Below are 57,671 nucleotides of genomic sequence, written 5' to 3'. Positions count from 1 at the left end.
TTGCACTTGCTCTGCCTTTCGTGACCGAGATCTGGCAGATCTACGTGCTCATCTTTGTGCTGCAATCCGCATCGGCTGCGTTCACACCTAGCTTTCAGGCGGTTATTCCAGACGTTTTGCCAGAAGAGAAAGACTATACAAACGCCCTCTCTCTCAGCCGTCTTGCTTATGATCTGGAGAACCTGCTGAGCCCAACGATTGCAGCTGGATTGCTGTTGGTGATCAACTTCCATGGACTATTTGGCGGCACGGTGATTGGCTTCCTCGCTTCTGCTGCGCTTGTTGTGTCCGTCACCTTGCCCAAGCTGAAGCCGATTGAGAACCAGCGTACAGTGAAGCGTATTACACAGGGAACGCGTATCTACCTGAGTACCCCTCGCCTGCGCGGCATGCTGGCTGTTTATCTGGCTGTTGCTGCGGGCGGTGCCATGGTAATTGTGAACACTGTGGTGATCGTGCAAGGCACGTTTGGGCTGCAAGCTGATGATGTTGCCATTGCTCTGGCTTGTTTTGGTGCGGGTTCCATGATTACGGCCCTCAGCCTACCGAAGGTGCTGGAACGCTTCAAAGACCGGAGTGTTATGATTCTTGGCGCCAGTGTGATGGCCGTGTGTCTGAGCTTTGGTTTTCTTCTGAGCAGCTTTACGCAGCTATTGCCACTCTGGTTCCTGATGGGGCTTGGTTATTCTGCGGCACAGACGCCCTCAGGTCGTGTTTTGCGACGGTCAGCAACAGGGAGTGATCTGCCATCCGTGTTTGCCAGTCAGTTTGCGCTCAGCCATGTGTGTTGGCTGGTTGGATATCCGCTGGCAGGCTGGGTTGGTTCCAGCTTTGGTATTCCCACCAGTTTTCTTTCCATGGCGGCTCTGGCGTGGATCAGCGTGTTTACCGCCATGGTGTTGTGGCCGAGCAAAGATGCGCAAAAGCTGCGTCATAGCCACGAAGACCTGCCAGACAATGACCCGCACTGGGCCAAAGGCGTCGACAAAGTGGGTAAGAGCCACGTGCATGAGTTCAAGATTGACGACCTACACACTCGGTGGCCGAGCAGTTTGTAATACCTGCTAATAATCAGATACGGCCCAGTCGCATTGCGACGGGCCAACTGATTTTGCGGAGTTCTTGCGGGTCCCCCCAAAGGCCTGCAAGCTCTTCTGCAAAGCGGTCCATAAGGCTTGCTTTACCTTCCTTGCCTGCCGCTTTCACTGATGACCATGTGCGGACGTAGCCGAGAAACTGCTCCAGTGTCCAATCTCGCTCAATGGACATTGCTGGGTAGCTTAGCTCCTCAAAAGGGAAGTCAAAACTGGCATAGCCATTGTCGACGTGCTGGCGCTCAGGTGGCCAGTAAGGGCCGATTTCATCGTAGTAGAACTGGCGAAAGCGATCATTGCATTTAGCGTTGTCCATGGAGAGGACGCCGTAACTGACCAATGCGATCACACAGCCAGGGACGGCGATACGTCTGGCTTCCTTATAAAAACTCGGCAGATCAAACCAGTGGGCGGCTTGTGCCGCAACGATCAGGTCAACACTATCCTCTTTGGCTGAGCATTGCTCCGCAGGTTCTACTGCAAAACGGACTTTTGGAACAGGTGCTGCATTCTCAATCTGAGAAGTGCTGACGTCGGTGGCTAGGACTTGCTGGAAGTACTGGGCAATCAAGGCGCTGAACTGGCCTGTTCCGCAGCCAACATCCACTGCAAGATTGTGATGCTTACATTGAGCCGCCAGAAATTCGACAAGCTCAGGAGGATAAGTTGGGCGATACTTCGCGTAGTTCTCTCCAGCGCTCTGGAAATGTGATGCAGCCAGATCGTTTTGTGTCATGTGCAAGCCTCCCCTGTTGCCGATGAGAGACTAACAAAAAACGCGGCCCCGGTAAGGGACCGCGTTCTAAAACTTTTGCCTGTCAGACTGATTAGTTCAGTGGAGACAGGATGATTTCTACGCGACGGTTCTGCGCACGGCCAGCTTCGGTCGCGTTGGAAGCAATCGGGCTGGTCAGGCCGTAACCTGCTGCGGAGATGCGTGCACCGTTGACGCCCTGATTGAACAGGTAGTTGCTGACGGAATCAGCACGGCGCTGGGAAAGCTGCAGGTTGAACTGAGCAGAACCGGTGTTGTCGGTGTGACCGTAAACGTTCAGGCGGGTCTGCGGGAACTCTTTAGCTACGAGAGCAACACTGTTCAGTACCTGCATTGCGCGGGAAGACAGAGTTGCCTGACCAACAGCGAAGGTCACATCGTTTGGCATGTTCAGAACGATCTGGTTGCCGTTACGGGTTACGGAAACGCCAGAGGACTGGAGCTGCTGACGAAGCTGTGCTTCCTGACGGTCCATGTAGTTGCCGATACCGCCACCAATCAGGCCGCCTGCTGCGGCACCAACGAGAGCACCTTCAACGCGTGCGCTTTTACCACCAGCGATCGCACCGATGATTGCGCCGGTCGCAGCACCAAGGCCAGCACCGCCAGCGGTTTTGGAAATGCGGGACTCACCAGTGTACGGATTGGTTGTGGTACATGCTGCAACGGAAAGGCCGAGAACAATAGCAATCGCGGCGTGCATCAGTTTTTTCATTTAAAATTCTCACATCGTAATTTTGAGGGTCAGATGAATCGTCGTGAATCTGGCCTCACTTCGAACATTAACCCTATCAAAAGCCACTGGGCTCCTAATACAAGTGCTCAAGAGGACAGTGTCCTTGAATTCCACCGGATTTGTCGCTGAAAACAGCCATTTTCTTTGGTTTGTGATAGCAGTCACAAAAATCATCAATGAATTAAACAAAGCATTTTGACACTCAAAAAAATGCCACAATTTCGGCAAGGCATTTTAAAGCATGCTGTTTAACGCCGTTTTTTCCTAAAAGACGAACACTAGAGGAAGCCCAAAACAGATAAGAAGGCGGGGTTCCATGAAAACGGTGCTTGCACTAGCATTCAGCATTCTCACTATAACAGGGTCATATGCTCAAAGCCCAAATGCTGATGATCAGCTGCTTTTTGCGCCGGACCAGCCTGCTCCGCCTGAACAGCCCTGCATTACCCTGAGCAACAAGAAGATCCTGTGCGGCAAAGCCGATGACAGTGGCAGCCAGCTGCTAAGTGTCTTCAAAGGAGTGCAGTACGGACAAGCGGCGCGTTGGCAGCCTTCCAGTGTGTTTGATGAATATGAGCCCAACGGCTACGAGGCTTTGCAATACGGCGCCCGCTGTCCGCAACCAATCTGGAATCCTAAGGATCAGCTCCGTGGTGAGGAAGACTGCCTCTACATGAACATCTGGGCGCCGGCTGGAGCCATCAAGAACCTTAGCAAGCTGCCGGTTATGGTGTTTTTCCATGGTGGTGGGTTCATGGCTGGTGGGGCTGATAAGGCATATCACGCTGCTGATGGCGAGATCATTGAACTTTACACGGGCAAATCTTTCTCCGCTGACCAGAATATTGTTCTGGTGACCGTCAACTTCCGCCTTGGCATTCTGGGTACATTGGCAACAGATGGGATTACAGGGCAAGAACCGTCGAATGGTGGGAACTATGGTCTTCAGGATCAGCAAACAGCCCTGAAGTGGGTGCAGAAGCACATCACCTCCTTCGGGGGAGATCCTGATCAGGTGACGATCTTTGGCGTCAGCTCTGGCGCTATGGCGGTTGGATTGCATATGTTCAGCGCAGACAGCTCCAAGGACCTGTTCCGTGCGGGGATCATGCAGAGCAGCGCAGCCTCCTATAAATATCGCAATAAGGAAGAAGGCCGGGATCTGTTTTACTTCTATCTGAAATGTCTGCGTGCTGCCATTCGCAATCCGGAATCAGACGAATGCGCGTTGACGGCTCAGCTGGATGATCTTGAGAAGGCAACCACACGACAAATTCTTCTCGCTCAAGCTCTGCTGCAGGACCACCTCTTTAAAAAGGGCGTATTCTTGAGCGCCCTGCCCGGCAGCATTGCGTTTTCGCCAATTATTGACGGAAGCTTCCTGAAGGAACAGCCAAATGTGCAGATGGAGAAAGGCAACGAGAAGCCTTTGATGCTGGGCTTCAACAAGGATGAGGGCGTTTTGTTTGCCAATTTCATTGACGCAACTGGCAATCTGAATGCGGTGACATTCAATGGCATTCTTGGACGTGACTATGAAAATCCGATGCTAATCGTTGGACGCGAGGGTTATGGCGCCCAAACACCTGCTGCTCATGGCCTGCAGCCCAAGACACCGGCAACAGCTCTTTCCAACTTGATTGGCAACTCTGTTTTCGCTTGCCCGACGATGTCCGCAAACATTGAGAGAGAGAAGCCGACCAATAACACGTGGCTTTACTTCTTCGCGCAGACGTCCGTTGAGAACATGGAGAAGCCCCCTACAAATCCAAAGGTGAATAATGTTTGCGGTCCTCAAAACCAGTGGGGCAATGCCTGCCATGCTTCGGAACTGCCGTTTGTCTTCAACAACATGCCCCCAAACTCAACGGAAGAAGACAAAGCGCTTGCCGTAAAAATGAACGCTCTGTGGGCTCAGTTTGCCAAGACACCGGAAGCAGGTCCTTCTAAAGACTGGAAGCTTTGGACATGGCCCAAGATCGGCAACCCTTCAAACTTCAACGTGTTGCAGGGTGCGGATAGTGATGCAAACTTTGAGGATTTATTTGAGCAGTCTGACTGCGCATTCTGGCTGGGAGAAATAATCGAGAAGAATGCAAACGCCATTCTCATTCCCAAGCAGTTGCCACAGGAATAAAAAAGTTTTTTCAAAGTGTTAGGGAAAAGAACTGGCGAAGCAGATGATCTCATCTATCTCACTAAGGAGCCTTAAGAAGAGATGGTACAGACGAGTGGATTCGAACCACCGACCTTCGGAGCCACAATCCGACGCTCTAACCAACTGAGCTACGTCTGCTTGCCAGTGGCGCGGAACATAGGTTCAATTTTTGAGGTTGGCAAGTCCCTTGAAACATCAAAATGAAAAAAGTCCACAACACTGATAAAAAATTGGCACTTACCCACTGCGACTAGGTGGTTTCACTCTGTTTTTCAGAGGCTTAAACACAAAATCCTCCCGCCTGAGTTGCAAAATGCTGTGCAATCCAATCGGGAGGATATGTATTTTTTGGAAAAAATTAGCCGGGCTTATGCGAGCTTCATTTCTTTCATGGACTTGTCGAACGCCTCTTTGGCTGGCTGAGACATGCTGGTCGCAAGTTTCGTTGCTGTTTCCTGCATGTCTTTCACCTGCTGGCTGATCGTGTCGTACTGCTTGCGATTGTAAGCAGACTGAAGTTCGATCGCTTCAGACAGGCTCTTCACACCAAACATGTCGCGGATGTGTGAGAATGCAGCTTCGGAGTTATCCTTTGCAGCATCGACAGCCTTGAGGTTGATTTCCATAATGCTGTCGCGAGTCACTTCCATGGTCTCTTCGAGCATTGCAGTTGCTTCTTCAGAAGCAGATTTCACTTTCGCATAACCTTCACGAGCCTGATCTACGCTCTTTTCGGTCATTTCCTGGATAAATGCAGGTACTTCCATTTTGTTCATAGCAAACACCTCATTCTCTACAGACTTAGTGGCTTTCTGAGCGGTCTCTTCAGCCTTTTTCTCGGATTTCGCAGTATCAACTTTTGCAGTAGTCATTGGGATTGCTCCTTATCGTCTTGGGAGGAACACAAAGGATCGAGAGGGAGAAAACCGTCTCCCCTTAGGTCAACTTGAGATTAATATAGGAGCTATTTTGTGCATTGCAACATTATTTTGCAGTGCAACAATTACAATCTCACTTAAGCTGCTGATTGGAAGAAGAAAACTTTTTTATTCTGGCGGTGCAAATCCCGGCTTTGCAGCGAGAGGTTTCAGAAGCACACCATGAACGAGGCGAGGATACGCCTCATTCTCTGCTTTTATTAGAGGGAGACTCAGCTCCGAAACAGCCCTTAAAAATCACCGGCTTTCTTGGCAACTTCTTTGACTGTACGAGAGGCTTTTTCGCCCATCTCACGCATTTGAGCGCCAGTCTGTTCCATCTGTTTGTGCAGATACTCCTGCTGAAGGCTCACCAGCTCTTCCATATCTTTAACCTGAAACATGCGCTGTGCGAGTTCGAATGCTGAGTTTACGTTTTGCTCTGCAAACGCGAGGGCCTGGCGGTGCATATCGGAGGAATCCTCCTGCATTGTGCTTGAGGCATCTTCCATGCTGCTGACCGCATTCTCGGTTGCATCCATGAAGTGATCAAAAGCCTTGCGTGCCTGATCGATGCTTCGATCAGCAAACTCACGCATTTGATCTGAAACTTCAAAAGGAACTTTTGTATCTACCATGCTCAAGCCTCCACCCTTCGTGTTTAAGGTTCTGTTGGTCGTGCAGAAAGGGCCTATTCCCTCCCCTATTTGCAACTCGTTTACTCTGGTGTGGCAATGCTATACTTAACCATAGGGAAAGAAAATAGGAGCTTAGACGAGCACCGCAGTTTACGGTACCTTAAGTATACAAGGATTGGGGGGTGAATAATTGAGCAGGTCGCTTCTATTGGAATTGACAGATGCGAACTTCAGCCTTCATTTGTTAAAGTCTAAGCCTTTATCAGGATTTAGCTTTTGAAAATGCCGGTGGGTGGGTTGCCATGAAAGGCAAGCTCTGGTTTTTCAAAGCTTACAGATAAGTTAGGGTGGGGCTATAATTGGGAAAATATACCCCTGATAAATTGAGGCAGGTTTCTTTAGTAAGCTTACAGCAAAACCGCTGAAGTCGCTTACATGCCCGTTTCAAACCAGATATCATTTGATAGCACCGCCCGCATTGTGCCTTGGTGCCTGTGAAAGAGAGTAGATTGCGTTTCTCAACCAACCCCTTCTTGGGAAACCTTCAGAGTAAGGACCGAGCTCGTGGCTGACTTTGTCTTTAAACGCCGACAACGGCCGATCCGCTTCACTTGGGAGCTGGACCGAAACGGTTGCTTTCGCAGCTTCTCGAAGGAGTTCGCCGAGCTTTTGGGCCCACAGGATGCCGCACTGATCGGCTTGCCGTTTGATGCTGTCCGCAAAAAGCTGAAAATGGGCAAGGTGCCTGCGATTTCCAAGGCTATAAAAAAGCAACGCGCGATTACCGGCGCGACAGTGCTTTGGCCTGCCTGTAACTCAAACAAAGTTGTTCCTTTGGATCTCTCCGCTCAACCGGTGGAGACAAAGAACGGTGAGTATGACGGACTGCGTGGATTTGGGGTTATCCGCAGTGTTGATGCCAAGAAAGCCGAAGAGATTGTTGATCCGCTTGCAGTCCTTGCCAAACTGCGAGCAGCGCTGAATGAAGAGAGCGATGATACGATTGCCCCTTCCGACGCAACTCCTGTTGAACCAGAAGCAGTTGAAGCACCGGATTTGGCACTTACGCTTGAACATGATCAGCCTGAGCGCTTTGTTCAAGATGAAGTGCCACCCATTGAAGCGCTTTCCGAAACAGAGCCCCATCTGGCGCCTGAGATCGTTGATGAGCTGCTGGATGATGGTGTCACCGCCCCTGGTTTTCTTCAGAGCGAGCCAGATATTCCTGAGTTGATCATCGACTTCAACGAGGAAGAAGATGAGGACGCGGAAGATAAAGCCGCATCGAAGCTTGCTGAAGATCAACCGGAGCATGATGCCTCTGAAGAAATAACGGCAGAGGCCGCAATTGTTGTTGAGACGGTTGCAGAGCCCGAAGTTGAAGCTGAAAGTGAGCCGGAAGCCGACATTCCAGCGGCTGCAAAAGAGCCTTCTCATGAGGAAGGTCTACACTTCCTTCAGGAAGAAGAAGAGCTTGAGGTTGAAGAGAACGAAGGCTTTTTGCAGCTGACAGATGCAGACGTTCTTCGCGATCCAACCGATCCTTTAGAGATTGCCGTTCCGGCTGAAGTTGAACCTCAGATGGAAGAGCAATCTGAGCCAGCAATGGCAGATGCTGAAGCCCCGGCTCCTGAACAGGTCGAACACGCAACCGCTGAGACAGATCTGCAGGCTTTTGAAGAGGATCTGACAGAGCCTGAAGCAGTGGCAGCGGAAGCCGTTGAGAGTGTTAGCGCTGCGCCGACCATTCCTGAGCCAACCAGCAAGGATGATTTTGAGCGCGCCATTGCTAATCTGCCTGACGCACCTCAGAAGCAAAGCAGAGCTGGCCCGCGCAGCCTTGCAGAGCTGACCAACAGCATTGTGCGCTTGGTTGACAAGCATCCAGTTGCCCGCGAAAACACTGGTCTTTCTAAGCCTGAGCAGGACGCATTCGACAAGATTGCCCGTGCGCTTGGAGCAGAAAAGAAAGAAGAGCAGGCTGCGAAGGTTGCTGTTGCTCCGGCGGAAGCCATTGAAGACGTTCCGACAACACCAGAGGAAGCTGCAGCTGTTGCTGTTGCAGAAACCGATGTTGTTGAACATGAAGCTTCAGAAGAAGCCACTAAAACCCCAGACAATATCATTCCACTGCCGGCAGAGCCAACAACACGCGAAGAAGCTGTTGAGGCTGAGCCAAAGCAAGACAATGTGACCCATGTGGTCCTGCCTCGTGTCCCACCAGACATAGAGGAAGCAGCAGAGCGCGCTCGTGAAAAGACCGGACGCATTCCGGATAAGCCAATCGTTGCGCCGATTGATCCGCGTTTGCTGGATCGCTTGCCGATTGGCGTTGCTGTTGTTCGTGATCGAGACGTTGTCTACGCCAATGACACCTTGCTTGAGCTGCTCGGCTATGAGCGCTTCGAAGCACTGAACGAGGCAGGCGGTCTGGAAGCTATCTTCGCTGAGCCGGAAGAATGCCCTACTCCAAGCCCTCAAACCGTGGACCGGATTGTTCATGTACGACTTGCGGAAGGCGGTGTGCTTTCTGTTGACGCGCGTATGCACGCGGTTCCGTGGAATGGCGCTCAGGCCCTGATGATTTCAGTGGTCGAGAAGATCCAGAATGAGGCTTCAGCAAGCACTTCTGCGCCTGCATCGCATGCATCGGCTCCAGTAGCTTCCAGTTCTCAAGTGGAACATCTGCATACGCGGATTGAAGAATTGGAGTCTGTGCTGGCCACAGCAACCGACGGTGTGCTCGTAATGGATCAGCGCGGCATCATCCGCAGTGCGAACCACTCAGCAGAAGCCTTATTCAATGCCAGCGAAGACGATCTTCTTGGCGCTCCATTTACGACCTTCCTGGCAGATGAAAGCCACATCGCAGCGCTCGATTATCTGGATGGTCTGGTTGCGAACGGTGTTTCCAGCGTGCTCAATGACGGTCGTGAGATAATTTGCCAGACATTGGATGGCGATATCTTTCCAACCTTCCTGAGTATGGGACGCGTCGGCAGTGCCAATGAGCAGCTGTTCTGTGCAGTTCTACGTGACATCACGCAATTCAAACGTGCTGAAGAAGAGTTGGTCAGCGCGCGTTACAAGGCTGAGGAAGCCAACACGCACAAGTCTGAGTATCTGACAAAGATCAGCCATGAGATCCGCACACCGCTGAACGCCGTAATCGGGTTCTCCGAGGTGATGCAGGAAGAGCGTTTCGGTGAGCTGGGCAACGTGCGCTATAAAGAGTATGCACGCGATATCCATCGCTCTTGCTCTCACATGCTGACACTCATCAATGATCTGCTTGATCTTGCCAAGATTGAAGCCGGTAAGATGGACCTCGCGTTTGAAGCCGTTTCAGCGGCGGATATTATCAATGAATGCGTTGCTTTGTTACAGCCTCAAGCCAATGAGCAGCGTGTCATCATTCGTGCGAGTACACCGTTATCCGTTCCGAAGATCGTTGCTGATCCAAAGACACTTCGTCAGATCACTCTGAATCTGCTTTCCAACGCCATCAAGTTCAACCGCTCCGGTGGTCAGGTGATTGTCTCGCTTGTGCTTGATCCTAATGGGGAAGTTCATTTACGGGTGCGCGATACGGGTCATGGCATGTCGAAGGCTGATCTTGAAGCAGCGCTTCAGCCGTTCCGTCGTCTCAACGCCTCAGCCTCAACAGAAGGGTCTGGTCTTGGTCTTCCATTAACCAAAGCCCTTGTGGAAGCGAACCGTGCTTCGTTTTCAATAAATTCTGAAGAGGATGAAGGTACGCTGGCTGAAGTCACCTTCCCACCTCAGCGAGTTCTCGCCGAATAACGCGCTCCTGTGGTGGTTTGACCATTGCAGGAGATCCGCATGCTCACACTGGCCGCTTTGGAAGACGCTTCGCACGAGTTGCGGCGCTACATGGTGCCAACAGCGCTTTACAGCTGGCCTTTGCTGAATGACGCTTTGGGATGTGAGGTTTTCATCAAGCATGAGAACCATGCGCCTACGGGCTCTTTCAAAGCTCGCTGTGCACTGCTCTATCTTCTGCGTCAATCTCAACGTCATATCAGCTCTACCAGTTTCGTTGCCGCAACACGCGGAAACTTCGGCTTAGGCATGGCCTGGGCTGCTAAGGTGCTGCATCAGCGAGCTGCGATTGTTGTCCCCCAAGGCACCTCCAAAGAAACAACTGGAGCAATACAGAGCTACGGCGCCTTCCTCATTGAGCATGGGAAGGATTTTGAAGAGGCTCACGACTTCGCCTGCCAGATGGCTGAGGATTCTAAGCAAGTGCTTTCTCCCGGATTTGACTATGATCTCGTTTTGGGTGCAGCCACTTATGCTTTGGAGATTTTCCGCGCGATCAAGGACCTTGATGCGATCTATGTTCCCGTTGGCTTGGGCACAGGCATCTGCGGCCTGATTTCCGTTCGCGACCTCTTTGGGTTGAACACAAAGATCATTGGCGTGGTTGCAGAGAAAGCAGATGGATGTGCCCGGTCCATGGAAGCTGGTGAATACACGCTGACCTCCTCGGCCAATACCTTCGCTGAAGGCATCAGCGTACGAGGTCCAGCCCGAGAGGCATTTGCATTAATCCGATCCGGTGCGGAGCGCATCATTCGTGTAAATGAAGACGAGATCGCAGAAGCTATCCGCTTGCTCTACCGCACTACACACAATGCAAGTGAGGGCGCCGCTGCAGCTGGTCTTGCCGGTCTTTCAAAAGAACGAGGCAACCTGCAAGGTAAGAAAGCCTCTTTTATTTTATGCGGCCAAAACATGAACCGTATCTGGATGGCCAAGGTGCTTCAGGGCGACACGCCTATTCCGTAAAATTGGAATCATTTCCGTTCGTTAGACACGTAACAAGCGCGCCCTTTTCCTCTTTCTGGCTCACTTGTTTTCAACAACTCTGAGTTTTTCAGTAAACTTTTTGACTGCGTATACGTAAGCCGCAATTGAAAATCATTCGCAATTGCAGGCAGATAGCAGCAAAAAAGCTGAATCTCATAGTTTAGAATAGTTCTATCTCTTTGTTTTCACGTAGTTTATTAGTTGACAGCAAAAGTCAACTTTCCGATATAACGGCAAATGACAAGCGTTTGCAGACGCATATTCGATCACTCAGGAGACTATCGATGAAGACGTTGCTTAAGGGAATTGGGCTGTCAGTAGCTGGCTTCACACTTGGCACAACTGGCCTTGTTGCTTCTGCGCAGGCAGAAGGTGAAGTGAACATTTACTCTTACCGCCAGCCAGAACTGATCAAACCGCTTCTCGATGCGTTTACTGAGAAAACCGGCGTTAAAACCAACGTTGTTTTCGCTAAGAAAGGCCTTGGCGAGCGCATGAAAGCTGAAGGCAAGAACTCTCCAGCTGACATCCTTCTTTCCGTGGACATCGGACGTCTGCAAGGCGCAAAAGATCTTGGCGTTACTCAGGCCGTTGAAAACGACGCTATCAATGGCAACATTCCTGCAAACCTGCGTGACGCAGAAGGCCACTGGTTCGGTCTGACCACCCGTGCACGTGTTATCTACGCATCCAAAGATCGCGTTGTTCAGGATAGCATCACTTATGAAGAGCTTGCTGATCCAAAATGGAAGGGCCGCATCTGCACACGCTCTGGCCAGCACGTTTACTCCATCGGCCTCTTTGCTTCCATGGTTGCACACAAAGGCGACGCTGAAGCACAGAAGTGGCTGGAAGCAGTTCGTGACAATCTGGCCCGCAAGCCAACCGGCAACGACCGCGCGCAGGTTAAGTCCATCTTTGCTGGTGAGTGTGATATCTCCTTGGGCAATACCTACTACATGGGTAAAATGCAGACCAACGAGAAAGATCCTGAGCAGAAGGATTGGGCGGATTCCGTACGCATCCTGTTCCCGAACTCAGCTGATCGCGGCACTCACGTGAACATCTCCGGTATGGTTCTGGCGAAGCATGCACCGAACAAAGACAACGCTGTAAAGCTGATGGAATTTCTTGCTTCTGGCGATGCTCAGGCTATCTATGCAGCACAGAACTTTGAGTACCCAGTTAAGCCAGGTGTTAAGCCATCTGAACTGGTTGCTTCCTGGGGAACCTTCAAAGCTGATCCAATCTCTCTGAACGAGATTGCAGCGAAACGTGCGAAAGCAAGTGAACTGGTTGACGTGGTTGGTTTCGACAACGGCCCATCCAGCTAAGTTCCAATATCCAAATTGAGTTGAAGCCATTCCATGACATCCAGACACGGACATAGTGGATCGCCACAATACAGAACTGCCGCCCCCTCTTCTCGAGGGGAGCGGCTTCTCGCGTTTGGTACCTACTTTTTAACCGGCCTCGTCGTGATGCCGGTTTTCGCAATTGTTATTATGGCTATGGGGTCTTCGGTCAATCTATGGCCTCACCTCATTTCAACCATTCTGCCGCGCTCTATCTCCACTACGTTTCAGTTGATGGTTGGCGTTGGCATTATCGTTTTCGTGGTTGGTGTCAGTACAGCTTGGCTTGTTACCATGTGCCGCTTTCCTGGCCGGCGCTGGTTTGATTTGGCATTGCTGCTGCCATTTGCTGTTCCAACCTACATTATCGCGTTCTCTTATGTGGAGCTGCTGGACTACACAGGTCCAGTTCAAGGCTTGATCCGCGATATCTTCGGCTTCAAAACTTCTCGTGACTACTGGTTCCCAGAGATCCGTTCTCTCGGTGGCGCCATGTTCGTGATGGGGTTTGTTCTCTACCCTTATGTTTACCTCAGTGCACGCGCGTCCTTCCTGATCCAGTCTGCTTGCGCTCTTGATGTTTCCCGCACACTCGGTGCAGGTCCAATGCGCCTTTTCTGGAAGGTTGCACTGCCTTTGGCACGCCCAGCTATCGTGGTTGGTGTGACTCTGGCACTGATGGAATGCCTGAACGACATTGGGGCAGTTTCCTTCTTCGGCGTTCAGACCCTTACGTTCTCAGTCTACGATACCTGGTTGAACCGTTCGAACCTGACTGGTGCTGCCCAGATCGCAACCATCATGCTGGTGTTCGTTCTGGCACTGATGTTTATCGAATACTACGGTCGTCGTAAGCAGCGTTTTCATCAGACAACGGGCACATATCGCGCTCTGCCAAGCTATGAGCTGAAAGGCTGGCGTGGCTGGGTTGCTGTCGTTGTCTGTGCACTGCCGATTGTGCTGGGCTTTGTATTCCCTGCATTACTGCTCCTAAGCCGTGCGAGCCGACGTGTTGAAGATCTGTTTGAGCCAGCCCTTTGGGCCGCAGCGGGCAACACGCTCTGGCTCGCTGCTGTGGCTGCCGCTGTTTCTATCGGCATCAGCCTGACCCTTGCTTATCGCCGTCGCCTGTTTCCAAGCAAGGTGACCACCACATTGGGTCGCATTGCTTCCATCGGCTATGCCGTGCCGGGAACCATTCTGGCGGTAGGTATTCTGTTCCCCGTTGCCGCACTCGACAATATGATCTCAGAGGGTGTAGAAGCCCTGTTTGGTTTTGGTACAGGCCTTCTGCTCATCGGTTCAGGTACTGCGCTCATATACGCCTATGTTGTGCGTTTTCTGGCGATGTCCTACGGTCAGATCGATGGCGGTTTTGGCAAGATCACACCGCATTACGATATGGCCTCTCGTAGCCTTGGGCAGACCGCCTGGGGAACCTTGGGCCGCGTGCATATGCCATTGATGAAACCGGTGATCTTGTCAGCCACTCTGCTCTCTTTCGTAGAATGCATGAAGGAGCTTCCAGCAACGTTGCTGCTGCGCCCATTCAACTTCGAGACGTTAGCGACCACGGTGTACAATGCTGCCTCTCGTGAGGCCTTTGAGGACGCTGCCTTGCCTGCACTCTGTATCGTACTCGTTGGGATCATCCCGGTTATCATGCTTGCCAAGACAAGTGCTGATACATTCCGGGAAAAACGCGGTAACACGCGAGCTGCAAAAGGTGCAGCAATGATGCCTGCTGAGTGAGTTTGATCCGAATTTGGAACAATAAAAAGCCGCCGAGAACTTTCTCAGCGGCTTTTCTTTTTTCTGAAGCAGTTGAACCCGTTCGCTATCGTGTGGCAGCAGCCAGTTTCAGCGCCATGCCAACAAAGACAACAGATGCAATACGGTTCATGACCTTTTGAGCCGTAACAGATTTGCTCAAGCGATCGCCAATGGAACCGGCTGCGAAAGCGATGGAGCCAAAAACCAAAATTGCAGAAAGCATAAACACAATGCCCAACTGCAGGAACTGCGGCATTACCGGACCATAAGAAGGATCAACAAACTGCGGGAAGAACGAAAGGAAGAAGATCGCGACTTTAGGATTGGTGATGTTCATGATCACGCCCCGGCGATACAAGGGGATCAACGAAGAATGATCAACCTTGCTGTTCTGCTGAACAGGCTCAGGTTTTGCTCTAAACGCCCCCCAAGCGAGATACAGCAGATAACCAACGCCAAGCACCTTCACGACAGTAAACGCCAGCTCAGAAGCCTGAAAAATCGCAGACACACCAAGCGCAACCGCCGTTGTATGGAAGATGAGGCCTGTACAAAGCCCCAGCGTGACCGCAATCCCAGCCATGCGCCCGCACACAGCAGACTGCGTCAGTACAAAAATGTTGTCAGGACCAGGTGCCAGCGCCAGCAAAACAGTGACGGTGAAGAAACCAGCTAGTACATCTATTGGGATCACGCGGTGCTCCATCATTCAGAAATCCGAAGCGCACAATGCCTGATCTTCTTTAATGGAGCAAGCGTTTCAGCCCTAATCGAGCGCTAATGTCGCCTCGATTTCAATCTTTAAGTCAGGGTGAAAGAGGTTCTGAACTTCTACGAGTGAACTGGCAGGCCGATTGTCACCATAAACATCCGCAAGAACAGATCGCAGCTCACCCAGCTCAGTCAAATCTGTCACAAAGATTGTCACTTTGATCAGACTGGCAAGGCTTACACCTTCTTCCGCAGCAACTGCAGCTATCTGCGACAGGATCTCTTTAGCCTGCTGATCTGCTGCCTGCGCTTGAGCATCAGTTGCGAAAGCGGTGAGACCTGAGATGTGTAGCGTTCCCTGGTGTGCTACTGCGTGCACATAAGGACCGACTGCTTCAGGAAGGCAGGGATAAGTTTTTCTTTGAAGAGGCATGACCAGAGTTCCCCCAAATTACGAGTTTAGATCTAGTTCATCTTTGGCATTGGCATTTTTTGAAAACAGAGGACCCGGCTTCCAAGCGTAGCTTTTTCGCCGATGATTGTAGAATTGAAGTAGCCGGTGTTCCGGATAAATGTACTTGCTGAAAAAGTAATAGAGCATTTTAGCTTGAATGAATGGCTTGATGCTCTCAAACCATTGCTTCTTTTTGTGCCCAACACCATCGATTAGAACAAGTTTGAGTTCTCCATCAGCGAGTTCTTGGACGCAAATATTCCATGGGCGAATGTCCTGACACAACACGGCATCTTTCACCAAATCACGCCGAAAGACTTTAAGAGCCTTTTTAAAGCGATCTGTTTGGATAAATAACTGATCTTCCTGCAGTATCTTCATCAAAATTTGAGAGGGACGTCCTGATGTTTCGTCCGTGATCAATTCGAACATCGCACCGAAACCCAGATTGGTCTCAGTACGGCCTCTATAATTGGAGATTGCAATGAAGTCTCGCTGCCCTCTTTGATCAACCAGTTTCTCAAAAAGCTGCGCTTCCGCCTGTGTGGAACCGGCAGCAGGTCCCCTTGAACTACGGTCTACTTTGATGCAAACCTTCGGGTTTTCGGGATGCTGATAGATATCGCGAATGCCACCAGACGCAATCAATAGCTCTTCATTCAGAGTTATCACAGAACAGATACCTTCGTTGAGAAGGGTCGTATTTAACAATTATTCTTATTAGTTACAAATAAAAAGAGAGGACAAATTGCCCCCTCTTGTCTTGCTGAGAATGAAGCTTGGTTAGTCTACCAAGTTTGCTTCAGTTTTTTCTTTGATCTCATCCAGGGTCACACCGTCGGCCATTTCGACGACTTTCAAGCCGCCTTCGACTACGTCGAACACACCAAGGTTGGTGATGATGCGGTCTACGCAGCTCACGCCGGTTAGTGGCAGGGCGCATTTATGCAGCAGTTTTTTGTCACCGCGTTTGTTGGTATGGTCCATGATAACAACAACACGTTTAACGCCAGCCACTAGGTCCATAGCACCACCCATGCCCTTGACCATTTTGCCAGGGATCATCCAGTTGGCAAGGTCACCTTCTTCGGAGACTTCCATTGCGCCAAGGATGGACAGATCGATGTGGCCGCCACGGATCATGCCAAAGCTATCTGCAGAAGAAAAGTAGCTGGTGCGGTCCAGTTCGGTGATGGTCTGTTTGCCAGCGTTGATCAGGTCAGCGTCGACCTCGTCTTCAGTCGGGAACGGGCCCATGCCGAGCATGCCATTTTCGGACTGCAGCGCAACGTTCATTCCGTCAGGAATATAGTTTGCAACGAGTGTTGGGATGCCGATGCCGAGGTTTACGTAGAAACCGTCCTGGAGTTCTTTCGCCGCGCGGGCGGCCATTTCGTCACGATTCCAAGCCATGATTAATGCCCTCCCTTAAGCTTCGCGTGTGGTGCGCTGTTCGATGCGCTTTTCGAATGAACCAACAACGATACGGTCAACGAAGATACCCGGAGTATGGATCTGATCCGGATCAAGCTCACCGATCTCAACAAGCTCTTCAACTTCCACTACGGTGGTCTTACCAGCGGTTGCCATCATTGGGTTGAAGTTGCGTGCTGTCTTGCGGAAGATCAGGTTGCCTTCTTTGTCGGCTTTCCATGCTTTCACGAGAGACAGATCTGAGATCAGACCGGTTTCCATGATGTAGGTTTCACCGTTGAAGTCTTTGTGCTCTTTGCCTTCCGCGATCAGGGTGCCAACACCGGTCTTGGTGTAGAAACCGGGGATGCCAGCACCACCTGCACGAATACGCTCTGCCAGAGTACCTTGCGGGTTGAACTCCAACTCAAGGTCGCCATCCAGATACTGGCGCTCGAAGGTTGCGTTCTCGCCAACGTAAGAAGACACCATCTTCTTGATCTGACGTGTCTGCAGCAGCAGGCCCAGACCGAAGTCATCGACACCTGCGTTGTTCGAGATGGCGGTCAGGTCTTTTGCGCCGGAATCTCGCAGCGCAATAATCAGGTTTTCAGGAATGCCACAGAGACCAAACCCACCTGCCATGACGATCATTCCGTCAAAGGTAAGTCCTTCCAGAGCAGCGGCAGCACTTGGATAAACTTTATTCATTATAAACTCCCAATACATGAGTTGGTAAAACTCACGGTTCTCAATCCCCAGAACGCAAGCAATACCGCCTTTTCATGCTGGCAACAGGATCTGACAAATCCATCAGTGTCAGCATCCTGCCTTTCCCTCCTAGGGAAAATAGGTATAGCGACGTCACCGTTGATAGACGTGTTTTATGTCCTCGCCAAGTGCTCTTTGTACCGAGAACGACTATTTATTGAGGTGAAAACCATAAAGCTGGGAGGAATGAGTGTTTGCAGTGCACAATTGCGCTAAAAAACCTCCCAGATTCATGAAGTTTCCTAAAGGTGGGCAGCTGCGAGTCGCTCTTCTTCCATGCGCTTCAGTCTTTGCCGCTTTGTGAGGAGAGAGGCAAAGATGACCCCTACAGTCACCAGAGCTACCAGAATGGTGCAAATTGCATTGATCTCAGGCGTGACGCCCAATCGGACTTGCGAATAGATCTTCATTGGCAGGGTCGTGGACCCTGGCCCAGAGTTAAAGCTCGCAATCACCAAATCATCCAGAGACAAAGTGAAAGCCAGCATCCAGCCCGCCAGTACGCCCGGGAAGATCTGCGGTAGCGTGATGCGGAAGAATGTGCGGACTGGTGGACACCCCAGATCCATGGCAGCTTCTTCCAAGGACCTGTCAAAGCCTGAAAGGCGTGACTGGACTACGATTGCCACGTAACACATTGAGAATGTCGTGTGGGCTATCATAATTGTCCAGAAACCACGGTTCTGATCAATGGCTACGAAGAGCAAGAGTAACGACAGGCCGAGAATGACTTCTGGCATTACAAGTGGCGCGTAGATCATGCCGGAGAATAGCGTTCGTCCGAAAAAACGCCCCTGCCTTGCTAAGACCAACGCTGCCAGCGTACCGAGCACTGTGGCCAGTGTGGCTGATGTGAGACCGACACGAAGTGTGACCCACGCAGCTTCTAAAAGCTGCTCATTTTGGAGCAACGAAGCATACCATTTGGTTGAGAAACCGGTCCATACCGTTACCAACCGTGACTCGTTGAATGAGAACACAATCAGGATAACGATTGGCAGGTAGAGGAAACTGAAGCCCAAGACCAACGATGTGAGATTGAACCAGCTTGGTTTCGACGGCATCACACATCCCCCTCGTTACGACGTGTCTCATGCCGTTGGAACAACATTATCGGAATTATCAGCAGGGCCAGAAGGACTATGGCCACAGCAGAGGCGACTGGCCAGTCGCGGTTGGAGAAGAACTCGACCCAGAGCGTTTTACCGATCATGAGGGTTGAAGAGCCGCCAAGGAGATCTGGGATGACAAACTCGCCAACAGCGGGGATGAAGACGAGGAAGCAGCCTGCAATCATACCCGGCAGAGCAAGAGGAACTGTGACGCGCCAGAAGGTTTTCCATGGAGGGCAGCCAAGGTCTTCTGCAGCTTCAATCAATGTGGTGTCCAGCTTTTCAAGAGACGAATAGAGCGGGAGCACCATGAAAGGCAGGTAAGAGTAGATGATACCGATATAGACAGCGAGGCTGGTGTTGAGGATGACCAGCGGTTCATCGATTACACCGATCGTAATCAATGCCTGGTTGAGCAAACCGTCTGATTTGAGAATGCCGATCCAAGCGTACACACGGATCAGGAAGCTGGTCCAAAATGGCAGAATCACCATCATCACTAATGTCGGATGCCAGCTGCGTGGAGCGCGTGCCATGCCGTAAGCAATTGGAAAGCCGACCAGTAAAGTCAGTAGTGTGGATACGAAAGCAATTTGCAGGCTAGAGACATAGGCCTGCCAATAAAGGGCATCCTCCGTCAGCCAAATATAGTTGTCGAGTGACCATCGCTCTGCTGCTTCCCACAGGCCGGCAAGACCTCTGCTCCAATCTATGACAGGCAGATAGGGCGGAATTGAAACTGCGGCTTCTGATAGGGAGATCTTTGCGACAATGACAAAGGGCACCAGAAAAAAGAGGAGAAGCCAGAAGTATGGCACGCAAATAAGCGCAAAACGGCCCCAGCCCCCTTTAGGGTTGGTCGGTGCATTTTCCGGCGCTTCGGGCTCATAACGTGGAACGGGTACAGTTTCGGAACGGGTGATGCCTGTAGAAGAGAGGCTGGGATCTGTCATTGGCCTCCCCTCATCGTGTCAGGATGACGCCGGCATCACTGTCCCATGACAGCCAGACCTGATCTTCCCAAGTGATTGGGCGTTCTACCAAGCGTGTGGTGTTTGCAACAATCGCTCGAAGGGTTTCAGTCTCCGCCACTTTGATGTGATAGATGGAGACATCTCCCATGTAGGCGATATCCCAGACTTCCCCCTGAATAGCATTGGTTCCGGGATGTGCCGGCTTATCAAAGGAGATGCGCATTTTTTCTGGGCGAATTGCCAGAGCCGCGTGATCCCCAACGCTAGCTGGTGTCGGATAGCGCACATCCAGATGGTCGCCCAGAACGGATGAAAACATCTGAACATCTTCATTCTCTTTCTTCGTAACCTGACCATCCAAAACGTTGATGTCACCGATAAACTCCGCCACGAAGCGAGAGTTAGGCTGTTCGTAGATTTCACCCGGAGTGGCGTTCTGCAGAATTCTGCCTTTGTCCATGACAGAGATACGATCGGCCACCGTCATCGCTTCTTCCTGATCGTGGGTCACAATGAGGAAAGTCATACGCAGCTGCTCTTGTAAGTTGATGAGTTCCAGTTGCGTTTCTTCGCGGAGTTTTTTGTCTAACGCTGCGAGTGGCTCATCCAGGAGCAGCACCTTCGGGCGTTTGGCGAGAGATCTTGCGAGGGCTACGCGTTGGCGCTGACCGCCGGAAAGCTGATGTGGTTTGCGTTTGGCAAAGCCTTCTAGTTTCACCAAACTGAGCATCTCATGAACACGGCTTTTGATTTCCTTGGCAGGAAGACCATCCATTTCCAGTCCAAACGCGATGTTCTTCTCAACATTCATATGCGGGAACAAGGCATAAGACTGGAACATCATGTTCACTGGACGCTTGTATGGCGGAACACCGGCAAGATCCTGTCCCTCTAGAAAGATCTGGCCTTCCGTCGGCGCTTCAAATCCAGCCAACATTCTCATCAATGTGGTTTTGCCGCATCCTGAACCACCAAGCAGAGCGTGAAACTCTCTCTTGTAGATCTTGAGGGAAAGATTATCGACGGCTACGAAATTTCCAAAACGCTTCGTGATATTCCGAAATTCAATAAAGGGCTGCTCGCTCGGGTCGTCCCAAGGTGAAAATGCGCGACGTACAGGACCCAGCGGTTTCTTCGCCAATACTCCAATCCCTTTCAATGGCCTGTTTGTTCAATAGGTTAAGGTGGAGCTGCAGTATGTGAGGCAACTCTACCCTCAAAGGCCAATTGGTTCTTAATGACCCGTCTTTACGGTTGTGAATGTGCGGTTCATGATGCGTTGTGCCTTCAACGGCTTAGCACCGATGGTGTACAAACGCTGCTTCACTTCATCAGTTGGGTAGATGTTTGGATTTGAGGTCACTTCCTCATCCACCAGAACCGTCGCGTCTTTGTTGCCGTTTGCGTAGTAGACATAGTCCGACATCTTTGCGATCACTTCCGGGCGCATCAGGTAGTTGATGAACTCGTGTGCCTCTTCAACATTCTCTGCATCAGCTGGGATAGCGATCTGGTCAAACCACATCTGAGCACCTTCGCTAGGAAGGATGTAAGTGACTTCAACGCCCTTATCAGCTTCAGCTGCACGGTCTGCTGCCTGAAGCACGTCACCAGACCAGCCATAGGCGAGACAGATGTCTCCGTTTGCGAGACCGTTCACAAACTCAGAATTGTGGAACTTGCGGATGTAAGGACGGATGGTTTCCAGAAGCTCACCTGCTTTGCGAATGTCCTGCGGGCTGTTGGAGTCCGGATTAAGGCCGAGATAGTGCATTGCAGCTGGGAACATCTCATCCGGCTCATCCATGACATAAACGCCACAATCAGCAATCTTGGAGAGCTCATCGACATCAAACAATAGATCCCAGCTGCCGATAGGTGCATCTGGATTCAAGGTGCGGATTTTCTCTTCATTCACGCCGTACCCTGAGGTGCCCCACATATAGTTGACGGAGAACTCATTGCCCGGATCAAACACTTCAATGCGTTTCTGCAGAAGTGGATCCATGTGCTTGAGGTTTGGGAGCAGGTCTTTGTCTAGCTTTTGATAGACACCGGCCTGGATCTGGCGTTGGAGGAAGGTGGCGCTGGGAACAACAACATCGTAACCGGTTTTGCCAGTTAGCAGCTTTGTTTCCAGAACTTCGTTGGAGTCGAAGGTGTCGTAATTGACCTTGATCCCAGTTTCCTTTTCGAAGTCTTTGAGAACCTGTGCGTCAACATAGTCGGACCAGTTGTAAACATTTACCACTCGATCTTCGGCAAGAGCGGCTGACATAGAAAGCGCGAGTGCCGCAGCTCCTGACAACAGAATTATTCTTTTCATTCTCAAATACTCCAATTTCAAAAACAGAGGTTTTGCGGGCGTTTTCGCCGCTCTCCTCTGCATACAGCCGCCATGGTCTATCCTTCTGGTGACGGATTAATTTCGGCCTACATTCCAAACCAATATTTTATGGGAATACCAAAGGCGCACAGTGCGCCCGCAGCATTCAACTCAGGTGATATTCCTGAGGCATTCGGATTTCTACTGAGTAGCATTAATCTGTGTCCATAGCAGGTTGGCTAAACATCACTATTTTGGAGAAAATGCGTTCGTTTTATACAGATTTTCGATAGCTACCGTAGGGAGAAATCTGGTCGACCTTGTTGGACTTTGCTGAGTATCAGGCCAATCGTTGGTCCGGCGCACTCCTACCCATGAAGCTAACTCGAGATTGAGAGAGGGATAGAGCAGAGGTCATTCGTAGCTGCTTCTCAAAACTATAGTTTATCAATGAGATAACAGACTAAAAAGCACATATCACCAAATGACCTTGAGGAAGAAATGAGGTTGCTTTCGGTTACAGATAAATTTCTAAACCAAAACATCTTTGCATTGCGGCCAGAAGGCAAAATCACAGTTTTAAGGCCTGAGGATATTTGGGAGATAGAAGCATCTCTGCTAAACTGACTATCCATCCAGAAATCAAACTGGATTCTTCTAACAGCCACAAAGAGCTGATTTCCCATTTTATTAGTGAATGACTGCCATGACTATTTGGCGGTAAACCTATTGGATATCCTATGAGTTCTGAAATTAATTCGGATGATGAAGCGGCGCTCAATATGCGCGGTGTGCGCAATCTTGAAGAAGCGCGCACCTGGCTGCAAGCCCGGAACATTGGAGATATTGAGTGTGTTGTGCCTGATGTTGCAGGCGTGCCTCGCGGCAAGATGATGCCAACAAATAAGTTTTTCAGCAGCAACACGCTGACAATGCCTTCTTCCATCTTCGCGCAGACTATCTCCGGCGACTACCCTGAAGATGACGATCGCTTTCAATACAATCCAACGGATGGCGATCTTTATTTCAAACCTGACTATTCCACGCTGACAGTTGTGCCATGGGAGACAGACCCAACGGCTCAGTTGCTACACGATGCGTTCACCAAAGATGACAAGCCCTTCCCGATTGCTCCACGCAATGTCTTGAAACGTGTTCTTGAGCTTTACGACGCAGAGGGATGGAAACCTATTATCGCACCAGAAGTAGAGTTCTATCTGGTGAAGCCCAACACTGATCCTGATTACCCTTTGGAACCACCTGTTGGTCGGTCAGGACGTCCTGAAGTTGGGCGGCAATCTTATTCAATTTCTGCACTGAATGAGTTTGATGAGCTGATCGACGACATTTACGATCTTTCTGAGGCTCAAGGGCTTGAGATTGATACCCTCATTCATGAGGAAGGTGCTGCGCAGATGGAGATCAATCTGCGTCATGGGAATCCGCTGGAGCTGGCGGATCAGGCGTTTATGTTTAAGCGCACCATTCGTGAGGCTGCACTGCGGCACAATATCTACGCCACCTTCATGGCGAAGGCGATGTCCTCACAGCCGGGCTCTTCAATGCACATTCACCAGTCTATTCTTGACCGAGAGACTGGCCAGAACATCTTCAACAATGCCGAGAATGACGCGACACCAGCATTTTATCACTTCATCGGCGGTCATCAGCATTACATGCCAGCCTTGATGCCGATTATGGCACCCTATGTGAACTCTTATCGTCGCTTTGCGCGGGACAGCGGATCACCGACCAATCTGTTCTGGGGGTATGACAACCGTACAGTTGGATTACGTGTTCCAAGTTCGTCTCCTGATGCACGACGGTTGGAAAACCGCGTTCCGGGGTCTGATGCAAATCCTTATTTGGTGATCGCCGCGAGTCTGGCGGCAGGGTATCTGGGCATCAAGAAAGGCATCACTCCGGATAAGCCTCTTGATACAGACAACAGTGAAGTGATGAGTAAGCTGCCGCGGACGCTGCTTCATGCAGTTGATGAATTCGAAGCTGACGAAGATTTGCTTGGTATCTTTGGCGAGCAGTTCGTGGCCACTTATCGCGCCATCAAACTGGAAGAGTACGAGACTTTCATGTCAGTTATCAGCGCCTGGGAGCGTGAATACCTGCTCATGAACGTCTGATTCCGACTCTCAAGGGGGTGGTTTACGCGCGAAACTGTGGATACCACACCCCATAGTTGCGACTCTCAAGATGCAACAACTTAGCCTCTAACAATATTCGTTGATGCCCTAAGTAGCATAGTTACGAAGAGATACTTTCAAGATCGTAAAATTTAAACCGATTAAGACTTTGAATTTAACTAATTACAAATACATATACGGCTCTAAATTTCGTTAAAACATCACATAAATGTGATCATATATGAAATTATACTTACATATTTTTGCATTTACTGGGTATTTAATTTCTTAAATTCTATTCTTTCATGCAATTTTTGATTTTATTTAATTTTATCACAACTTTATGTCTAATTTTAAATACATTTCAAATATTGTTTATTACAAGCCATATTCGAGGCTATTGATGGCGGTTAATAGGTTGCGAACGCAATTATAATCGCATTTGCTGGTTTTTGAGGACATCACATGCCAGATCAGAAAAAGAGTATTCTTCTCGTTGAGGATGCCAATTTCTTCGCTCGCGTTACTGAAAGCGAGATTGAGCGTGCGGGGCATTACCATGTCACGACGGCGAAAACGTATGCTCAGGCAAAAGCAATATTGGAAGAAGGAAAGGTAAAGCCGTTCCTTGCTCTTGTTGATCTGACGCTGCCAGATGCGCCAGATGGTGAAGTCGTGGACCTGACCATCAACGCAGGCCTACCTACGATTGTGTTTTCCGGACGGTTTGATCAGACCACACGCCGATCCATTCTGAAGAAGGGTATCGTTGACTACGTTTTGAAGGATTCCCCTGCAAGCCTCGGATATCTTGGGGAGTTGGTGAACCGTGTCGACCGTAATCTGCACACCAAAGTCATGATCGTTGATGACTCTTCGCATGCCCTTGCGCTGCTCAAGAAGCGGCTGCAGCTGTATTGCCTGCAAGTCATCACTGCAACTTCTGGTGAGCAGGCGCTCGAAAAGCTCAAGCAGAACCCTGATATCAAGCTGATCATCATCGATCACTTGCTGCCGGGTGCCACTGGTTTTGAGGTGATGACGCAAATCCGCCGGACACACAGCTTCAACACGCTTGCTGTCATCGGAATTTCAGCAACGGACGACCCTGCCCTCACGGCGAAGTTCCTGAAGTCAGGCGCCAATGACTTCCTCAATAAGGCTTGTACGCCGGAGGAGTTGATGTTGCGCGTTTCGCAGAACCTCAATCAGCTGGACCGCATCACTGAACTCACCGAGATGGCGCACCGTGATCCCATGACGGGTTTGTTCAATCGCCGGCATTTGTACAACACAGTCGATAAGCTCCACAAAGACCAGATCAGAGCTGGCAAGGCTATGCGATATGCCATGATCGATATTGATCGCTTCAAGCAGATCAATGACAAGTTTGGTCATGAAACCGGAGACAATCTGATTATCTCCGTCGCGCATCGTATCTCTGACCTTCTTCCGCCCAAAAGCGTGGCTATCCGGATTGGGGGCGATGAGTTCTGCGTTGCTCTGCCAGATATTGATGAACCGACGTCCAAACAGTTTCTCTCTGAGCTAAGAAGTTCCATGCCTGTAACGGACCCCGGCAACGATGAACGTACGTTTGCGCCGACCATCAGTGTTGGCCTGTCAGCAGGCCATGAGAACACGATGGCGAGTGCTCTGCGGGTTGCGGACCGCTGCCTCTACAGAGCCAAAAAATCAGGCCGCAACCGCATTGTAACCTCTTCGGCCACCACACTTGATGCTATGTGATCTGACGGCGCTACAAGCTGTCAGATTGTCCTCCCCCCGTCGACTTCCAAAGCTACTCCAGTGATAAACTGCGCTTCATCCGAGGCGAGCCAGAGTGCTGCGTTGGCGATGTCCTCTGGCCTTGAGAAGCGCCCAAGAGGGATGCTCTCCCTGAACTGCTGGCGCTTTTCTGGCGTATCTTCGCCCATAAATAGCTCCAGCATTCCGGTTTCGCCCGCAACCGGGCACAGGGCGTTGACGCGGATGTTTTGAGGAGCAAGTTCAACGGCCATGGATTTGGTTGCAGTGATAACCCAGCCCTTGGAAGCATTATACCATGTGAGGCCCGGGCGTGGCCGTATGCCAGCTGTTGAGGCGGTGTTGATGATGACACCACCGCCTTGCTTTTCCATCTCTGGCAAGACTTCCAGGGTCGTCAGGTAGATGGCTTTGGTGTTGACCTCAAGAATGCGGTCGAAGTTGTTTTCATCAACTTGCGTGAGCGGGCAATTGCGGTGGGTGTAGCCAGCGTTGTTGACGACAATGTCCAGCCGTCCTGTCTTTTCGACAGCATGAGCCACCATGGCTTTCACATCTGAGCGAACAGTGACATCTGTCTCAATGAAGTAGGCGTTGTCGCCGATATCGTCTGCCAGTTTCTCCGCTGCTATTCCATTGAGGTCAGCAATGATGACCGCTGCACCTTCCTGCGCATACTTTCGCGCAATGCCTTCGCCGAAACCAGCAGCACCACCAGTGATTATTGCAGTTTTTCCTTCCAATCTTCCTGACACGCTTTCCCTCCCCGCGTGTATTGGTCAACCTTAAGCATGGCTGACGACAATGGTTTTCAAAACAGAAAATTCCTTCAAAGCCTCAAAGCCTTTTTCCCTGCCGTGGCCTGACTTCTTGACCCCGCCAAATGGAAGTTCCACTCCTCCTCCGGCACCGTATGTGTTTACAAAGACCTGACCGGAGCGAATGGCTTTTGCTACGCGTGTGGCCCGCGCGATGTCTTTGGTCCAGATGCCTGCAACGAGCCCATAGGCTGTGCTGTTGGCAATGCGAATGGCCTCTTCCTCGGTGCGGAATGGGATTACTGACAAGACAGGGCCGAACACCTCATCCTGTGCAAGAGGATAGTCGATTGGCACCGGGCCATAGACCTTGGCAGTTGTGTAATAGCCCTCCGTAGGCGCATCAGGGGCGATCGTCCCCTCTCCGATCAAAGGTATGCCATCTGCCTCGGCTTGCTCGCAAAAGGCATTAACACGCCGTAGCTGGCTTGCATTGATCAGAGGCCCAAGATCGAGGCAGTCTTTGTATTGGCCCGAGACAACGCTTCTGAAGCTCGACCTCAGCGTGTCTACTGCCTCTTCCCAGCAGCTTTGATGCACAAGCAAACGCGAGCCCGCAGAACAGGTCTGACCACCATTCTTCAAGATACAATCCTGAATGACTGGCAGGGCTTTACCAAGGTCTGCATCCTCAAAGAGAATTTGGGGAGATTTACCACCCAGTTCCAGAGTACAGCCAATGTGATTACGGGCTGCTGCGGACTGAATCATGGCGCCTACATCCGGGGAACCCGTGAAGGTGATGAAGTCTACCTCAGGATTGTAAGAGAGCGCAGCTCCTGCTTCTTCGCCCAAGCCAGTCAGGATGTTGAGTGTGCCTGCTGGGAAACCAGCCTCCAATGCGAGGTTTGCGGTTTCGATAACAGAAAGACATGCGTCTTCAGAGGGTTTGACGACCAGTGTGTTGCCCATTGCCAAGGATGCCCCTGCAACGCGGGCAAAGATCTGCATGGGGTAATTCCATGGCACGATGGACGCAACAACACCATGTGGCTCGCGGACGGTCATGGCCAGATAGTCTGTGGCTATTGGAAGGGTCTCACCTGTGATCTTGTCAGCAGCCCCACCGTAGAACCTGAAGTACTGAACCGCGGCTGCAATATCGCCATAGCCCTGACTGAGAGGCTTGCCGGTATCCCGAGACTCAAGCTCAGCAAGGTGGTCTTTGTTTGCTTCAACAAGCTCTGCGAGCTTCAGCAGACACTGCCCGCGCTCACCTGCAGACATTCTGGACCACTCAGCGGATTCAAGGGCTGATCGGGCTGAGGAGACAGCCTTTCCAACATCTGCAGCACTGCATCTAGGAATCGTTGCGTAGGGCAAGCCGGTGCTTGGACAGATTATATCAATGGTTTCGCCAGAGGAAGCATCACACTGCAACCCATTGATAAGAGCTCTATATTTCTTCAGATTCTGAGAACTGAGTGTCGCGCCAAACTCGGTCATACCGCCCCCCTCGGATGATAAGCTTTGTGCAGGTCATCCAAACGCTAAATCATGTGGGAGGGCGGCGCAATTCTCTTCTTGGGGTAGTTTTATTGAGCTGCGGTTGGCGTGAGAACGGTTTCGGTGTTCTTCACTCCATAAAACTGATTGTGCCACAGCTCGGCATAAAGGCCGTCTTTTGCCAGCAGTTCAGCATGGGTTCCAGCTTCAACAATCTGGCCTTTGTCCATAACGATCAGGCGATCCATTCTGGCGACCGTGGTTAACCGGTGGGCAATGGCGAGTGTAGTTTTATCCTTCATCACATCGTTTAGAATTTCCTGAATATCCGCGTCCAGCTTGGTGTCCAGCGCTGATGTTGCCTCATCAAGGATCAGGATTGGCGGGTTCTTCAGAAATACACGCGCCAACGCAATACGTTGACGTTGCCCACCTGAAAGCTTGATGCCGCGCTCACCGACATAGGCCTCTAAACCTTTACGGCCCTTGTCATCTTCCAACTCTTCAATGAACTCCAAGGCGTGCGCTCGGCGAGCTGCTTCGCGCACCTGTTCCTCACTCGCATCATCTTTTCCGAGGGCAATGTTGTCGAAAATGGATCGATGGAACAGGGAAGTATCCTGCGTTACGAGCCCAATTTCTGCCCGCAATGTTTCCTGTGTGACGTCTCGTACATCCTGATGGTCAATGGTGATTGATCCGCCTTCAACGTCATACATGCGCAAGAGAAGATTGACGACTGTGGACTTGCCAGCCCCAGAATGGCCGACAATGCCAACCTTTTCGCCAGGTTGGATGGCGAAGTTCAGGTCTTTTACAATTACGGTTTGCTGACCATAGGCGAAGTCTACATTGTTGAACTCAATCAAGCCCTTTTCATAGCGGAACTCTTTGGCCTCTTCTGCATCCGTCAAACCATACGGGCGCGAGAGGATGCTAATGGCTGACTTGAACGTACCGTAACCTCTGAACAGGTTAGTCAACATCGACAGCACTTCAAAGAGTTTGCTTTCCAACCGGATCACGAAGCCGAGAATGATGGCTACTTCACCCGTTGTGATGAAACCGTTCAACCAGAACCAGAGACTGGCGCCCCCCATGGCCCCTAGCGCAAGAATACTGAGCAGCGTGACGGACAGGCGCGAGTTGGATAGCTCTATTTTGAACAGGTGTACTATATCCCGAAGCTCACGCATGTGGTTCTCGAAATAAGAGAGGGCTCCCCGGTCTCCCTGAAAGAGTTTAACCGTTTGAATATTTGCGTAAATATCAACCAGCGCACCGTTTACGCGGTGGGCGCTGTCTGCCCCAAGTTTGGCAACATTCTTGATGCGGGGCACGTGATAGTAGGAAGCTACTGCGAACAAAGCCATCCAGACCAAAAGGACTGCTCCCAGGATGGGATGCATCCATGACAACGCAAAGAGAATGGTGCCGATAAAGACAATGTTCGGCAAGATAGCCACTGAAACCATGGCAAACATGTCTGCCACTTCGCGCCCGCCCATCCATGTTTTGCTTGTCAGGTTTCCCGCAAACTCTTTTTGAAAGAAAGCCATGTCCTGACCAATCAGACGCCGAAAGAACTCCATTCGCGTTGCGACTGACATGTTGTTGTGAAAGTTGAGCGACATGAAGAAGGCTTCAAGAAGTGAAAACAGTGGCCGTAAGACCAGAAAACAAATGGCTGTTCCTATTATAAAGTATTGATTTTCTTCCCAGAAGCCAGCGACGCCCGTGGCTTCCATGCGATCGACAAGAACCCCGACAAATGAGAGCATCAGGACGGTAAGGATGCCTTCAGCGAAGACAAGGATCGATAACAGAACCGTTTGTTTTGGATATCTGAGCATCAGGCGGATGAGATGTTGGAAGTGCGTTCTTCCTTCCCAGTCGATCTCCTTAAGCTCAAAAGGATCAACCAGATTCATAATCCAACGATAAAAAGATGACATGGCCGGGCGGCTCCAGAGAATCGGGCGGGGACTTCAAGGGTAGGTCAGGCGTGAAGCAAATTAAACGGAAATTTGTTCATCTATTGTTCTCAACAAACAGTCAACACCTTTGTCTTAAGCAGAGCATTGCATCCCTCAGCGCTCTTCGACCCTAACAGTTTTCCAAAGTGATAAACTAATATTTCCAATAGGTTATCCGGAACACAAGCTCATCTTCATTTTTCTTCTTGTTATTTTAGTATTTTCTAATATTCTAATATACAAATTCAAATAGAGGATTAGCCCAATGCGTTATCTTAGCAATTTAGGTGAGCGGTATTCGCCTCTGTACTTCCTGTCCGCCGTAGGTGCAGGCGGCCTTGCTATCAGTTTCTTTATGTACTTGATGTGGATGACCCCGCATAAAGGATCTCCAATCGCCAACTTTGCGTCGCTGACAGAAGCCTTCAGCACAGGCTCCCTTGCCATGCAGGCTCTGATTATCGTGGCTTCTCTTGGCATCATCTTCTTTTCCGTCCTGCACTTCCGCCTGTTATTCTGGAACTTCTCAGAGTATGGCAAGTGGAAGAAAACCAAGGTCTTTGAAGGCTTTAAGAACTCCAATGCGGAAAGCCAGCTGATGACCATTCCGCTAGCTCTGGCGATGACCGTCAATGTGAGCTTTATTGTTGGCGCGGTGTTCGTTCCAGGCCTTTGGGATATCCGCGAAGTGCTCTTCCCATTCTCTCTTCTGGCCTTTGCAGCCGTTGGGGTTCTGGGTTTCCGCATCTATCTGGACTTCATCTCCCGCGTACTGACTGAAGGCGGCTATGAATGTGCGAAGAATAACAGCCTTGGCCAGATGGTTTCCGTATTTGCCTTTGCCATGATCGGCGTTGGTTTCTCTGCTCCGGCAGCTATGAGCCACACCAAGGTGATTGCGGCGATCGGTATTGCGGGTAGTGCGCTGTTTATTGGTGCTGCGATTGTAATGGGTACCATCAAGCTGATCCTCGGTTTCCGATCCATGATGGAGCACAAGGCAGCAGGCGAAACCACTCCAACACTCTGGATTGTCATTCCGTTCCTGACTGTTGTTGGTATCGCGATCTTCCGCATCAAAATGAGCCTTGCCCATAACTTCGATGCGCCTGTAACTGCTGGTGGTATCTATGTTTTCCTGATCAGCCTGTTTGCAATCCAGATCTTGTTTGGCCTGATCGGCTGGGCTGTTATGAAGCGGGTTGGCTACTATGACCGCTGGATCGCAGGTCCAGACAAGTCTCCTGGCTCTTACGCTCTGGTTTGCCCTGGTGTTGCACTGTTCGTCTTCGGTAACTTCGTCATCAATGCAGGTCTTGTGAAGCTAGGTGTCCTCGGCTCAATGTCCATTGCCTACTTCGCTCTGTACGCACCTTTGATTGTCATTCAAATCGCAACAGTCTGGCTGTTCCTGAAGCTTAACGGCAAGATGCTCTCCGCATCTAACCAGCTTCAGGCACAACCGGCAGAATAAGAAAAAGGCGGGTGAGTTACCCGCCTTTTCTCTTTGTTTCCAAATAAGAAACGCTGATTACATTGGACGACGCGCCCATGGTCTTGTACCAGCGGGCGCTTCTTTTCTTGCAAACACCGGCTGGGTGTAAGCGGTGACCTCATTGAGGTTTCCAGCTTCCAGATCCGCACGAAGACGCGGGTTGTCCAGCGCGAAGCTGTTGATGCCAACGCGGAGCATGAAGCCAATCTGGTCCAGAATGAATGGACCAACGGCGCGGATCTCACCACCGTAGCGCAGGCCATCCCGCAGGATGCGTGCTGCGGAGAAGCCACGGCCATCAGCAAAGCTCGGGAAGTCCACTGCGACCAGTTCAAGGGCTTCAAGGTGGTCAGAAAGCTCCTCTGCCTTTTCACCTGCACGCAGAACGACACCCAAAGTCAGGTTGGTCTGCTTAAGCTGCTGTTCTTCCTTCAGAAAGCGCTCCAGTGAGAAGATGAGTTTGCCTTCTGCCGGCAGAGGTTCATCATCTGCGATGTAAGCCCAGTCATCCGCAACGATCTTGTCGTTCTTGAAGATCTCAGTAGTCTGTTTGAGTTCTGTTGTCATTTGAACCTCAGATGCTTTGGGCTGCGCCGCCCTTGGACGCACTTGAGAAGTGGATTCCACATTCGGTTTTGCTTTGACCACGCCAACGGCCTGAGCGCGGGTCTTCGCCCGGAGCTACTTTATCTGTACAAGGCATGCAGCCAATGGAAGGGTACCCTTCTGCCACGAGCGGATGCGGAGGCAAGCCGTTGTCCTTGGCGTACTGAAGCACTTCAGTTGCTGTCCAGTTTGCCAGTGGGTTCACCTTGATGCGGCCTTCTTCCAGCTCGAAATGCTCGAGACTGGCGCGGGTGCTGGCCTGATGGCGCTTACGGCCAGAAATCCAGGCTTCGAAACCACCAAGTGCTTTTGCCAGCGGAACCACCTTGCGGATGTGGCAGCACGCGTCAGTATCAGATGCCCAGAGAGCACCTTTCGGGTCTTTCTCCGCAAGGTCTTCTGATTCAGGCGTGATGACCCGCACATCCAAAAGGCCAAGTTGTTCAACCAGTTCATCACGATAGCGCTTGGTTTCGCCAAACAGCTTGCCAGTATCGACGAATAGTACCGGGGTACGGACGTCGATCTGAGACACCATGTGAAGCAGCACGGAACTGTCAGCACCGAAGGAGGACACCAGAGCAATCTCTCCGGCGAACTGCTCCCTAAGCGCGTGCTCCAGAATGTCCTGAGCGTCGCGCTCAGAATACATTCGGTTCAGCAGCTTCACCTGAGCCTCCAAAGAGGCCTTATGTGATTGACTATGCTCCATAAAGAGCATCCTTGAATGGCTGATCACCCAAGCGTCGGTAGGCGTCGATGAAGCTTTCTTCTTCGTCCAGCCGGTTTGCCAGATAGGTGTCGACAACGGTTTCAACGGCATCGGTGATCTCTGCTTCCGGGAAGCCGCGACCGATGATTTTGCCGATGGATGTGTTCTGATCTGCAGAACCACCCAGTGTGATCTGATAGAGCTCTTCGCCTTTGCGGTCTACACCCAGAATGCCTATGTGGCCGACGTGGTGGTGACCACAGGCGTTGATGCAGCCGGAGATCTTTAGTTTCAGATCACCAATCTCGTTCTGACGCTTAACAGCTTCAAATCGCTTGGAGATTTCCTGAGCAATCGGAATGGAGCGGGCATTTGCCAGAGCGCAGTAGTCCAGGCCTGGGCAAGCGATCATGTCGGTGATCAGGCCAGCGTTGGAATCTGCCAGATCATTGGCTTTCAGGATCTTGAAGACAGTGGGGACATCCTGCAGCTTCACGTGCGGCAGAACGAGGTTCTGTTCGTGTGTAACGCGCAGCTCGTTGTGTCCAAACCGTTCTGCCAAATCAGCAATTACGTCCATCTGGTCCGCAGTCGCATCACCTGGCGCCCCGCCGATTGGCTTCAGCGAGATGGTGATAGATGTGTAACCCTCTGCCTTGTGGGCGTGCAGGTTGCGGCTGGAGAACAGGGCCAGATCACGGTCTTCACGCTTTGCTGCTTCCAGCTCTGTGCTGATCTTTGGCAGCGCATCGAAAGATGGCGGAGCGAAGTATTCGTTGATGCGAACCACTTCTTCGTTTGGCAGGTTGAGGATGCCGTTTTTGGTTGCCTCAAACTCTGTTTCGATGTCCTGCTTCAGCTCTTCCAGACCGGTTTCGTGAACCAGAATCTTGATGCGGGCCTTGTACTTGTTATCGCGGCGGCCATAGCGGTTGTAGACGCGCAGGATCGCTTCGCTGTACGCCAGCAAGTCGTTTTCTGGTAGGAAATCCCGTACTTTACGGCCAACCATGGGCGTACGGCCTAAACCACCACCTACGAAGACCACAAAGCCGATTTCCCCGTCTTCATTACGGGTTAGCTGCAGGCCAATGTCGTGTACCTGCACAGCAGCACGGTCTTGTTCAGCACCGGTGATCGCAATCTTGAATTTGCGTGGCAGGAACAGGAATTCCGGGTGCAGAGAAGACCATTGGCGCAGGATTTCGGCGTAAACGCGTGGGTCTGCGAACTCGTCGGCGGCGGCACCAGCGAATTGGTCAGAGGTCACGTTGCGGATACAGTTGCCTGAGGTCTGGATGGCGTGCATCTCGACGTCGGCAAGTTCATGCAAAATCTGCGGGGTATCAGAGAGCTTTGGCCAGTTGAACTGGACGTTCTGACGTGTTGTGAAGTGGCCGTAGCCTCTGTCGTAAGTCCTTGCAATATGGGCAAGTTTACGCATCTGGGTGGCATTGAGCGTGCCGTATGGAATAGCAACGCGCAGCATGTAGGCATGCAGCTGCAGGTACAGGCCGTTCATCAGACGCAGGGGCTTGAATTCGTCTTCAGTCAGTTCACCGGACATGCGGCGGCGGACCTGATCTTCGAACTGAGTTACGCGTTGATTGACAAAGTCGCGATCAAATTCGTCGTAGCGATACATTGAAATACTCCAGAATTTAAAAGGACTTAGGCAGAACGCAGATGGCGTTCGGCCTGCTTGCCGAGATCAAGGCGTGTGGTTGGCCCTTGAGCGCGGATACGCTCTTTCAGGCTCTTTGGCTGCAGGTGGCCGTCTTTCAGTTCCAGATCAATCGCGTAAGTGCCGAGAACATATTGCTTTTCTTCACCGGCTTTCGCGAAGCCCAGAGCTTTGGTCATGTCTTCGTCAGAGCCCAGAACCCAGGCGGCTTCAACAAACTCGACCCACTCTCCGTTGTGGCCGAGCCAGACGACATCACCATCGACCAGTCTGTTGGCGGTAATAGTTTTCATCAGGGGTCTCCCTAGGCTGCGACCACAGCCGGTAACTTCTCGTATTTGTATGGGCTTAGCGGGAGCGATCGCGACTGGTCTGCGTGGGCCACTGCCTTACCGATGACGATAAGTGTGGGTCCGGTGACGCTGTCGTGATGCTCAAAATTACAGAGGTCTTGCAGGGTGCCTGCAAAATTGCGTTCTTTTGTCTGGGCTGCGTTCTCAATAGCCATGACCGGGGTGGATAAGTCCAAACCTGCTTTGGCGAGCAGGTTGGCTACTTTCCCCGCCACTGTGCGGCCCATATAAACGGCTGTGGTGGAGCCATTGAGTGCGAGATCCGCCCAGTCCGGGAGGACATCTCCATGCTGGTTGTGCCCGGTGGCGAACACCAGCGAGGAGGCAACACCGCGTAATGTCAAAGGTATTTGAGCGCTGGCTGCAGCGGCGAAAGCTGCGGTGACACCGGGCACAATCTCAAAGTCCACGTCATGCTCTCGCAGCGCGGCAATCTCTTCTCCAGCCCGGCCAAACACCATCGGGTCCCCGGCCTTGAGGCGGACAACCCGCTTGCCGGACTTGGCAGCAGAGACCAATAACTGGTTGATTTGGGTTTGCGTTGAACTGTGCGTTCCTTTGCGTTTTCCAACGCTGATGCGTGTTGCATCGCGGCGGCCCATGGAAACCACGGCATCCGGTACCAACGCATCATAGAAAATCACATCTGCTTCCTGCAGGACGCGCTGAGCGCGCAGGGTCAGCAAGTCTTCCGCTCCCGGGCCTGCACCCACGAGCCAGACGTATCCCTTCTGGTCCTGTTCAGAGTTCAGCAAGCGATGCGCTTCGGTCAGGGCCTTTTGTGTCTCACCAGCAAAAGTGTTCGCAGCAATGGTCCCTGAAAAAAATTCAGCCCAAAAGCGGCGACGTGCGCTTCCCGAAGGCATCAGCTTACCAACTGTAGCACGGAAACTATCTGCCAACCTTGCGAGTTGACCGGCCTCCCGAGGCAACAGAGCTTCTACCTGTGCGCGGATGTGGCGGGTATAAACAGGGCCAACGCCTGTTGAGGTGATTGCCACGGCAACAGGTGCGCGATTGACCATCGCGCCGGTGTAAAAATCACAAAGCTCAGGACGGTCCACTGCGTTGACCGGGATGCCCTTCTCGCGAGCGGCTTCTACGATTTCGCGGTCCAGCTCTTCTTCATCGGTGGCAGCAAACACAAGGGCTGCACCATCCAGATAAGCCGGGTTGAATAGGCTGAGCATGAAAACGCCATCGGCATCGGCAACCGCTTCGGCCAGAGCTGCACTTGGGCGTTCATGGCTGACAACACGGATGTGTGCTTTGGTTTGTGCCAGAAGCCTCACTTTCGCAGCAGCTTCATCACCACAGCCAACAACAACAACCATTTTGCCTTCAACCTTATGAAAGGTTGGAAAGACAGCGAGTTTATTGCTCTCGTCCTGCTGTGTGTTGTAGCTCTCTACCAAAGCCATTGCGCTCTCCAAGCGTTTTGGGATCATTTATGCTGGAGTGAATTCTTATCCGAAAACCGGTTCCCACTTTTCGGGAATGCACTTCATTGGCTGCGAGTGTACAGAGTAGAGCTACTCTAAGCTCAGCATGGCATTCCAAAGCTGACTGGAGGCGTAGAAAAGATTTTTTTCAGGCGCCCGAACGGGGGAAAGGTGCTCTGCCTAAAAACGCAACGCATGAGAAACACCATTCTATTCCTGAAGCATTTAAGAGGCACATGCGCCTCAAAAATTGCCATCGCATGTGCTGATTGAGAAAATAAATCTACATACGGGAGAGAGCCGTTGAAACAGCAAGCTGCAAAAACGAAAACCTGCAGTTCCGCCCAGCGCACATTTTGAAGAATCTGGTTCTTCGCGTTTCACATACTGCTGTCACTGGATTTAAGCAGAGTGCCGCACGGACAAAACCTGTCCCAGCTTGTCCTGTAAAGTCTGCCGAACAGGATCAGACAGCGTAGCAAGCTTTGTCTATTTCCATTTCGTTCAATATCCAGTCACGAAACAGCTTTATTTTCCGGTGGTTTTTCTGATTTTCTCGGTAAACCAACCACACAGGATTTTCAGCTGTGCACTTTAACTCGAAGGGCTGGATAAGCAGGCCATCTCGCAATGCGCTTGAATGGAACAACGGCGTCAAAATCGCGACCCCATGCCCTGCAATGGCGATGTTTCCTTCAACAGCTTGCGTGCCCATTTGAGAAACGGGTTGGTTTGAGAAATCGGGGTCTTTCACCCCGGCTGCTTCAAACCAGTTTCTCCACCAAGGATCACCAGTATCAATAATGGGAAGTTTCAGCAGGTCTTCAGGCTTATGTACACCGCCGATGCTCTCAGCAAGCCTTGGACATAGCATTGGCGTGTACGTAATCTCGGCGAGTTTATGACAGATTAATCCGGGCGACTTTTTGGGACTGTTTCTGATCCCGATATCGACGTCAGAGGATGCAAAATCGACGATGTCGCCAGTGGTTTCCAACTGAACAGCAATTTTGGGGTTTGCCATCTGAAACTCGCCGATGCGCAATGAGAGCCAGTTCATGGCAAAGGTGGGAACTACACTTAGCTTCAGCCTTCCATCCTGCGTCCCTTGCACTGCCGAAAAGCCAGCGCGAATAGACTGGAAAGCCTCGCTTGCGACAGTCGCAAGTTGCGCGCCTGCTTCTGTCAAAACAACCTGTCTTCCCACCCGTTTAAACAAGGGTGTGCCGGTGCGATCTTCGAGCACTTTTATCTGATAACTCACCGCCGCTTGCGTCATTCCCAGCTCCTCCGCAGCGCGGGTGAAGTTGGAATGTCTTGCAGCGGCTTCAAAGGCGCGAAGAGCATTGAGTGGCGGCAGGCTGTTTGGCATCCTTGATAAAATCTCCTTATGCTTTCATCCCTACATTCAATTGGACTGCAAATGCAACCTCCGGCATTACTTCTCCCAGAAACAACAGGAGAAAATCATGGCAGACTGCACCGTCGGAACTCACAAAGAGAAATTATCAGTCAACATTTTCAATGCATTACGTAGAATATTGGGAAGTTTTTTCATTCCAGCAAAACGCAAACCTAAGCAATTGGATATACGTGAGCTCCCCGCTCACATTCAAAAAGACATTGGAGCTAACATAGGGCCAGGACCATTTATCAGATAAGGTACCATAAAGCCTTCATATGATTCTCCTCTCCCTCTGTTATCTCCCAAGTCCTCCCAAAACGACAAAGCCGATCACTGCTAAGCGGCTGCATTTCAGTGCATTTTTCTATCAGTAACGTCAGCAGTGTACTCAAGGCCTTTCAGGGGTCTGTCACCATCTAGCATGTTATCCCCCTATGACCTCTTGGCGTTAGAATGATGTTATGAGTGGCACAAACGGCTTGGTGCCTACTCCAAAACAAGAGAGGTTTCATTAGCTCGATTAGTCATCACCCACCGTAATTCGCACTGACAACGGCTCGGACTTCTATCAGGGCGCCTTCGCGGCGGAGGGCGGCGGCTTCGATGGCGGTCCAGGCTGGGTAGGGTTTGGAGAAAAGTTCGAGGCGGATGGAGTCGAACAGTTCGAAATGTTCGCGCAGGCCGATGTGGTAGCTGGTCATTTCGACGATGGCATCCAGATCCAGATTGGCTTCATGCAGGATGCAGGCGATCTTCTTGAATGTGTTGCGGAACTGGGCTTCAGGGTCTTCCGGCATGTTACCGCTCATGTCCGCGCCCGTCATGCCACTCAGGAAGATATGATTTCCTGAAAAGATTGCCGGTGACATGTTGAGCTTTTCTGCAACTTCCTGAAATTCCTGAGGGATGACCACACGTTTGACCATGAAATACCTTTCCTGACGCCTCTCAGCAGACTATTGCCCCGTTTGGGAGACGCGCAAACTATATCGCTAGCCTGAGCCTAAAGCAGTTCACATTAAGCTGAAACACTTGAACTGCTTTAGATACTCTGTCCCAGAGACCGACATGATATTGGCAGGTAGAGCTCGCCTGTTACTTGAACGCGGAGGGAATAAACTCAACGGCCTTGCAGGAAATGTATTTACCGCGTCTGATCAGGTTTCGTGAGGCTGATTTATAACAGACATCCCGCAGGACCAGATAGGCCGGTAGTTTGGCGCCAGAGCCATAGGTTGTCATAATCATCTCTGCCCATTTCTTTGCCAGCGGGCTTGGCTTTTCGACAATCGGCAGGCCATCGTGTTTTTCGCCGGTGTATTTGAGGATCAGTTCCTTTTGAACGGCTGGCTTTGAGAGGGCTGCGAGGGCGCCTGTCAGCGACGCTTCATTGTCCTTTGATACGCCATCGGTTTCTGTACGACCGCCTTCTACTGCGCCATCAGTTTCTTCGACTTCTTCTTCCTTTCCTTTGACAACCACGTTGTAAAAGTTCTTCTTGCCGCTCTCATCAGGCTTGAAATCAATCTCAAACAACATTGCCCACGGCTGCTTGCTTGCCCATTTCTTAATGCTCTTGAGACTGTTGCCCTTGCTCATCTTAGCAATGACCTGCTGAAGAATGTTTTCCTGCAGTGCTTCGAACGCCTCATGGGCTTCGCCGAAGCTTTCCAGCATGCCTTCGCCTTTAGAACTCAGGAAATTTTCCAGTTCCTCTTTATGAGCTTTCAGCTTTTCAGCTTTACGTGCCTGATCTGCCTTGAGGTCAGCGATGTTATCTGCAAGGTCTGCCAGATCTCCAGCCATCCCCTTGGGGGCACTGCGCAGTTTTTGGGCTGCCTGAACGGATTCCGAGGTCTCTTTGTAAGTGACAACATGGACCTTCTTTTCCGGTTTTCCGCGTTTGAGTTTGCCTCTGAGGCCAGAGCGGTTTTCGCGGTACCAGACTTCCTTGACTTCCATATAATCCGGCAGTTGGTCTGATATGTCCTGCCCTTCCTTTTGCGCTGTCAGCAGAGTTTTGGCCCATGCCATGGAGGCTTCACTTGGGATGCCGACAAAAGGCTTGCCGTCCGGCCCTTTTTCACCTGTCTCCTGATGAGACATGGATGCCATCAGCTGGCCGGAACGCAGGCCGTTGAAACCAAGCTCAGGTGTGTTGGCAAGCTCGGTTTTGGTGACTGATTTGTGGGGCATATCGACATGGTTGTCGACCATCGGATCCCCAGTGTTTGCAGGGGTTTCAGGAGCAGTGCGCAGTTCTGAAGTGATGGAATAGTCGCGTCCCTCTTTTTTGATGTTGACCTTGACCATCTGCGACCATGGCTGGGTTTCCGCCCATGCCAGGGTCTTCTTCACGTTGTTGCTTTTATCCAGTTGCGAGAGCACCATCTCTTCTGCCGTGCGCTGCAATCCAGACGTCGCGAATACAGCTCTCGGGCGTTCATCATTGAGCTGCAAAACAGCTGCTTCCACTTCAGCGCCCCGGCTGATAGCGGCTTCCACACAGTTGGTGCAATTGAGCGCGAAGGCCATTTGCTTGGACATGGCCGTGCCATAAGCGATGGCTTCTTCTTCCAGCTCCGCCAGACGTTTCTTTTCCCGCTCTGAAACTGCGTGTTTTCTAGCGTCATGCAAGGTTTTCATCATAGAGTCGCCAAAGGCTTTCTCGTGCATCAGCTCTTTTGCTGTGGCGACCAGCTCATTGCCCAGTACCTTCATATTCTGGCTGAATAACATGATGGTTTCGCGCTGCGCCGTGTCCATTTTGTTAGAGGGGGTGTCGCTAGCCTGACGTAGGTAGGCCCGAAACTCCGGTGCGGTCGATTGATCCTGAAACACTTCGCGGGTGAGTTGGCGGGATTGTTTTTTCAGCTCAATTTCGTGCTGCATCAACACCATCTGGCGGGCTTTTTGATCGCTCTCGCCCAGGGTGCCTTTGACCAGACGGTCCCATTTGACGGCCTCCGGGTCGGCATAGGCTGCGCCCACCGGATCTTCCTCATAATGGGATTTTTGAGATTGGTAGGAGTTAAGCCGCTCTGTGAACCCCTCTTTTGGCCTGATGCCCGCATCACTCAGCGCAGCCGTTAGCGGACGCTTTTTGCGCTCTTCAGCAGGTGTGCCTGCCACCACATAATCCGGGATATCCGGATCAACGGTCCAATCCGGCGTGTCTTCATCGATTTGCGAGCCAATTGCCGCGCTGGCCTCAGAGATTTTACTGGTCACGCTTGGAGAGCGTTTCTTGCGTCCACCACCTACAAGATCGTGGAACTTCCAGTTCATCTCAACATAAACTTTCTTCAGCCAATCATCGTATTTCGGGGCGGGCGCTTGTGCTGGCATAGACACACCTCATCTCACCTTGCGTCATGCCGCTTATTTACCACGTTCACATTCGCGTGATGTCGCTGGACTGCGGGCTTAGTTAGCGATTGGTGAGCTGCCCGAGGACAATGCAAAAGAAAAGCCCCGGCGGTCCGGGGCTTTCGTGTTCAATTCTCTGATTTTGCTGTGCTTACTTGAGGCGCTGCATGACGGAGACGTAGTTGGCGACGGCTGCGCCGCCCATGTTGAAGATGCCGCCGAGTTCTGCGCCTTCTACCTGAATGCCGCCAGCTTCACCAGTGAGCTGCATGGCTGTGAGGGCGTGCATGGAGACACCGGTTGCGCCGATTGGGTGGCCCTTTGCTTTCAGGCCGCCAGATGGGTTGACCGGCAGTTTGCCGTCCTTCTGAGTCCAGCCTTCCAGAATAGCCTTAGCGCCCTGCCCTTCTGGCACCAGACCCATGGCTTCGTATTCGATCAGCTCAGCGATGGTGAAGCAGTCGTGGGTTTCGACGAAGGATAGATCTTCGATGGTGATGTTGGCCATGGAGAGCGCGCGCTTCCATGCTTCTGAACAGCCTTCGAACTTGAGGATGTCGCGCTTGGACATTGGCAGGAAATCCTGCGCATGGCCCAAGCCGCGGAAGGCAACTGCCTTTTTCGCAGAAAGCGCTGTGGTGGTATCGGTGAGCACGATGGCTGCTGCGCCATCAGACACCAGCGAACAGTCAGTGCGCTTGAGTGGGCCAGCCACAAATGGGTTCTTCTCGCTCTCATTGAGGCAGAACTCCACGCCGAGATCCTTGCGCATCTGAGCGTATGGGTTTTCGACACCGTTCTTGTGGTTCTTCGCAGCAATGTGGGCCAGCGCTTCACTCTGGTCGCCATGCTTCTGGAAGTACATGCCTGCGATTTTGCCGAAGACGCCAGCGAAACCAGCCGGGGTGTCGCCATCTTCTGGCAGGTAGGAAGCTTTGAGCAGGTTTGCGCCGATTTCCGGGCCAGGTGTGGTTGTCATCTGCTCTACGCCGACCACGAGCACGAACTTGGCATCACCTGCCTTGATGGACTTTACGCCCTGATGCACTGCAGCGGAGCCAGTCGCACATGCATTTTCAACGCGGGTGGTTGGCTTGAAGCGCAGGTTATCATCCGCCTGAAGCACGAGGCTTGCGGTGAAATCCTGCTTGGAGAACCCGGCATTGAAGTGACCCAGAACGATCTCATCAATGTCTTCTGCGGCGAGACCGGCATCAGCAATCGCTTGCTTGGCAACCTTTGTTACGAGAGTTTCGACTGTCTCATCTGCCAGTTTGCCAAACGGTGTGTGTGCCCAACCAATAATTGCGGCCATTTTCTTCTCCCAAAGGAATTAAAGTGGGTGCCGAAAGTCTCGCCTCAAACCCGGCTCTTCAATGCGCGCAAATCGTTTCACCCCTCGGCGTGAGATGCAATCATACGGAAGTTGTAGTGAGCGGGGCTATCCGAGGGACTTTATGCTAGGTTTTGGTGTTCTGGCAGTTGCTTGCACCAGTTCACCACGCTTTACCACCGGTTTTCACGATGGGGTTACATCCGCATTTTGTGGCGAGGGTGGTACGGCGTTTGTTAGGCCCCTTAATTGATACCAATGGGTTTCAATTGGGTGAAAACAGTCCTTCATATTGAGCGAATTTCGGAATGTGTAGGGGGGAGTAAACTCAGGATTATTGCGGAAAATCCAAGAGTTTGAGGCCCGATATCTCCAGCCAGAGCAAAATCATCAGCATCGCAGAAAAGCGTGCCCAACAGGGAGCAGCGACCACAGATGGTCGCTCTGATGAAAAGCGCATTCCACTTTCCGTATTCATTATCGCCAAGAACGAGGAAGAGCGGATTGGCCGAACCATCGCCAGCTGCATTCAGTGGGCTGATGAGGTCATTGTGATCGACAGTGGCTCCACAGACCAAACTGTGACCGTTGCCCAGCGCATGGGTGCACGGGTGCTGCACAATGACTGGAATGGCTATGGCCTGCAGAAGCGGTTTGGTGAAGACCAGTGCCGGCATGACTGGATCCTGAACATTGATGCGGACGAGGTGGTGACGCCTGCACTGCGGGATGAGATTCTGGGGCTGTTTCAGACTTCTGTGCTGACGAACTATGACTTCTGGGAGGTCGACATCCGTGATGTGTGGCCTCACGAGAAGACCGCTGCAAGGCACGCCTTTTCGCACAAGCAAATCCGGCTTTATCGCAAGAGCATCGGGCGGTTTTCTGCCAGCTCGGTGCACGACACTGTTCGACCGCCCAGCGCCGCTAAGATTGGCATGCTGAAAGGGCATATGGACCATCGCAGCATTCCCAGCATCACGTTTCACTATGACAAGATGAACCGCTACTCGACCATGCAGGTTCAGGAGATGCAAGGACGTGGGCGCCGGTTGCCGCGCTATAGGTTGCTCTTTGAGTTTCCCCTGGCCTTTCTGAAGGGATATCTGGTGCGCGGGTATTGCCGTTATGGCTGGTGGGGCCTGATCGCGTCCACCAACTACGCCGTGAGCCGGTACTTGCGGCTCGCCAAATTTGTTGAGGCTGAGCTGATGGAACAGTCAGGCCGGCCAGCAAAACACCCTTCCCCTTCCGCACAACACAAAAAAGCCTAGCACACAGGTGACTTAATCCATGGCTGAACAACAAACGCCAAGCAATCCCCCTCTTGTCAGCGTTTTGATCCCCGCCCGCGATGCAGCAGAAACACTCGGTGAAACCCTCAGCAGTCTGCTGGCACAGAGCTTCACCGATTTTGCCGTTGTGCTGGTGGATGATGGTTCCACCGACGAAACACGGGAGATCGCCAAGCATTTTGCGGGGCATTTTCCAAAAGGGCAGTTTCAGATCATTGAAGGGCCAGCTAAGGGCATTTCCTCTGCGCTGAATGCCGGGCTTGCCGTGATCAAGAGCCCGCTTGTGGCACGGTTGGATGCGGACGATCTTTCTGAGCCCCGGCGGTTAGAGCGTCAGGTGCGGATTATGGAGCGTAATCCGGATTGGCTGTTGTGTGGAACTGAGGTTTCGGTGATTGATGAAAGCGGGCAAATCATTGATCAGATGGAGTGTCCGAAGACGACGGTTGAAATCCGCAAGCGGCTTTATGAAAAGTGCTGCCTCTATCATCCAACCATCATGTTTCGACGAGACGCTGTGATGGAGGCTGGAGGTTATCGCTCTCAGTATGATGGCGCTGAGGATTATGATCTCTATTTGCGTTTGCTGGAGTACGGCAAGATTGGCGCCCTGAATGAGCGGTTGGTGCGATATCGCATTCATCCTGGACAGGTGACCGCCCAACGCGGGCGACCTTATCGAATGATGGCGGATATGGTGTTGCTGGCCGCGATTGCCCGCATGCATGAGGAAGAAGAGCCAGTGTTCACAAAGGACACTTTGGCGGCAGACCTGAGCAGTGCTTTGCGTGCTGAATTGAGGGAACGTGGTTTTCTGGAGATCACGCCCAAGGTCGCCCGGCATATGGCCGTGCGGATTAAGCGAGCGAACGCTAAGGCGAAACGGCTGAAGGGCCTGCTGTTTCAGAAGAATGCATTGGCCGGGAACTACAAGGAAGCTGCAAAAGCACTGATGGCCTGAAGAGCTGGATAGAGAGCTTTTGGCAGGCGCGTTGGCTGGATGAGCTGTTGAGTGACGAGAGGGCTTGGGCTCTTACGCCTTCTCCCGTTCGCCGCTTGCTTTCTTAAGCAGTTTTGCCTCTGTAGCTCTTAGCTCGGCTTCATCCATTGAGCGAGTTCTATGGTGATCTTTTCCGGGCCGAAGAGGAAGACCAGCTTTCTGTCGCTGAACTCCATGACTTCAGAACGGGCGCAGAAACCGGCGGCTTGAAGGTTGGCTAGTCTGTCTTCCAGATCATCCACGGCAAAGCACAGGTGGTTGTAACCAGTTCGGCAGAGGTCTTCAGGGTATGGTTCAGCCCGGGCCTCAGGATTGCGGTAGTGGAGGAGTTGGATTTCGAACCTTGGGCTATGGCCTTTCAGCACCAATGTGACGTGGTCGGCTTCCAGATCCGGGATGCCCATGTACTCAGAAAACATCGGACCTGAGATGACCAGCGCCTTTTGCTCTTCAAAATCCAGCAGTTTGAAGAATGTGCGCGCTTCTTCAAGGTCGCGGACGGCTACGGTGACGTGATCAGGGTGCATCTGGTTGATCTCCTGAAACTGAAGGCGAACTGGCCTCACTCGGATACGAGCATGTGGTCAATCAGGCCTTGCTTTTTTTTGTGCCGCTGACGTGGTCATCCCACAGGCTCATGAGCATATCGTCATAGGTCTCTGCGATCTGGTGAATGTTGAACAGGCGCAGCACGCGTTCTCGTCCAGCCTTTGCCATCTCTTCACGAAGAGGTTGGTTATCCGCCAGATCAAGCAGTGCGGTTGCGATCTCTTTGGGAGATCTTGGGTTGATCACCTTGCCGGTTTCGCCCACGGCCTCCCATAGGCCACCGGAATGCGTGGTGATCACGGCAGCTCCGCAGCTCATGGCTTCTATGGCGGTACGGCCAAAACCTTCTGCCACGATGGAGGGGACAACCGCGATGGAAGAGGTTGCGAGGCGCTGCTGAACGCTGGGCGCGTCTAAGTTGGTTTCTATGGAGACACTGGAAGAAAGACTGGCAAGCATCTGGCGGAGGGAGTTGGCGGTTGATTGCTCCCCTTCATCCGTGACGGCCAGTACAAGATTCAGTTTCCAGCCGGATTTCTCCAGTCGTTCCGCACAGGCAAGCCAAGCCTGGGCCAGATCGAAGACGCCTTTGTCTTCCCGGGCGCGGCCCACATAGATCACGGAGTTTTCTTTTGGTGCTGGAGACCAGAGCTCACAATCTATCCCGTTGGGTACGACAACACTGCGGGCTTTCACGCCGGTGAAGTTTTCGCAAAAGTTATTGCGTGCATCTTCACCAACCCAGATGATCCCTGCCAGACGGTTCATTTTGCGGGTGTATTTCCAGCGTTTGAAGGCGCTGTTGCGCTCAAACCTGCCGTGACGGTGCAGTATCACGGGTGTTCCGGGAAAATCAGTGATGATCTGGAACGCCGTTTCCAGATGCTGGTGCACCACAATCAGCTGCGGGCCGAACTCAGACAGGGGATCATAAAACTTTGCGGGGGTTGGTTTCTTGCCCGGTTCTGTCACTGCAAAAACATCAACATCATCAAACAGATCCTCTTCCCCACCGGCGAAGATGCGCAGATTGCTTTTGTTCTGACTGTGAAGCGCCAGATCATGAGCGCACAGGTCTATTGATGTGGCTCGAGACTGACAGAAATGCATGTTACGCGGCATTACGATTGCAGTTCTCAACGCGGCCCCCACTCTACTGTTTGCATTCAGGAAAGCGGGAACTGGGGGGACTGTACATTCCTTAGAAGTCTTCCTTCCAAAATCAGGGGTGCTTCTTTACGGAGGTGATTTTCCCGCATGGAGGTGCCTGTGCATCTGTGAGAGGCAGAGCGCATAACGCTTGTAATTGGCGGGAAACAAAGGCATTAGAGCTGCACCTTTTACTGGTCCGCACTGTCGTGACCGAAATCGGAATGGATGGATCTTTGACAAAGCGCGTTGCAATCATCGGAGCAGGCCCTGCCGGGCTGTTTGCAGCAGAGCAGCTGGCGAAAGCTGGTGTCTCGGTGAGCGTGTTTGATCAACGCCCTTCCCCTGCCCGCAAGTTTCTGATGGCTGGTCTTGGTGGCCTCAATCTGACCCATAGCGAGAATCTGGAGACCTTTCTCAGCCGCTATCGCCCTGCGCATGAGCAATTGCTGCAGTCTGTGCGGGTGTTTCCGCCTGCTGCTCTACGGGAATGGAGTGCTTCACTGGGCGAGCCGACGTTTGCAGGCTCCAGCGGCAAGGTGTTTCCTAAAAGCTTCAAAGCCTCGCCGCTTTTGCGCAATTGGTTGAAGCTGCTGGCTCAGCATGGGGTGACGCTGTATTCCAACACCCGCTGGTGTGGGTTTGATGATGCTGGAGCTCTTTTGCTTCAGAAAGGCGATGAAGCTGTCGAAACGCAGAGCTTTGATGCGGTTTTGCTGGCACTGGGCGGCGGTTCCTGGGCCAAGCTTGGTTCTGATGGCTCCTGGGTTTCCATCTTGCGCGACAAGCAGATTGAGGTGAGAGAGCTGCTCCCGGCCAACTGCGGGTTCGAGATTGCGTTTTCTGATCACTTTAGAGAACGCTACAAAGGAACGCCCCTCAAGAAGATTGCCATCTCGCATGGTGGCAAGCGTGTTGTTGGCGATGCCATGCTGGATACCTCCGGGATTGAAGGCGGCGTGGTCTATGCGCTGTCTGCGGACTTGCGGGACGCAATCTTGCAGCAGGGTTCCACACAGATTGAGATTGATCTGAAACCGGATGTGTCCGCTGAAAAACTGGCTGCCAAGCTGAAGAAGCCGCGTGGTAAGCAGTCCATGAGCAACTTCCTGCGCAAGGCTACTGGCCTTCCTTCTGCAGCGATTGCCTTGATGCGAGAGGCTGGGCCGTTGCCGGTTGAGGCCGATGAGCTGGCGGCGCATATCAAGGCTTTGCCATTGCAGCTCATCGCGCCACGGCCTATTGACCGCGCGATCTCCAGCGCGGGTGGTGTTTCTTTTGATGAGATCGACGAGCACTATATGCTCACCAAACTGCCCGGCGTATTTGTGGCGGGTGAGATGCTAGACTGGGAAGCCCCGACTGGTGGCTACCTGCTGCAAGCCGTGTTCGCAACAGGCCGCTCCGCAGCACATGGTATCAAGGCATATCTTCAGGCCTGACGGGTTTGGAACTGGCGGCGGTAGGCTGTTGGGGTGGTGCCGTATTTGCTTCTGAAGTGATGGCGTAGGGTTGCTGCTGAGCCGAAGCCACAGAGGTGGGAGAGGTTCTCCATGTCCATGGTCTCTTCCGCTTCCAGCAGGTGCTTGGCTGTTTCCAGCTGTTTGGCACGGCGCCATTCTGCTGGAGCCTGACCAGTGACCTTTGAGAACTTGCGGATGAGGGTGCGCTGGCTCATCCCCATAAGGGCAGCCATTTCCGGGACAGACATGGTGTAAGCCCGCTTCTTTTCCAGTTCCTCAAAGAGGGAGGCAAAGCGTTTGCTTTCCCGCTCTTCCGGCACAGGCTGTTCTGCGAACTGGGTCTGTGTGCCTTCTCTGAAAGGTGGCGCGACCAGTCGTTTGGCGACGCTGTTGGCGATCTGGGAACCGTAGTCCTGCCGGATGATGTGGAGGGCCAGATCAATGCCTGCTGCACTACCTGCGGAGGTGAAGACCCTGTCGGTTTCTGAGTACAGGCGGTCTTCTTCCACGTTGATGGCGGGAAACTCGCTTTGCAGGGCTTCGGCGTAGCGCCAGTGGGTGGTGGCTGTTCTGCCGTTGAGCAGGCCCGCTTGTGCGAGCACAAAGGCACCGGAGCAGATGGAGGCGACACGGGCGCCGCGCGTGTAGGCTTTGCAGAGTGCTTCGATCAGGTCTTCCGGCACCGGGGTTTCGATACCGCGCCAACCAGGGATGATGATGATGTCTGCCTGTTCCAGCGCGTCGAGCTGCTTTTCAGCTTTGATTTCAAGACCGCCAGCAGCTCGGATTGGGCCATCTTCAATGGCAACGGTTTCATATCTGTACCAGTTTGAGCCGAACTCCGGTCGTGGCAGTCCGAAGAGTTCGTAGGCCTGTCCGAATTCGAAGGTGCAGAGGCCATCATAGATGAGCGTTGCGACGAGTGGGCCTTCGGGCTTGGTGGATGTCTTTGAAACCATCAGAAATCATGCATTTTGAAATTGGCGTATTTTTTACGAATATAGTCATTCAAGCCAGTTTTGTGCAACGGAGAAATTCTTCAGATTACCTGAGCAGGCGAAATTCCTGCCATCACCGAAAGCAGCTCAGCGAAGCACCCATCGCACAAGCTGCTTTAAAACAAGCGTTTTTGGTGCTCCTGCCCCCTAAAACAGGCGCACTATCATAGATTTGGAGAGAGACATGGCTTCACGTGCACTCGAATATTCCCCGGCAGACCCGAAGCTGGCGCTCGGGCACTTTCGTTCCATCCTGCAGTTTGAAACTGACTGCTCAGATGTTCAGGCTGATCTGGCAGAGGGTACAGCTGAGTTTGTGTTGCTTGATGTGCGCGGCCCCACTCGCTTTGCAAAGGGCCATGTGGAGGGCGCGCTCTGTCTGCATCACCGTGATCTGACGGAAGAAAACCTTGCCAAGTGGCCGATGGACACCGTGTTCGTGGTCTATTGCGCCGGACCACACTGCAACGGAGCAGACAAAGCGGCTTACAACCTCTCAGTTCTGGGTCGCCCGGTGAAGATTATGCTGGGCGGTATGACTGGTTGGATCGACGAAGGCTTTGAGCTGGTTCAGTCACCGGCGGAAGAAGTCGCATAAAGGTACCCGCACAATAAAAAAGCACCGAGGTGGGAGGATACCTCGGTGCTTAACAAAGCAGGCATAAAAGGCCGAATGGGAGGGGGAGGTACGGCCTTAAAATCGTCGGGGCAAGACAACCTGCCTTGAGACAAGGATGGCCCACCAAGCAATGGAAATAGGCCGCCCTTAAGTTGTCCGCATAAACATATGCAGATGATCCTGTATCAGGATTTATTGTTATTTTGATAATACTGGGTGCATAGCACTCAGTACTTAACGACGCCCTGTTAAACCAACATTCTTATTGTTATTGAAGGTAGCAGGATCTTGTTATCATCAGGTTGTCAGAGATGGTGAATAAACACTTAGCTGACTTGCCTCCGGAGAGAGGCGACCTAACGGCTAATTGAGGTGGAAACAGGGCGAAATATGGCTTTTCCATGGCGCGTGACCGTCAGCTTGTCGCAGAGGAAGCGCGTGCAGGCTCAATGGCTTACAGCGACAGGCCGTGTCGCACAGATTTACAGAGCCGCCTGACAAGTATTGGCAAATATTTATGAGATTGCGCGTTTGGAAAAATCGTTTTTCCTCCATCAAAAATATGAGTGACTGAATTTTCTTAGTGAAACCGCTAAATACAAGTCACCTTCGAATACCTTAACAATTTGGCTCAATCTGGAATCATTGACTCCTTCCTGAATACATGCGTCAACTATCTTTACGTTGTTTAAGGTTTGGCTTCTGAAGTCTTTCGAGAGAACGACTGCATTTCAGGGAAGCTCCGGGACAGCGCGGGAGGGGTTTCATTATGCATAAATTACTTCGGGCCGCGGCGGTTAGCCTGGCGGCCAGCGCATTTGCACTTTCTGTTTCATCAAGCATTTCCTCTGCGGAAGAACCAATCAAGATTGCCCATGTTTATGGTAAAACCGGCCCGTTTGAGGCATATGCCAAGCAATCCCATGTGGGCCTGATGATGGGGCTAGAGTACGCCACTGGCGGAACCATGGAGATTGATGGCCGTAAGATTGAGGTGATTGAGAAGGATAGTCAGCTCAAGCCGGATATCGGCCGGGCCATGCTGGCCGAGGCTTATGGTGATGACGAGGTTGATCTGGCAATCGGGCCAGTCTCTTCTGGCGTAGCGCTGGCCATGCTGCCCGTTGCAGAAGAGTATGAGAAGCTGCTGATTGTAGAACCTGCGGTGGCAGACAGCATCACCGGGGCCAACTTCAACCGGTACATTTTCCGCACATCCCGCAACTCCTCTCAGGATGCGATCGCCAATGCTGTGGCGCTTGGGCAGGATGGTGCCTCCATCGCCACGCTGGCACAGGATTATGCGTTTGGCCGGGATGGTGTGGCTGCTTTCCGCAATGCCATTGCAAAGACCAATGCCAAGCTGGTGTTTGAGGAGTACGCACCGACGGACACCAAGGACTTTACCGCGAGTGCCCAACGCATTTTTGAAGCGCTGAAAGATGAAGAGGGCCGCAAGTTCCTGTTCGTGATCTGGGCTGGTGGCGGCAATCCGCTGGCGAAAATCAATGCCATGAACCCGGAACGGTATGGGATCGAGATCGCTACAGGCGGCAATATTCTGGCTGCACTTAAAGCCTACAAGGCCATGCCGGGTATGGAAGGGGCGACCTACTATTACTACGAGATCCCCAAGAACCCGGTGAACGATTGGCTGGTGAAGGAGCATGAGGCTCGTTACAGTTCACCACCGGACTTCTTTACCGCTGGCGGCATGGCTGCTGGCATTGCGGCTGTGGAGGCGATCCGTAAAGCTGGCTCTACAGATACGGAAGAGCTGATCACGGCAATGGAAGGCATGGAGTTTGAAGGGCCGAAGGGGCTGATGAAGTTCCGCGCTGAGGACCATCAGGCCTTGCAGTCCATGTATCACTTCAAGATCCGTGTGGACCCAGAGGTGGAATGGGGCATTCCTGAGCTGGTGCGTGAACTCACCATTGAGGACATGGATATCCCTATTCAGAACCAATAGGTCCTGCACCCTCACGCTTTCAGGAGGGAGCGGGCTTCTCGCTTCCTCTGCTCAATCTCAAAAAACACAATGCTCTGGCCTGCGGTGCTTTTCTGCTTTGGTGCTGACCTCATCCTCAGCCGCAGATGATTGGCACAGCGGGACTTACAGAGCAACGAAGAGCGAAGTACTGGCCCATGGACATTCTCTTAAAGCTGTTTTTGCCGCTTTCGCTGGCGTTTATCATGTTCTCCCTCGGGATCACCCTGACACTGCAGGACTTCAAACGCGTGGTGCAGATGCCCCGTGCGTTCAGCGTTGGCATGCTGGGGCAATTGCTGTTGTTGCCTGCTATCGCATTCCTCATTTTGCAAGTTGTTGAGCTGGAGCCAGCTATGGCGTTTGGCGTGATGCTGCTTTCCTTTGCACCGGGTGGAGTGACGTCCAATATGCTGACGCGATTCAGTGGCGGGTCGGTTGCATTGGCTGTGTCGCTGACGGCTGTTACCAGTGTGCTGTGTGTGCTGACGGTTCCGATCTTTTCGGCAGCAGCTGCGGATTACTTTCTGGGTGCAGCGATGCCCAAAATTGATGTGACTGCCATCGGTATCTCCATGGCTTTGATCACTGCTGTTCCCGTTGCTTTGGGTGTAGCCGTCAATCATCTGGCGCCCTCGTTTACCTCTGCGATCTCCAAGGTGGTTTCCCTGGTGGCTTCCGTGTTGTTCGTGGTGATTGTGCTGGGTGCCATTGCCACCAATTGGTCGGTGCTGACCGCCAACATTCTGGAGTTGGGGCCGGTGCTCATCTTCCTAAATGTGGTGATGCTGCTGATTGGTTATGGCGGGGCGAAGATGATGAAGCTTTCGCATCCAGACAGTGTTGCCATTGCCATGGAAGTGGGCGTTCAAAACGCCACGCTAGGGATCACCGTTGGGGCTCTGATTGCCATGAGCGGTGAAGCCTTGCCACCTTACAGTCTGGCTTCCGGCATTTACGGCATCACCATGTATGGCTGCGCTTTCCTCTTCATCTTATGGGCACGGCGGAAGGCGAAGGCACACCCGGAGCTTCGTGCTCAAAATGAACTCTCCTAGAAAGCAGGCCGCTGGTGATGCAAGCAGATGAGAAACCAGTTCTGAGTACGCATGATCTGACCATTCGCTTTGGTGGTCATGTGGCCGTTGATGCGGTGTCCTGTGATTTTCATCGCGGGACGCTGACGGCAATTGTCGGGCCTAATGGCGCGGGGAAGACGACCTACTTCAACCTGATCTCCGGCCAGCTGACCGCCAGTTCCGGCCATGTCTGGTTCAATGGTGAGGACATCACCCGCATGTCCGTGGCGGATCGTACTTTGCGGGGGATCGGGCGGGCGTTTCAGCTGACCAATCTGTTCCCCGGCCTGAGCGTTCGTGAAAATGCACGGTTGGCCGTGCAGGCTCATCAACGCATGGGGATGGACTTGTTTTCCATGGCAGACAGTCATGTGGAGCTGATCCAGCGGGCAGAACACATTCTGGCGGAGGTGCATCTGCTGGATAAGGCCGAACAGATCACCTCAGAACTCTCTCATGGAGATCAGCGCAAGTTGGAAGTGGCGCTGATGATTGCCATTGGTCCGCAGGTGCTGATGTTTGATGAACCAACGGCAGGCATGAGTGTTGATGAAGTGCCCATTGTGCTCGATCTGATCCGCGAACTTAAGCAGGACAAGGACCGAACGATCTTGCTGGTGGAGCACAAGATGGATGTGATCCGCTCTTTGGCAGATCGGATTATCGTGCTGCACAACGGAGAGCTGGTGGCGGATGGAAACCCGGCGGAGGTGATCGCCTCCCCTGTCGTGCAGCAGGCCTATCTGGGTGTTGCGCCCGAGGAGAAAGAAGAGGGTGCGCATGTCTGATGCTCTTCTCACGCTGAAAGGCGTTCACACGCATATCGGGCCTTACCACATCTTGCAGGGTGTTGATCTGGAGGTTCCACGCGGCGGCGTGACAGTTCTGCTTGGGCGCAATGGTGCGGGGAAGACGACCACACTGCGCACCATCATGGGACTATGGCAGGCTTCGCAAGGGGCTATCCTGTTCGACAATGCTGAGATCCAGAAAGAAACCACACCTGCCATTGCCCAACGCGAGATCGCTTTTGTGCCCGAGGATATGGGCATTTTCACCGATCTGACGGTGCATGAAAACATGCTTCTGGCTGCTCGTGGTGGCACCATTGATGAGGAACGGCTGAGTTGGATTTTTGGTCTGTTCCCTCCCCTCAAGACATTCTGGCAGAGTGCGGCAGGCAATCTTTCTGGCGGACAAAAGCAAATGCTGGCTGTTGCAAGAGCCATCATCGAGCCACGTAAGCTGCTGCTGATTGATGAGCCAACCAAGGGGCTGGCACCTGCGATCATCAACGCCATGATTGCCGCGCTGAAAGAGCTGAAGGAAATGCAGACAACGATTCTGCTGGTGGAGCAGAACTTTTCCATGGCGCGGGCGGTGGGAGACACCGTAGCGGTGATGGATGACGGGCGGATTGTGTACTCCGGCGAGATGGCGGAGCTGGCCGACGATGCTGAGTTGCAGGAGAAGTTGATGGGACTTTCACTGGAGGCGCACCAATGAGCGACAGCCTGATTAAACCACGCATTGAACGCCCTCCCCTTTCTGAAGTTATTGAAGCCAAAGCACCGTTGTTTCTGGTGCCTGTTCTTATGCTAATTGGATTGCTGGCGATTGGGTCAGGTTCCACCTGGTTGACGCTGACCGCAGCAGGGCTGGCGATGGGGATGATGATCTTCATCATGGCCTCAGGCCTCACGGTGATCTTTGGCCTGATGGATGTGATCAACTTTGGGCACGGGGCCTTCATCTCGCTGGGCGCTTTTGCCGGTTTCACCATTTTGGGTTTGCTGGGTGGTTGGATCGAGAGCCCCAGTATTGCGCTCAATCTGGGAGCTGTTTTGCTGGCGGTGGCTTTTGCCATGTTGGTGACAGGGTTGGCGGGCTATGGCTTTGAGCGGCTGATTGTGAAGCCGGTTTATGGGCAGCATCTGAAACAGATCCTCGTGACCATGGGCGGGTTGGTTGTCACCCAGCAGCTGATCTATGTGATCTGGGGGCCGGATGAGATCGTGCTGGCGCGGCCTACAGCCTTTCAGGGCTCCTTTGTTGTTCTAGGTGCAGCCATTGAGAAGTATCGCGTGCTGGCCATTACAATCGGGCTCGCGCTGTTTGTTGCCATGCGGTTGGTGTTGAGCCGGACGCGTATTGGGTTGTTGGTGCGGGCTGGTGTTCAAAATGGCGAGATGGTGGAGGCGCTGGGGTATCCGATCCAGAAGCTGTTTCTCGCTGTTTTCATGGTTGGCTGTGCGCTGGCCGGACTCGGCGGGGTGATGTGGGGGCTTTATCAGGAAACCATTACGGCTCACATGGGCGCTGAAGTGATGATCTCCGTGTTCATCGTGGTGATCATTGGTGGACTTGGTTCCATTGAAGGCTGCTTTATCGGGGCTATGCTGGTGGGGCTGCTGACCAACTACACGGGTTTCCTGATCCCCAAGCTGGCGCTGGTTTCGACCATTTTGCTGATGGGGGCTGTTTTGATGTGGCGGCCTCAGGGTCTCTACCCTGTCGTCAAAGCGCATTGAGGAGTTCAGACGATGATGATGAAACTCCTTTCCGGTGATAGCCCTCGCAGTAAGATGCTCAGTGCCGTGCTGCTGCTCATCTTGTTCGGGTTGATGTTTGCGCCCTTCCTGTTTCCGGGTACGCGGTCGTTGGATACAGCAGCGCGGATCTGCATCTTCATTGTGCTCGTGGCCAGCTATGACTTGCTGCTGGGGTACACGGGGGTGGTGTCCTTTGCGCATACCATGTTCTTTGGCATTGGTGCTTATGGCACCGCGCTGGCACTGGTGAACATGGGAGCCTCCTACAGCGCGATTGTGCTGGGCACGGTGTGCGGCGCATTGGTCGCCGGGGTGTTTGCCTTTGTGATTGCGCTGTTTTCTCTGCGCGTGAAGGCGATCTTCTTTGCAATGATGACGCTGGCGGTGGCAAGCGCATTTCTGGTGCTGATCTCACAGCTTTCCGGCATTACCGGCGGTGAGGATGGGCTGAGCTATCGCATTCCCCGCGAGATGACACCTGCGTTCAAGCTGGTGAAAGAGAAGGTTCTGGGTGTTCGGCTCAATGGCAAGCTGATCACGTACTATGTGGTCTTCTTCAGCAGCCTGTGCCTGTTCCTTGTTTTGCTGCGTATGGTGAACTCGCCGTTTGGCCGTGTTCTGCAGGCGATCCGCGAGAATGCGTTTCGGGCAGAGGCAATCGGATACAAAGTGGTGCGATATCGCAGCGTAGCGACGATCCTGTCTGCGGTGATGGCAGCGCTTGCGGGCTCCCTAATGGCCATCTGGTTGCGCTATACAGGGCCGGCAACCACCCTTTCTATGGATATAATGGTGGACATTCTGTTGATGGTTGTGATTGGCGGAATGGGCAGCATGTATGGCGCCGTGATCGGGGCTGTTCTGTTCCTGCTTACACAGTCTTACCTGCAGAATCTCCTTGGTATCCTTCAGGAATCATTGGGTAGTTTGCCCGTTGTGTCTGACGTGGTCTCACCAGAACGGTGGCTGCTGTGGCTGGGAATCCTGTTCATCTGCAGCATCTATTGGTTCCCCAAGGGCGTGGTGGGGCGGTTGCGAGGTACATAATTCTCCGAGATTTCGCTTTTTTGGCGTTTACACCTTGTGGATTTCATCGGGAGTACCTAGGTTGGCATGGACGAGCGAGCTAAGAGATTTGCTTATCCCGTAGTATTAGAGGGGCGACATATGACCCGTCCCCCTATATGAGAATTAAGACTGGCTTTTTTGAACGAGAACAGAGCTCAGGCTTGGTTACTACGGGCTGTTTTTGGAGACACACTTGGCAGTGTTACGATTGACCGATCGCGACAATGTCCTTTTCTGCCTTTGAATACATTGCTCGTCACAAATAACTCGCCCTCATCAGGTGAGTTGGATTTTTTGGCTTAAAGGACGTTTCGATGAGACAAGACGGTACCCTCAAATTCTTCAACCACGACAAAGGCTATGGCTTCATCACTCCAGGTGACGGATCCAAGGACATCTTTGTTCACATCACAGCTTTCGAACGCTCCGGCATCGCAGTTCCAGCTGAAGGTGCAGCGATCACTTTCGTTGCTGAAGAAGATCGTCGTGGCCGCGGTTTGCAGGCTTCCCAGATTGAGCTTGCTTAATCTTTACGATTTGTGGGATTGCAGGGTTTGCTTCAGCGCAAGCTGAACGCACATTGTAACCACCTCAGGATTGGCCTGATGAGCGCGGCTTATGCCGGACGCCGTCAGGCCTTTTCTTTTTTACACGCAGATTTCAGCGATTTTTCCGCGCAGGCACTTGCCTAAAGCTCCTGTCTTCCTATTTACGGAAACAGGCCGCATCACACTGCCTTCGATAGTGGGTATTTTGTGCAAAGCCGCTCACATCTTTGTTTTCACACCCTAAATTTCGTGGTTGTCCGGGTGACTTGGTCTCGCAAAGTTGCCGCTGATGGCCTATACTGACAAAAGTCGCAGATCTGCGCTGACGTACAAAACATTATTCTCTGCGATTTCTCGCAGAATTGGGCAAGGGACTCATTGTGAAGGGCACGACGAAAGCCAGCAGAACACAAAATCGCATTCTTGATGCGGCCATCGACTATGTGCAAGCACAGGGCGGTGGGCAGTTTTCGTTGGATGCTATTGCCAAGCATGCGGGTGTTTCCAAAGGCGGTCTTCTTTACAACTTCCCAAGCAAACAGGCGCTCATCCGCGCCATGGTTCAGTATCACGTAGATAGCACGCGCGAAACGATCGCCTCAGAAGAGCATAAGCTGGCTGATGATCCGTATCGCCATAAGCTGATGCGTGCTTTCCTGAAAGGGCTTTGCAGCAAGTTCAAGGAAGACAACAAGGCTGCCTCCGGCATGCTGGCTGCAATTGCAGATGACCCAAGCCTGCTCGATCCTGTCCGCGTGTTTCATAAAGAGATGT

The 57,671-nt window shown here is 52.2% G+C and carries 49 protein-coding genes and 1 tRNA gene (2 of these 50 only partly in view); 21 read left to right on the top strand and 29 right to left on the bottom strand.

The window, feature by feature from the left end:
* A protein-coding gene (locus tag PSE_RS06120; protein ID WP_014284062.1) for an MFS transporter crosses the window boundary here: on the top strand, nt 1–1,058 show its 3' portion. 262 nt of this gene lie to the left of the window's left edge; 1,058 of the gene's 1,320 nt are visible here — the last part of the coding sequence; its start codon lies off the left edge, out of view; it ends in the stop codon at nt 1,056–1,058.
* Nucleotides 1,059–1,071: 13 nt separating this feature from the next.
* On the opposite strand, the gene PSE_RS06115 is transcribed toward PSE_RS06120, so the two are convergent.
* Together PSE_RS06115 and PSE_RS06110 are read right to left on the bottom strand one after the other, a co-directional pair.
* Nucleotides 1,072–1,830 carry a class I SAM-dependent methyltransferase gene (locus tag PSE_RS06115; protein WP_014284061.1) on the bottom strand — a complete coding sequence of 253 codons (759 nt, stop codon included), beginning with the start codon at nt 1,828–1,830 and terminating at the stop codon, nt 1,072–1,074.
* A 91-nt stretch (nt 1,831–1,921) separates the two neighbouring features.
* Nucleotides 1,922–2,584 (bottom strand): OmpA family protein, encoded by a 663-nt coding sequence (locus PSE_RS06110; protein WP_008552718.1) that lies wholly within the window; start codon nt 2,582–2,584, stop codon nt 1,922–1,924.
* 337 nt (nt 2,585–2,921) lie between these two features.
* Here PSE_RS06110 and PSE_RS06105 point away from each other — a divergent pair, with 337 nt between their 5' ends.
* Nucleotides 2,922–4,742, top strand: coding sequence for a carboxylesterase family protein (locus PSE_RS06105; RefSeq protein ID WP_014284059.1), 1,821 nt, complete (start codon nt 2,922–2,924; stop codon nt 4,740–4,742).
* An 82-nt stretch (nt 4,743–4,824) separates the two neighbouring features.
* Here PSE_RS06105 and PSE_RS06100 read toward each other — a convergent pair.
* The 3 genes from PSE_RS06100 to PSE_RS06090 all read right to left on the bottom strand — a co-directional run bounded on the left by PSE_RS06100 (nt 4,825) and on the right by PSE_RS06090 (nt 6,318).
* Nucleotides 4,825–4,901 (bottom strand) — tRNA-His (locus tag PSE_RS06100).
* 230 nt (nt 4,902–5,131) lie between these two features.
* On the bottom strand, nt 5,132–5,635 hold the full coding sequence (locus PSE_RS06095; RefSeq protein WP_014284058.1) for a phasin: 504 nt from the start codon (nt 5,633–5,635) through the stop codon (nt 5,132–5,134).
* Nucleotides 5,636–5,931: 296 nt separating this feature from the next.
* Nucleotides 5,932–6,318: a phasin family protein gene (locus PSE_RS06090; RefSeq protein WP_014284057.1), complete on the bottom strand. Its 387-nt coding sequence runs from the start codon at nt 6,316–6,318 to the stop codon at nt 5,932–5,934.
* A gap of 564 nt (nt 6,319–6,882) precedes the next feature.
* Here PSE_RS06090 and PSE_RS06085 point away from each other — a divergent pair.
* From PSE_RS06085 to PSE_RS06070, 4 genes are all read left to right on the top strand, one after another.
* Nucleotides 6,883–10,122: a PAS domain-containing sensor histidine kinase gene (locus tag PSE_RS06085; protein ID WP_014284056.1), complete on the top strand. Its 3,240-nt coding sequence runs from the start codon at nt 6,883–6,885 to the stop codon at nt 10,120–10,122.
* A gap of 39 nt (nt 10,123–10,161) precedes the next feature.
* Nucleotides 10,162–11,130: a threonine dehydratase gene (locus PSE_RS06080; RefSeq protein ID WP_041768047.1), complete on the top strand. Its 969-nt coding sequence runs from the start codon at nt 10,162–10,164 to the stop codon at nt 11,128–11,130.
* Nucleotides 11,131–11,435: 305 nt separating this feature from the next.
* Nucleotides 11,436–12,485 (top strand): Fe(3+) ABC transporter substrate-binding protein, encoded by a 1,050-nt coding sequence (locus tag PSE_RS06075; RefSeq protein ID WP_014284054.1) that lies wholly within the window; start codon nt 11,436–11,438, stop codon nt 12,483–12,485.
* Between the two features lie 147 nt (nt 12,486–12,632).
* Entirely contained in the window at nt 12,633–14,258 is a 1,626-nt protein-coding gene (locus tag PSE_RS06070) for an iron ABC transporter permease (protein WP_041768045.1), read from the top strand.
* Between the two features lie 85 nt (nt 14,259–14,343).
* Here the strand turns inward: PSE_RS06070 and PSE_RS06065 are convergent, their stop codons facing one another.
* The 9 genes from PSE_RS06065 to PSE_RS06025 form a co-directional block, all read right to left on the bottom strand.
* Nucleotides 14,344–14,988: a LysE family translocator gene (locus PSE_RS06065; RefSeq protein WP_014284052.1), complete on the bottom strand. Its 645-nt coding sequence runs from the start codon at nt 14,986–14,988 to the stop codon at nt 14,344–14,346.
* Nucleotides 14,989–15,045: 57 nt separating this feature from the next.
* The gene (locus PSE_RS06060) at nt 15,046–15,423 is read right to left on the bottom strand and encodes a RidA family protein (protein WP_014284051.1); all 378 of its coding nucleotides are present in this window, start codon (nt 15,421–15,423) and stop codon (nt 15,046–15,048) included.
* An 18-nt stretch (nt 15,424–15,441) separates the two neighbouring features.
* Nucleotides 15,442–16,155 (bottom strand): YrbL family protein, encoded by a 714-nt coding sequence (locus tag PSE_RS06055; RefSeq protein ID WP_208998097.1) that lies wholly within the window; start codon nt 16,153–16,155, stop codon nt 15,442–15,444.
* A gap of 72 nt (nt 16,156–16,227) precedes the next feature.
* Nucleotides 16,228–16,857, bottom strand: coding sequence for a CoA transferase subunit B (locus PSE_RS06050; protein WP_041768043.1), 630 nt, complete (start codon nt 16,855–16,857; stop codon nt 16,228–16,230).
* A 15-nt stretch (nt 16,858–16,872) separates the two neighbouring features.
* A complete protein-coding gene (locus tag PSE_RS06045) occupies nt 16,873–17,568 on the bottom strand; it encodes a CoA transferase subunit A (protein WP_014284048.1) in 696 nt (231 codons plus the stop codon).
* Nucleotides 17,569–17,870: 302 nt separating this feature from the next.
* Nucleotides 17,871–18,692, bottom strand: coding sequence for an ABC transporter permease (locus PSE_RS06040; RefSeq protein WP_041768042.1), 822 nt, complete (start codon nt 18,690–18,692; stop codon nt 17,871–17,873).
* Nucleotides 18,692–19,693, bottom strand: a complete 1,002-nt coding sequence (locus PSE_RS06035; protein WP_014284046.1) for an ABC transporter permease subunit — start codon at nt 19,691–19,693, stop codon at nt 18,692–18,694. The genes PSE_RS06040 and PSE_RS06035 overlap by 1 nt, the downstream gene beginning before the upstream one ends.
* Before the next feature lie 10 nt (nt 19,694–19,703).
* Entirely contained in the window at nt 19,704–20,855 is a 1,152-nt protein-coding gene (locus PSE_RS06030) for an ABC transporter ATP-binding protein (RefSeq protein WP_208998096.1), read from the bottom strand.
* 93 nt (nt 20,856–20,948) lie between these two features.
* A complete protein-coding gene (locus PSE_RS06025) occupies nt 20,949–22,040 on the bottom strand; it encodes a polyamine ABC transporter substrate-binding protein (RefSeq protein WP_014284044.1) in 1,092 nt (363 codons plus the stop codon).
* 740 nt (nt 22,041–22,780) lie between these two features.
* On the opposite strand from PSE_RS06025, the gene PSE_RS06020 reads away from it, so the two are divergent.
* Entirely contained in the window at nt 22,781–24,181 is a 1,401-nt protein-coding gene (locus tag PSE_RS06020) for a glutamine synthetase family protein (RefSeq protein ID WP_014284043.1), read from the top strand.
* Between the two features lie 465 nt (nt 24,182–24,646).
* On the top strand, nt 24,647–25,930 hold the full coding sequence (locus PSE_RS06015; protein ID WP_014284042.1) for a diguanylate cyclase: 1,284 nt from the start codon (nt 24,647–24,649) through the stop codon (nt 25,928–25,930).
* A 20-nt stretch (nt 25,931–25,950) separates the two neighbouring features.
* On the opposite strand, the gene PSE_RS06010 is transcribed toward PSE_RS06015, so the two are convergent.
* From PSE_RS06010 to PSE_RS06000, 3 genes are all read right to left on the bottom strand, one after another.
* Nucleotides 25,951–26,703 (bottom strand): SDR family oxidoreductase, encoded by a 753-nt coding sequence (locus PSE_RS06010; protein ID WP_041768040.1) that lies wholly within the window; start codon nt 26,701–26,703, stop codon nt 25,951–25,953.
* A 30-nt stretch (nt 26,704–26,733) separates the two neighbouring features.
* On the bottom strand, nt 26,734–28,212 hold the full coding sequence (locus PSE_RS06005) for an aldehyde dehydrogenase family protein (RefSeq protein WP_014284040.1): 1,479 nt from the start codon (nt 28,210–28,212) through the stop codon (nt 26,734–26,736).
* Nucleotides 28,213–28,301: 89 nt separating this feature from the next.
* Nucleotides 28,302–30,167, bottom strand: coding sequence for an ABC transporter ATP-binding protein (locus tag PSE_RS06000; RefSeq protein WP_051125885.1), 1,866 nt, complete (start codon nt 30,165–30,167; stop codon nt 28,302–28,304).
* Nucleotides 30,168–30,453: 286 nt separating this feature from the next.
* Between PSE_RS06000 and PSE_RS05995 the strand changes: the two genes are divergently transcribed.
* A complete protein-coding gene (locus PSE_RS05995; protein WP_014284038.1) occupies nt 30,454–31,662 on the top strand; it encodes a hypothetical protein in 1,209 nt (402 codons plus the stop codon).
* Between the two features lie 57 nt (nt 31,663–31,719).
* On the opposite strand, the gene PSE_RS05990 is transcribed toward PSE_RS05995, so the two are convergent.
* The 9 genes from PSE_RS05990 to PSE_RS05945 all read right to left on the bottom strand — a co-directional run bounded on the left by PSE_RS05990 (nt 31,720) and on the right by PSE_RS05945 (nt 42,569).
* Nucleotides 31,720–32,250, bottom strand: a complete 531-nt coding sequence (locus PSE_RS05990; RefSeq protein ID WP_014284037.1) for a DUF934 domain-containing protein — start codon at nt 32,248–32,250, stop codon at nt 31,720–31,722.
* Nucleotides 32,251–32,257: 7 nt separating this feature from the next.
* Nucleotides 32,258–33,001 (bottom strand): phosphoadenylyl-sulfate reductase, encoded by a 744-nt coding sequence (locus PSE_RS05985; protein ID WP_041768038.1) that lies wholly within the window; start codon nt 32,999–33,001, stop codon nt 32,258–32,260.
* Nucleotides 32,991–34,646 (bottom strand): nitrite/sulfite reductase, encoded by a 1,656-nt coding sequence (locus tag PSE_RS05980; RefSeq protein ID WP_014284035.1) that lies wholly within the window; start codon nt 34,644–34,646, stop codon nt 32,991–32,993. The genes PSE_RS05985 and PSE_RS05980 overlap by 11 nt, the downstream gene beginning before the upstream one ends.
* A gap of 26 nt (nt 34,647–34,672) precedes the next feature.
* The gene (locus PSE_RS05975; RefSeq protein WP_014284034.1) at nt 34,673–34,978 is read right to left on the bottom strand and encodes a DUF2849 domain-containing protein; all 306 of its coding nucleotides are present in this window, start codon (nt 34,976–34,978) and stop codon (nt 34,673–34,675) included.
* Between the two features lie 11 nt (nt 34,979–34,989).
* Complete coding sequence (cysG, locus tag PSE_RS05970) at nt 34,990–36,459, bottom strand: siroheme synthase CysG (protein ID WP_208998095.1); 1,470 nt, start codon at nt 36,457–36,459, stop codon at nt 34,990–34,992.
* Nucleotides 36,460–36,946: 487 nt separating this feature from the next.
* Nucleotides 36,947–37,852: a LysR substrate-binding domain-containing protein gene (locus PSE_RS05965; protein WP_014284032.1), complete on the bottom strand. Its 906-nt coding sequence runs from the start codon at nt 37,850–37,852 to the stop codon at nt 36,947–36,949.
* 560 nt (nt 37,853–38,412) lie between these two features.
* Nucleotides 38,413–38,811, bottom strand: a complete 399-nt coding sequence (locus PSE_RS05955) for a RidA family protein (protein WP_014284031.1) — start codon at nt 38,809–38,811, stop codon at nt 38,413–38,415.
* A gap of 169 nt (nt 38,812–38,980) precedes the next feature.
* Entirely contained in the window at nt 38,981–41,233 is a 2,253-nt protein-coding gene (locus PSE_RS05950) for a hypothetical protein (RefSeq protein WP_014284030.1), read from the bottom strand.
* 172 nt (nt 41,234–41,405) lie between these two features.
* Nucleotides 41,406–42,569, bottom strand: coding sequence for an acetyl-CoA acetyltransferase (locus tag PSE_RS05945; protein ID WP_014284029.1), 1,164 nt, complete (start codon nt 42,567–42,569; stop codon nt 41,406–41,408).
* Between the two features lie 374 nt (nt 42,570–42,943).
* Here PSE_RS05945 and PSE_RS05940 point away from each other — a divergent pair, with 374 nt between their 5' ends.
* Nucleotides 42,944–43,861: a glycosyltransferase family 2 protein gene (locus tag PSE_RS05940; protein WP_014284027.1), complete on the top strand. Its 918-nt coding sequence runs from the start codon at nt 42,944–42,946 to the stop codon at nt 43,859–43,861.
* A gap of 19 nt (nt 43,862–43,880) precedes the next feature.
* Nucleotides 43,881–44,843: a glycosyltransferase gene (locus tag PSE_RS05935; protein ID WP_014284026.1), complete on the top strand. Its 963-nt coding sequence runs from the start codon at nt 43,881–43,883 to the stop codon at nt 44,841–44,843.
* 128 nt (nt 44,844–44,971) lie between these two features.
* On the opposite strand, the gene PSE_RS05930 is transcribed toward PSE_RS05935, so the two are convergent.
* Together PSE_RS05930 and PSE_RS05925 are read right to left on the bottom strand one after the other, a co-directional pair.
* Complete coding sequence (locus tag PSE_RS05930; RefSeq protein ID WP_041768035.1) at nt 44,972–45,409, bottom strand: VOC family protein; 438 nt, start codon at nt 45,407–45,409, stop codon at nt 44,972–44,974.
* Between the two features lie 61 nt (nt 45,410–45,470).
* Nucleotides 45,471–46,571, bottom strand: coding sequence for a glycosyltransferase family 4 protein (locus PSE_RS05925; RefSeq protein ID WP_148266091.1), 1,101 nt, complete (start codon nt 46,569–46,571; stop codon nt 45,471–45,473).
* Nucleotides 46,572–46,804: 233 nt separating this feature from the next.
* Between PSE_RS05925 and PSE_RS05920 the strand changes: the two genes are divergently transcribed.
* Nucleotides 46,805–48,022 (top strand): TIGR03862 family flavoprotein, encoded by a 1,218-nt coding sequence (locus PSE_RS05920; protein WP_041768034.1) that lies wholly within the window; start codon nt 46,805–46,807, stop codon nt 48,020–48,022.
* On the opposite strand, the gene ftrA is transcribed toward PSE_RS05920, so the two are convergent.
* Complete coding sequence (gene ftrA, locus PSE_RS05915; RefSeq protein WP_014284022.1) at nt 48,013–49,002, bottom strand: transcriptional regulator FtrA; 990 nt, start codon at nt 49,000–49,002, stop codon at nt 48,013–48,015. The two genes, PSE_RS05920 and ftrA, sit on opposite strands and share 10 nt — an antisense overlap.
* Before the next feature lie 223 nt (nt 49,003–49,225).
* Here ftrA and PSE_RS05910 point away from each other — a divergent pair, with 223 nt between their 5' ends.
* The 9 genes from PSE_RS05910 to PSE_RS05870 form a co-directional block, all read left to right on the top strand.
* Nucleotides 49,226–49,639, top strand: coding sequence for a rhodanese-like domain-containing protein (locus PSE_RS05910; protein ID WP_014284021.1), 414 nt, complete (start codon nt 49,226–49,228; stop codon nt 49,637–49,639).
* A gap of 790 nt (nt 49,640–50,429) precedes the next feature.
* Entirely contained in the window at nt 50,430–51,632 is a 1,203-nt protein-coding gene (locus PSE_RS05905) for a substrate-binding domain-containing protein (RefSeq protein ID WP_014284019.1), read from the top strand.
* A gap of 176 nt (nt 51,633–51,808) precedes the next feature.
* Nucleotides 51,809–52,708, top strand: coding sequence for a bile acid:sodium symporter family protein (locus tag PSE_RS05900; protein WP_014284018.1), 900 nt, complete (start codon nt 51,809–51,811; stop codon nt 52,706–52,708).
* Between the two features lie 17 nt (nt 52,709–52,725).
* Nucleotides 52,726–53,517 (top strand): ABC transporter ATP-binding protein, encoded by a 792-nt coding sequence (locus PSE_RS05895; RefSeq protein ID WP_014284017.1) that lies wholly within the window; start codon nt 52,726–52,728, stop codon nt 53,515–53,517.
* Nucleotides 53,510–54,235, top strand: a complete 726-nt coding sequence (locus tag PSE_RS05890) for an ABC transporter ATP-binding protein (protein ID WP_014284016.1) — start codon at nt 53,510–53,512, stop codon at nt 54,233–54,235. The genes PSE_RS05895 and PSE_RS05890 overlap by 8 nt, the downstream gene beginning before the upstream one ends.
* Entirely contained in the window at nt 54,232–55,260 is a 1,029-nt protein-coding gene (locus PSE_RS05885; RefSeq protein ID WP_014284015.1) for a branched-chain amino acid ABC transporter permease, read from the top strand. Before PSE_RS05890 ends, PSE_RS05885 begins: the two co-directional genes overlap by 4 nt.
* Nucleotides 55,261–55,272: 12 nt before the next feature.
* On the top strand, nt 55,273–56,328 hold the full coding sequence (locus PSE_RS05880) for a branched-chain amino acid ABC transporter permease (RefSeq protein ID WP_014284014.1): 1,056 nt from the start codon (nt 55,273–55,275) through the stop codon (nt 56,326–56,328).
* A 335-nt stretch (nt 56,329–56,663) separates the two neighbouring features.
* Nucleotides 56,664–56,876, top strand: a complete 213-nt coding sequence (locus PSE_RS05875) for a cold-shock protein (protein WP_008552358.1) — start codon at nt 56,664–56,666, stop codon at nt 56,874–56,876.
* A gap of 401 nt (nt 56,877–57,277) precedes the next feature.
* Nucleotides 57,278–57,671 carry the 5' portion of a TetR/AcrR family transcriptional regulator gene (locus PSE_RS05870; protein WP_008552283.1) on the top strand. 158 nt of this gene lie beyond the right edge of the window, so the window shows 394 of its 552 coding nt (coding positions 1–394); its start codon is at nt 57,278–57,280; the stop codon falls past the right edge of the window.

It is taken from the genome of Pseudovibrio sp. FO-BEG1 (genome assembly GCF_000236645.1).
Taxonomy (GTDB): domain Bacteria; phylum Pseudomonadota; class Alphaproteobacteria; order Rhizobiales; family Stappiaceae; genus Pseudovibrio.
The sequence above is the reverse complement of the archived record's forward strand: the minus strand, read 5'-3'. Positions and strand labels throughout refer to the sequence as shown.

Bases quoted from the DNA above. Each gene is read 5' to 3' on its own strand.
- PSE_RS06025 (WP_014284044.1), bottom strand. From the start codon at position 22,040: ATGAAAAGAATAATTCTGTTGTCAGGAGCTGCGGCACTCGCGCTTTCT.
- PSE_RS05950 (WP_014284030.1), bottom strand. From the start codon at position 41,233: ATGCCAGCACAAGCGCCCGCCCCGAAATACGATGATTGGCTGAAGAAA.
- PSE_RS06020 (WP_014284043.1), top strand. From the start codon at position 22,781: ATGAGTTCTGAAATTAATTCGGATGATGAAGCGGCGCTCAATATGCGC.
- PSE_RS05905 (WP_014284019.1), top strand. From the start codon at position 50,430: ATGCATAAATTACTTCGGGCCGCGGCGGTTAGCCTGGCGGCCAGCGCA.
- PSE_RS06075 (WP_014284054.1), top strand. From the start codon at position 11,436: ATGAAGACGTTGCTTAAGGGAATTGGGCTGTCAGTAGCTGGCTTCACA.
- PSE_RS05955 (WP_014284031.1), bottom strand. From the start codon at position 38,811: ATGGTCAAACGTGTGGTCATCCCTCAGGAATTTCAGGAAGTTGCAGAA.
- PSE_RS05900 (WP_014284018.1), top strand. From the start codon at position 51,809: ATGGACATTCTCTTAAAGCTGTTTTTGCCGCTTTCGCTGGCGTTTATC.
- PSE_RS05880 (WP_014284014.1), top strand. From the start codon at position 55,273: ATGATGATGAAACTCCTTTCCGGTGATAGCCCTCGCAGTAAGATGCTC.
- PSE_RS05995 (WP_014284038.1), top strand. From the start codon at position 30,454: ATGCGTTATCTTAGCAATTTAGGTGAGCGGTATTCGCCTCTGTACTTC.
- PSE_RS05890 (WP_014284016.1), top strand. From the start codon at position 53,510: ATGTCTGATGCTCTTCTCACGCTGAAAGGCGTTCACACGCATATCGGG.
- PSE_RS06095 (WP_014284058.1), bottom strand. From the start codon at position 5,635: ATGACTACTGCAAAAGTTGATACTGCGAAATCCGAGAAAAAGGCTGAA.
- PSE_RS06080 (WP_041768047.1), top strand. From the start codon at position 10,162: ATGCTCACACTGGCCGCTTTGGAAGACGCTTCGCACGAGTTGCGGCGC.
- PSE_RS06070 (WP_041768045.1), top strand. From the start codon at position 12,633: ATGCCGGTTTTCGCAATTGTTATTATGGCTATGGGGTCTTCGGTCAAT.
- PSE_RS05895 (WP_014284017.1), top strand. From the start codon at position 52,726: ATGCAAGCAGATGAGAAACCAGTTCTGAGTACGCATGATCTGACCATT.
- PSE_RS05985 (WP_041768038.1), bottom strand. From the start codon at position 33,001: ATGGAGCATAGTCAATCACATAAGGCCTCTTTGGAGGCTCAGGTGAAG.
- PSE_RS06110 (WP_008552718.1), bottom strand. From the start codon at position 2,584: ATGAAAAAACTGATGCACGCCGCGATTGCTATTGTTCTCGGCCTTTCC.
- PSE_RS06050 (WP_041768043.1), bottom strand. From the start codon at position 16,857: ATGGCTTGGAATCGTGACGAAATGGCCGCCCGCGCGGCGAAAGAACTC.
- PSE_RS05875 (WP_008552358.1), top strand. From the start codon at position 56,664: ATGAGACAAGACGGTACCCTCAAATTCTTCAACCACGACAAAGGCTAT.
- PSE_RS05935 (WP_014284026.1), top strand. From the start codon at position 43,881: ATGGCTGAACAACAAACGCCAAGCAATCCCCCTCTTGTCAGCGTTTTG.
- PSE_RS05945 (WP_014284029.1), bottom strand. From the start codon at position 42,569: ATGGCCGCAATTATTGGTTGGGCACACACACCGTTTGGCAAACTGGCA.
- PSE_RS06005 (WP_014284040.1), bottom strand. From the start codon at position 28,212: ATGACCGAGTTTGGCGCGACACTCAGTTCTCAGAATCTGAAGAAATAT.
- PSE_RS05920 (WP_041768034.1), top strand. From the start codon at position 46,805: ATGGATGGATCTTTGACAAAGCGCGTTGCAATCATCGGAGCAGGCCCT.
- PSE_RS05965 (WP_014284032.1), bottom strand. From the start codon at position 37,852: ATGCCAAACAGCCTGCCGCCACTCAATGCTCTTCGCGCCTTTGAAGCC.
- PSE_RS05885 (WP_014284015.1), top strand. From the start codon at position 54,232: ATGAGCGACAGCCTGATTAAACCACGCATTGAACGCCCTCCCCTTTCT.
- PSE_RS05910 (WP_014284021.1), top strand. From the start codon at position 49,226: ATGGCTTCACGTGCACTCGAATATTCCCCGGCAGACCCGAAGCTGGCG.
- ftrA (WP_014284022.1), bottom strand. From the start codon at position 49,002: ATGGTTTCAAAGACATCCACCAAGCCCGAAGGCCCACTCGTCGCAACG.
- PSE_RS05990 (WP_014284037.1), bottom strand. From the start codon at position 32,250: ATGACAACAGAACTCAAACAGACTACTGAGATCTTCAAGAACGACAAG.
- PSE_RS06040 (WP_041768042.1), bottom strand. From the start codon at position 18,692: ATGCCGTCGAAACCAAGCTGGTTCAATCTCACATCGTTGGTCTTGGGC.
- PSE_RS06090 (WP_014284057.1), bottom strand. From the start codon at position 6,318: ATGGTAGATACAAAAGTTCCTTTTGAAGTTTCAGATCAAATGCGTGAG.
- PSE_RS06035 (WP_014284046.1), bottom strand. From the start codon at position 19,693: ATGACAGATCCCAGCCTCTCTTCTACAGGCATCACCCGTTCCGAAACT.
- PSE_RS06045 (WP_014284048.1), bottom strand. From the start codon at position 17,568: ATGAATAAAGTTTATCCAAGTGCTGCCGCTGCTCTGGAAGGACTTACC.
- PSE_RS06065 (WP_014284052.1), bottom strand. From the start codon at position 14,988: ATGATGGAGCACCGCGTGATCCCAATAGATGTACTAGCTGGTTTCTTC.
- PSE_RS05980 (WP_014284035.1), bottom strand. From the start codon at position 34,646: ATGTATCGCTACGACGAATTTGATCGCGACTTTGTCAATCAACGCGTA.
- PSE_RS05930 (WP_041768035.1), bottom strand. From the start codon at position 45,409: ATGCACCCTGATCACGTCACCGTAGCCGTCCGCGACCTTGAAGAAGCG.
- PSE_RS06105 (WP_014284059.1), top strand. From the start codon at position 2,922: ATGAAAACGGTGCTTGCACTAGCATTCAGCATTCTCACTATAACAGGG.
- PSE_RS06015 (WP_014284042.1), top strand. From the start codon at position 24,647: ATGCCAGATCAGAAAAAGAGTATTCTTCTCGTTGAGGATGCCAATTTC.
- PSE_RS06000 (WP_051125885.1), bottom strand. From the start codon at position 30,167: ATGTCATCTTTTTATCGTTGGATTATGAATCTGGTTGATCCTTTTGAG.
- PSE_RS05975 (WP_014284034.1), bottom strand. From the start codon at position 34,978: ATGAAAACTATTACCGCCAACAGACTGGTCGATGGTGATGTCGTCTGG.
- PSE_RS06115 (WP_014284061.1), bottom strand. From the start codon at position 1,830: ATGACACAAAACGATCTGGCTGCATCACATTTCCAGAGCGCTGGAGAG.
- cysG (WP_208998095.1), bottom strand. From the start codon at position 36,459: ATGGCTTTGGTAGAGAGCTACAACACACAGCAGGACGAGAGCAATAAA.
- PSE_RS06060 (WP_014284051.1), bottom strand. From the start codon at position 15,423: ATGCCTCTTCAAAGAAAAACTTATCCCTGCCTTCCTGAAGCAGTCGGT.